The organism is Candidatus Kapaibacterium thiocyanatum (assembly GCA_001899175.1).
Taxonomy (GTDB): domain Bacteria; phylum Bacteroidota; class Ignavibacteria; order Kapaibacteriales; family Kapaibacteriaceae; genus Kapaibacterium; species Kapaibacterium thiocyanatum.
Genome location: MKVH01000013.1, coordinates 173,014 through 230,684, shown reverse-complemented (window position 1 = coordinate 230,684; position 57,671 = coordinate 173,014). Strand labels below are relative to the sequence as shown.

The 57,671-nt window shown below is 60.1% G+C and carries 47 protein-coding genes and 1 tRNA gene (2 of these 48 only partly in view); 32 read left to right on the top strand and 16 right to left on the bottom strand.

The annotated features are described in order from the left end of the window. On the bottom strand, positions 1-861 hold the 5' portion of the coding sequence (locus tag BGO89_02855) for a CTP synthase (GenBank protein OJX59371.1). The gene continues 753 nt to the left of window position 1, outside the view; 861 of the gene's 1,614 nt are visible here — the first part of the coding sequence; the start codon lies at positions 859-861; the stop codon falls past the left edge of the window. 167 nt (positions 862-1,028) lie between these two features. Between BGO89_02855 and BGO89_02850 the strand changes: the two genes are divergently transcribed. Both BGO89_02850 and BGO89_02845 read left to right on the top strand, forming a co-directional pair. Continuing rightward, positions 1,029-2,285: a hypothetical protein gene (locus BGO89_02850; protein ID OJX59370.1), complete on the top strand. Its 1,257-nt coding sequence runs from the start codon at positions 1,029-1,031 to the stop codon at positions 2,283-2,285. A 4-nt stretch (positions 2,286-2,289) separates the two neighbouring features. Further along, positions 2,290-4,704: a hypothetical protein gene (locus BGO89_02845; protein ID OJX59369.1), complete on the top strand. Its 2,415-nt coding sequence runs from the start codon at positions 2,290-2,292 to the stop codon at positions 4,702-4,704. A gap of 413 nt (positions 4,705-5,117) precedes the next feature. Here BGO89_02845 and BGO89_02840 read toward each other — a convergent pair whose 3' ends face one another. From BGO89_02840 to BGO89_02815, 6 genes are all read right to left on the bottom strand, one after another. Then, positions 5,118-6,950, bottom strand: a complete 1,833-nt coding sequence (locus BGO89_02840; protein OJX59368.1) for a hypothetical protein — start codon at positions 6,948-6,950, stop codon at positions 5,118-5,120. A gap of 4 nt (positions 6,951-6,954) precedes the next feature. Beyond that, positions 6,955-7,416 carry a hypothetical protein gene (locus BGO89_02835; protein OJX59367.1) on the bottom strand — a complete coding sequence of 154 codons (462 nt, stop codon included), beginning with the start codon at positions 7,414-7,416 and terminating at the stop codon, positions 6,955-6,957. Between the two features lie 218 nt (positions 7,417-7,634). Next, positions 7,635-8,108, bottom strand: coding sequence for an NAD(P)H-dependent oxidoreductase subunit E (locus BGO89_02830; GenBank protein ID OJX59366.1), 474 nt, complete (start codon positions 8,106-8,108; stop codon positions 7,635-7,637). 56 nt (positions 8,109-8,164) lie between these two features. Then, the gene (locus tag BGO89_02825) at positions 8,165-9,061 is read right to left on the bottom strand and encodes a squalene synthase HpnD (protein ID OJX59365.1); all 897 of its coding nucleotides are present in this window, start codon (positions 9,059-9,061) and stop codon (positions 8,165-8,167) included. Then, positions 9,061-9,858 (bottom strand): hypothetical protein, encoded by a 798-nt coding sequence (locus BGO89_02820; protein ID OJX59431.1) that lies wholly within the window; start codon positions 9,856-9,858, stop codon positions 9,061-9,063. The genes BGO89_02825 and BGO89_02820 overlap by 1 nt, the downstream gene beginning before the upstream one ends. A gap of 183 nt (positions 9,859-10,041) precedes the next feature. Then, positions 10,042-12,204, bottom strand: coding sequence for a hypothetical protein (locus BGO89_02815; protein ID OJX59364.1), 2,163 nt, complete (start codon positions 12,202-12,204; stop codon positions 10,042-10,044). Positions 12,205-12,336: 132 nt separating this feature from the next. Between BGO89_02815 and BGO89_02810 the strand changes: the two genes are divergently transcribed. Genes BGO89_02810 through BGO89_02800 form a run of 3 tightly spaced genes read left to right on the top strand, consistent with a single transcriptional unit; the run spans position 12,337 to position 14,460 of the window. Continuing rightward, positions 12,337-13,182 (top strand): hypothetical protein, encoded by an 846-nt coding sequence (locus tag BGO89_02810; GenBank protein OJX59363.1) that lies wholly within the window; start codon positions 12,337-12,339, stop codon positions 13,180-13,182. A 59-nt stretch (positions 13,183-13,241) separates the two neighbouring features. Continuing rightward, a complete protein-coding gene (locus BGO89_02805) occupies positions 13,242-14,093 on the top strand; it encodes a hypothetical protein (GenBank protein OJX59430.1) in 852 nt (283 codons plus the stop codon). Positions 14,094-14,139: 46 nt separating this feature from the next. After that, positions 14,140-14,460: a hypothetical protein gene (locus BGO89_02800; protein OJX59429.1), complete on the top strand. Its 321-nt coding sequence runs from the start codon at positions 14,140-14,142 to the stop codon at positions 14,458-14,460. A 4-nt stretch (positions 14,461-14,464) separates the two neighbouring features. On the opposite strand, the gene BGO89_02795 is transcribed toward BGO89_02800, so the two are convergent. Beyond that, positions 14,465-14,953, bottom strand: a complete 489-nt coding sequence (locus tag BGO89_02795; protein ID OJX59362.1) for a phosphohistidine phosphatase SixA — start codon at positions 14,951-14,953, stop codon at positions 14,465-14,467. Between the two features lies 1 nt (position 14,954). Beyond that, positions 14,955-15,695 (bottom strand): hypothetical protein, encoded by a 741-nt coding sequence (locus BGO89_02790; protein OJX59361.1) that lies wholly within the window; start codon positions 15,693-15,695, stop codon positions 14,955-14,957. Positions 15,696-15,743: 48 nt separating this feature from the next. On the opposite strand from BGO89_02790, the gene BGO89_02785 reads away from it, so the two are divergent. Beyond that, positions 15,744-16,739, top strand: a complete 996-nt coding sequence (locus tag BGO89_02785) for a hypothetical protein (GenBank protein OJX59360.1) — start codon at positions 15,744-15,746, stop codon at positions 16,737-16,739. Positions 16,740-16,841: 102 nt separating this feature from the next. Here BGO89_02785 and BGO89_02780 read toward each other — a convergent pair whose 3' ends face one another. Then, the gene (locus BGO89_02780; protein ID OJX59359.1) at positions 16,842-18,176 is read right to left on the bottom strand and encodes an L-lysine 6-transaminase; all 1,335 of its coding nucleotides are present in this window, start codon (positions 18,174-18,176) and stop codon (positions 16,842-16,844) included. Positions 18,177-18,399: 223 nt separating this feature from the next. Between BGO89_02780 and BGO89_02775 the strand changes: the two genes are divergently transcribed. The 8 genes from BGO89_02775 to BGO89_02740 all read left to right on the top strand — a co-directional run bounded on the left by BGO89_02775 (position 18,400) and on the right by BGO89_02740 (position 34,187). Then, positions 18,400-19,746, top strand: coding sequence for a hypothetical protein (locus tag BGO89_02775; protein ID OJX59358.1), 1,347 nt, complete (start codon positions 18,400-18,402; stop codon positions 19,744-19,746). 75 nt (positions 19,747-19,821) lie between these two features. Continuing rightward, positions 19,822-25,533, top strand: a complete 5,712-nt coding sequence (locus BGO89_02770; GenBank protein OJX59357.1) for a hypothetical protein — start codon at positions 19,822-19,824, stop codon at positions 25,531-25,533. 62 nt (positions 25,534-25,595) lie between these two features. After that, entirely contained in the window at positions 25,596-28,067 is a 2,472-nt protein-coding gene (locus tag BGO89_02765) for a DNA gyrase subunit A (GenBank protein OJX59356.1), read from the top strand. A gap of 73 nt (positions 28,068-28,140) precedes the next feature. Then, positions 28,141-29,931: a hypothetical protein gene (locus BGO89_02760; protein OJX59355.1), complete on the top strand. Its 1,791-nt coding sequence runs from the start codon at positions 28,141-28,143 to the stop codon at positions 29,929-29,931. 33 nt (positions 29,932-29,964) lie between these two features. Continuing rightward, positions 29,965-31,785: a hypothetical protein gene (locus BGO89_02755; GenBank protein OJX59354.1), complete on the top strand. Its 1,821-nt coding sequence runs from the start codon at positions 29,965-29,967 to the stop codon at positions 31,783-31,785. Positions 31,786-31,795: 10 nt separating this feature from the next. Next, complete coding sequence (locus tag BGO89_02750) at positions 31,796-32,602, top strand: nitroreductase (GenBank protein ID OJX59353.1); 807 nt, start codon at positions 31,796-31,798, stop codon at positions 32,600-32,602. Continuing rightward, positions 32,599-33,660, top strand: a complete 1,062-nt coding sequence (locus BGO89_02745) for a hypothetical protein (protein OJX59352.1) — start codon at positions 32,599-32,601, stop codon at positions 33,658-33,660. Before BGO89_02750 ends, BGO89_02745 begins: the two co-directional genes overlap by 4 nt. Then, the gene (locus tag BGO89_02740; GenBank protein ID OJX59351.1) at positions 33,657-34,187 is read left to right on the top strand and encodes a hypothetical protein; all 531 of its coding nucleotides are present in this window, start codon (positions 33,657-33,659) and stop codon (positions 34,185-34,187) included. Before BGO89_02745 ends, BGO89_02740 begins: the two co-directional genes overlap by 4 nt. 33 nt (positions 34,188-34,220) lie before the next feature. Here BGO89_02740 and BGO89_02735 read toward each other — a convergent pair. The 5 genes from BGO89_02735 to BGO89_02715 form a co-directional block, all read right to left on the bottom strand. After that, a tRNA-Met gene (locus BGO89_02735) sits at positions 34,221-34,297 on the bottom strand. A 31-nt stretch (positions 34,298-34,328) separates the two neighbouring features. Next, positions 34,329-34,964, bottom strand: coding sequence for a hypothetical protein (locus BGO89_02730; GenBank protein OJX59350.1), 636 nt, complete (start codon positions 34,962-34,964; stop codon positions 34,329-34,331). Between the two features lie 13 nt (positions 34,965-34,977). Then, entirely contained in the window at positions 34,978-35,940 is a 963-nt protein-coding gene (locus BGO89_02725) for an electron transfer flavoprotein subunit alpha (protein OJX59349.1), read from the bottom strand. A 69-nt stretch (positions 35,941-36,009) separates the two neighbouring features. After that, on the bottom strand, positions 36,010-36,756 hold the full coding sequence (locus tag BGO89_02720; GenBank protein OJX59348.1) for a hypothetical protein: 747 nt from the start codon (positions 36,754-36,756) through the stop codon (positions 36,010-36,012). Between the two features lie 114 nt (positions 36,757-36,870). After that, positions 36,871-39,762: an excinuclease ABC subunit A gene (locus BGO89_02715; protein ID OJX59347.1), complete on the bottom strand. Its 2,892-nt coding sequence runs from the start codon at positions 39,760-39,762 to the stop codon at positions 36,871-36,873. A gap of 67 nt (positions 39,763-39,829) precedes the next feature. Between BGO89_02715 and BGO89_02710 the strand changes: the two genes are divergently transcribed. Beyond that, positions 39,830-40,909 (top strand): choline monooxygenase, encoded by a 1,080-nt coding sequence (locus tag BGO89_02710; GenBank protein ID OJX59346.1) that lies wholly within the window; start codon positions 39,830-39,832, stop codon positions 40,907-40,909. Here the strand turns inward: BGO89_02710 and BGO89_02705 are convergent. After that, the gene (locus BGO89_02705; GenBank protein ID OJX59428.1) at positions 40,906-43,635 is read right to left on the bottom strand and encodes a hypothetical protein; all 2,730 of its coding nucleotides are present in this window, start codon (positions 43,633-43,635) and stop codon (positions 40,906-40,908) included. The two genes, BGO89_02710 and BGO89_02705, sit on opposite strands and share 4 nt — an antisense overlap. Positions 43,636-43,915: 280 nt before the next feature. Here BGO89_02705 and BGO89_02700 point away from each other — a divergent pair, with 280 nt between their 5' ends. The 17 genes from BGO89_02700 to BGO89_02620 all read left to right on the top strand — a co-directional run. Next, a complete protein-coding gene (locus tag BGO89_02700; protein OJX59345.1) occupies positions 43,916-44,701 on the top strand; it encodes a 3-deoxy-8-phosphooctulonate synthase in 786 nt (261 codons plus the stop codon). Next, positions 44,698-45,243, top strand: a complete 546-nt coding sequence (locus BGO89_02695; protein ID OJX59344.1) for an LPS export ABC transporter periplasmic protein LptC — start codon at positions 44,698-44,700, stop codon at positions 45,241-45,243. The genes BGO89_02700 and BGO89_02695 overlap by 4 nt, the downstream gene beginning before the upstream one ends. 5 nt (positions 45,244-45,248) lie before the next feature. Then, positions 45,249-46,013 (top strand): triose-phosphate isomerase, encoded by a 765-nt coding sequence (locus tag BGO89_02690; protein OJX59343.1) that lies wholly within the window; start codon positions 45,249-45,251, stop codon positions 46,011-46,013. Beyond that, complete coding sequence (locus BGO89_02685) at positions 45,995-46,594, top strand: CDP-diacylglycerol--glycerol-3-phosphate 3-phosphatidyltransferase (GenBank protein ID OJX59342.1); 600 nt, start codon at positions 45,995-45,997, stop codon at positions 46,592-46,594. The genes BGO89_02690 and BGO89_02685 overlap by 19 nt, the downstream gene beginning before the upstream one ends. Before the next feature lie 34 nt (positions 46,595-46,628). Beyond that, complete coding sequence (locus tag BGO89_02680; protein ID OJX59427.1) at positions 46,629-47,117, top strand: hypothetical protein; 489 nt, start codon at positions 46,629-46,631, stop codon at positions 47,115-47,117. Positions 47,118-47,295: 178 nt separating this feature from the next. Beyond that, on the top strand, positions 47,296-47,625 hold the full coding sequence (locus tag BGO89_02675) for a hypothetical protein (protein ID OJX59341.1): 330 nt from the start codon (positions 47,296-47,298) through the stop codon (positions 47,623-47,625). 89 nt (positions 47,626-47,714) lie between these two features. Further along, complete coding sequence (locus tag BGO89_02670) at positions 47,715-48,638, top strand: aspartate carbamoyltransferase (GenBank protein OJX59340.1); 924 nt, start codon at positions 47,715-47,717, stop codon at positions 48,636-48,638. Between the two features lie 9 nt (positions 48,639-48,647). After that, positions 48,648-51,917 carry a carbamoyl phosphate synthase large subunit gene (locus tag BGO89_02665; protein OJX59339.1) on the top strand — a complete coding sequence of 1,090 codons (3,270 nt, stop codon included), beginning with the start codon at positions 48,648-48,650 and terminating at the stop codon, positions 51,915-51,917. Next, a complete protein-coding gene (locus BGO89_02660) occupies positions 51,892-52,767 on the top strand; it encodes a protein-(glutamine-N5) methyltransferase, release factor-specific (GenBank protein ID OJX59338.1) in 876 nt (291 codons plus the stop codon). The genes BGO89_02665 and BGO89_02660 overlap by 26 nt, the downstream gene beginning before the upstream one ends. Positions 52,768-52,881: 114 nt before the next feature. Then, a complete protein-coding gene (locus BGO89_02655; protein OJX59337.1) occupies positions 52,882-53,238 on the top strand; it encodes a hypothetical protein in 357 nt (118 codons plus the stop codon). 39 nt (positions 53,239-53,277) lie between these two features. Next, a complete protein-coding gene (locus tag BGO89_02650) occupies positions 53,278-54,072 on the top strand; it encodes a hypothetical protein (protein ID OJX59336.1) in 795 nt (264 codons plus the stop codon). A 36-nt stretch (positions 54,073-54,108) separates the two neighbouring features. Continuing rightward, the gene (locus BGO89_02645) at positions 54,109-54,633 is read left to right on the top strand and encodes a hypothetical protein (protein ID OJX59335.1); all 525 of its coding nucleotides are present in this window, start codon (positions 54,109-54,111) and stop codon (positions 54,631-54,633) included. 48 nt (positions 54,634-54,681) lie between these two features. Beyond that, positions 54,682-55,236, top strand: coding sequence for a hypothetical protein (locus tag BGO89_02640; protein OJX59334.1), 555 nt, complete (start codon positions 54,682-54,684; stop codon positions 55,234-55,236). After that, a complete protein-coding gene (locus BGO89_02635; protein ID OJX59333.1) occupies positions 55,233-56,027 on the top strand; it encodes a hypothetical protein in 795 nt (264 codons plus the stop codon). Before BGO89_02640 ends, BGO89_02635 begins: the two co-directional genes overlap by 4 nt. Positions 56,028-56,043: 16 nt before the next feature. After that, on the top strand, positions 56,044-56,241 hold the full coding sequence (locus tag BGO89_02630; protein ID OJX59332.1) for a hypothetical protein: 198 nt from the start codon (positions 56,044-56,046) through the stop codon (positions 56,239-56,241). Next, a complete protein-coding gene (locus tag BGO89_02625; GenBank protein OJX59331.1) occupies positions 56,222-57,184 on the top strand; it encodes a hypothetical protein in 963 nt (320 codons plus the stop codon). The genes BGO89_02630 and BGO89_02625 overlap by 20 nt, the downstream gene beginning before the upstream one ends. A 14-nt stretch (positions 57,185-57,198) precedes the next feature. Beyond that, positions 57,199-57,671 carry the 5' end (the start) of a hypothetical protein gene (locus tag BGO89_02620; GenBank protein ID OJX59330.1) on the top strand. Its footprint extends 1,240 nt past the window's final position, so only the first 473 of its 1,713 coding nucleotides appear in the window; the start codon lies at positions 57,199-57,201; its stop codon lies off the right edge, out of view.

Here is a 57,671-nt window from a genome sequence, read left to right as displayed (position 1 = left end):
GTGCTTGATGCGGTTCGAGAACCGCGTCCAGGTATCGAGATCGAGCGTCGACGGCTTGAGGTGGAGCTTTTCGCAGATGATGGCGTCCAGCTCGCGCTTGGCGAACATCTGCGGCACTTCATAGATCGTTTCGGCATCCAGGGCTTCGATGACGGACCGTTCCTCGACATTGCAGAAGAGGCCGATCTTGCCGCGGATTTCCTTTCCGAGCTTCTGTTCGGCGCGGCAGAGCAGGATGTCGGGCATGATTCCGAATTCCATGAGCGTCTTCACGCTGTGCTGCGTGGGCTTCGTCTTGAGCTCGCCCGCACTCTTGATGTAGGGGACGTAGGTCAGGTGGACGTTGAGCACGTTGCTGCGTCCCAGATCCAGTCCGAGCTGACGTACGGCCTCGAGGAAGGGGAGGGACTCGATATCGCCCACGGTACCGCCGACTTCGATGATGACGACGTCGAACGTTCCGTCGAAGGCGCGCATCCGTGCCTTGATCTCATCCGTGATGTGCGGAATCACCTGTACCGTCTTGCCGAGATACTCGCCACGGCGTTCCTTCTGGATGACGTCGAAGTAGACCTGGCCGGCGGTGGCGTTGTTGTTCCGGCTCATGCTGACGTCGAGAAAGCGCTCGTAGTGGCCGAGGTCGAGGTCGGTCTCCGCACCGTCGTCGGTGACGTATACCTCACCGTGCTGATACGGATTCATCGTGCCCGGATCCACATTGATGTACGGATCGAACTTCTGAACCGTTACGGTAAGGCCCCGCTGTTTCAACAGCAGACCGATGGAAGCGGAGGCAATCCCCTTGCCAAGCGATGACAGTACTCCGCCCGTAATAAATATATACTTCGACGTTTTCGCCACGGCGACCCCGAATTAGGTACAAATGAGCTTGATTGTGTGGAATTCGATGATGTGCGGACGCACATCGTAAAGGACGGGCTCAAAAATACCACCATTGAGTCGCAACGGCAAATGAGAGGCGAGCTCTTATGTCGTAATTTCGTCCGAACAACATTTCCGAAAGCTCTATGAACCGCATGAATACTGTCTTCCGAAGTATTTCCGTCCTCGTTCTTTCATCGGCCGTTCTGGCGTTTTCCGCCTGCTCTTCCGGTGAGTCGGATCGTCCTGCCACATCCCGCACCATCCGGTTCTGGCATTTCTGGTCCGAGCCGGGACAGAAGGCGGCACTTCAGGAAGTCGTGAAGGCCTTCGAGGTCGAGAACAAGTGTACGGTGGAACTCACGGAGCTTTCCTGGAACGACGGCAAGGCAAAACTCCAGGCGGCCTTCAATTCCGGACAGGCGCCGGACGTGGTGGAACTCGGATCGGACTGGGTGGCCCAGTTCTCGAGCTCGGGCGTCCTCATGCAGCTTCCGGGCGACAGCGCGGGTGTCGGAGGCTTCGTGTCCTACAGTATCGCTCCGGGTATATGGAACAACCGGTGTTTCGCCTATCCCTGGACCCTCGACACGCGCGTGATGTTCGCGAACGACGGACTGCTCAAGCAGGCAGGATGGACGAAGGATATCCAGACACTCGACGATCTTCTGGCTGCCGCACGTGCCGTACAGGAGCGCGGCCAATACGGTTTCGGAGCGAATGGTGCCGATGCCAATCGTCTCTACAAGAAGATTCTGCCCTTCATGTGGACGCTCGGAGGTGACGTCTTCGATGCCACCGGCCGTCCCGTCCTCAACAGCCCGCAGAACGTCCGTGCCTTCACGCTCTACGCCGACCTGGCCCGTACCGGCTTCGTGGAAACCCAACGTCAGATCGACGCCTCCTTCGTCCAGGGCAAGGTTGCCCTCTGGCCGTCGGGATCCTGGATCATCAAGAAGCTGAAGGCCAATCCGTCCCTCCGGTATCGTCTGCTGGCCATGCCCGGTACGTCCGAGGGCGGGCAGGTCGTCCCGGGCATTTCCTTCGCCGGTGGTGAATACCTGGCCGTCAGTGCGAAAACCGGCAACACGCAGCTTTCGCGTGACTTCGTGAGGTATATGACGAACGGCGCCAATGCGATCAAGTTCTGCGCGAAGGTGACGGAAGCCGGCTTCCCGGCCGACAAGGCTTTCTTCCGTGATCCGTCGTTGACGGCCGACGCGGACAAGGCGGCATTCGCGCGGCAGTTGGAACATGCGCGCATGACGCCGGTACATCCGCGTTGGCTCGACATCCAGGCAGTGATCGAAGATGCCGTCGTCGAAGTCCTCTACGGTAACGCCACACCCCAGCAAGCTCTCGATGCAGCACAGCAGAACGTTCTGCAGATCGTCGGTCAATAGCTTCGTGGCAGGATGCTGCATCCTGCTGCTCGGTCTGGCGTGGAACGTTTCCGCGCATGCACGTACGACGGATTCACTGGTCACGATGCGCGGCACCATTCTCGACGCAGGGTCGGGCGAAGAGCTGCGCTTCGTGACGATCAGGGTGGATGGTATGAGACTCGGCACCGTTTCCAGCAAGGGCGGTGCCTTCCTGCTTCGCATTCCGTCCGGCGCCGACAGCGTCACTCTCACGTATTCGCTGATCGGCTACCGTACGCAGCAGGTCCGGCTGCCGCTGGAGAACGCACGACTGACGGTGCGACTCACGGAGGAGCCGCTCCGTGCCCGTGAAGTCGTCGTCGTCGCCGAAGATCCCGCCGTCCGGATCATGCGCAAGGTGCTGGCCAGGAAGGCCGCACAGAACGATACCATCCGCCGTTATACCTACCTTCTGTATTCGAAGTTCGTGGCCGTCACCGATACCGCCACGGCGAGCAGGAGTTCGGGCAGGGGAGACACGACGGTCTTCAGCATCCTGGAAAGCTTCTCGAAGGGATACGTCGAACGTCCGGGCCGGTCGTTCAACGAGATCATCCAGCGCAGGCAGACGGCGAACATTCCCGCCCAGGCGAACTTCGTCACGTTCGGTACGAACCTGAACGTCTACGACGACGTCGTCAACATCCTCGATCAGGAAATCGCGAGTCCGTTCGCCACCGACGCCATCGACGTCTACGACTTCACGTTGATGAGCAACGAAGAGGATTCCATCGTCCGTATCGATGTGGAACCGAAGAGTTCCGCACGACGGGGCTTCACGGGCAGCATCTTCATCAACACACTGCGCTACGTTCCCGTGGAGGTGAGGCTTCTGCCGAATCGTGCCGTGAACCTGCCGTTCGATGCGGCGCTTTCCTATCGACAGACGTTCACCGAGCTCGGTGGAGCCGCCCTCATGCCCGAGGCTCTTTCCATCGCGAGCAGTATGAAGGCCGACATTCTCTTCCTGCTTTCTCCGCGCCTGGACATCACGATCGAGAACTTCTGCTACGACTACGACCTGCGCGCCGTGTTCGACGACGACGTCTTCGATCGGCGCCGTGTGGAAGCCAGCGCCGATGCGGACAGCTTCGATTCCACGTTCTGGCGAACGCACGTCAAGATTCCATTACGCAGGGAAGAAGAACTGGCCTACGAAGAGATCCGCCTCGCGCAGGAGAATCCCGACAGTCTGATGACCACGACGTTTCTCGACCGCTACATCGGTCCCGTCACGAGAACCATCGCCAGGCTGGGAAGAAGTCCATTCACGGGATTCGACGACGTCTTCCGCTACAACCGCATCCACGGTGCCTACGTCGGTGCGGGAATACGTGTGCGGCCCGACACGATCGTCGAAGTGCTGGCGCTCGGTGGCTACGGTGTGGATGACCGACGTCTCTATGGTACACTGGGAGCCACGCTGTTCGTCGACGACCGGCAGCGATGGAGCATCGACGGTAACGTATCGCGGCGGCTGCAGCGGCGGGACAACCCCTTCGCCGTACGGAATGCGCTGATCACCTTCACCTCCCTGCTCTTCAACAACGACTACGGCGACTACTACTACGCAACCGGTTGGGAAGCGGGGCTGTCCTACGGCTGGGGACAGCTCCGCTTCATCCGCAACGACGTCTACGAACGTCCTTCTCGGCTCCGGGTCTTCGTCCGCAGCGAACGCCAGGAGACGGCACGGCAACGGTCGAGCTTCTCCATCTTCAACAGGGATGCGCCGGTACGCGACAATCCGGCGATCTTCGGCGGGAACATGCAGACGTTGGGAGGCGACCTCTACCTCTCCTACAACCCTCAACGGAATCTTTCCAGGACGGGTCTCGGAATCAGCGGCGAATTATCGGAGCCGTCAATCCTGCCCAGCGACTTCCGCTTCCGCTGGCTCGAAGTCCATGCCCTCGCCCGGATCGCGACCATGCCGTTGTGGACCCTCGACGTCAGTCTCAATGCCGGGTGGTCGGACGGGGACGTCCCCCCGCAGCGGTTCTTCAGTCTGGAATCGGCGGTAAGCGGCATCGTGAGCGGCAGCGCATTCCGCGGCGTACGCGTGAAGGAATTCTACGGCGACCGCTACGTATCTCTCGCCCTCGCGCACAACTTCGGTGAAGTCATTCCGGGTCTGCTCCGGATTCCCAACGTGGCCAGCTTCGGCATCGAATTCATCGCCATGGGAAGCATAGGGTGGACGGCGTTCCGGGACAGGACACTGGCCTATACGGGGACGACGCTCAATACCACGAACAATACGGCCGAGAAGCTCTACTATGAGGTCGGTCTCGGCATCAACCGCATCCTGCTGCTGCTCCGCTTCGATATCTCGGCCCGGATATCCCAGCGCGCCATGCCGCAGTTCTTCTTCACGTTGACGATGGCGACGTTCTGACGTGACCCGTTGCCGAACGACGCATGGCCGTCGGATACGATCACGAATCCCGGCGTTCACGGTATGGATGTCGAACCGACGGAGGGACGCGCTGATGAATACTGCATGGTTGCTGATACTCCTGTTATCCATGCCGGCAGGACCGCCATGGCCGGGTGCTGAAGGTACATCGGGCTCTGTGGTATGCGGAGCCTCGCTACGGGAAGAAGCCGATGTCGAATGTCTCCAATAAGGGGGTGTCAAGAGCTACCGTGGAACACGGACGTGCGCATCTCCACTACGTCTTCGAGGATTTCGCCGATACCGCGTCTGCCCGGAAGAACTATGCCGACCTCCTCCCGCAGAATCGGAAATCCCCGTCCCGGCATAGCCGGAACGGGGATCGAAGAACAGCGTCGGTGTGGACTACCCGATTACTGGACGATGAGCCGCTGTACGGCACGTTCGCCACGATCGGTCGTAAGCGTCACGAGGTACATTCCGGGTGTGACGCCCGGAAGCGTGAAGGCCAGTTGGCCCGTGCCAGCCCTGCGAGGCGAGTTCCGGACGAGGTCCGTGACCTTCGCACCGGTGAGATCGTGCAGCGCGATGCTGACGTTGCGATCCTCGGCGAGCGTGAACGACATCGTCGCACCACCGTCACTCGTCGGATTCGGGAAGACGCCCGTCGTTTCGACGGCACCGCTCGTTTCCCGCCACGTTTCCTGCAGGCCGGTGACAGCACCTGCCTTGACCTCGGGTTCATTCATCACGTCACGTCTGGACAGAACGATGATGCCGCCTCTCGCTGCCGGGGACCTGAGAACCTGGACGCGGCTGCGTACGTGCATCGACTTCGTCGATTTCGTCGTCGAATCCGTGACATTGATTCTCGTATCGATCTTGTACTGAAGTGGCTTCGCGTCCATGCGTTTGACGATGACGTGGGAGTTCGGCATCGTCGTCGTCGCCGAATCCACATCGATCTGTATATCGACGACCGAGTCCTTGCCGAAGCGTTTGATCATGAGACGGGTATTCGGCATCGTCTTCATGATGGAGTCGATCATCCGCTGCTTCGCCGGAAAGTCCTTCATGACGGAATCGATCCTCATCTGGATGTTCGGAAAGTCCTTCATGATCGAATCGACCTTCATCTGCATCATGGGCATATCCTTCATGACGGAATCGATCCTCATCTGGACGTTCGGGAAATCCTTCATGATGGAGTCGACCTTGGCGTCGAATTCCGGAGCATCGACCTCCAGTATATCTACAGGGGCAGGGATATCCTGGAGCAGATACGGGAGACTGTCCTTGTCGAAGACGATCTGTGAACTGTCGTCCATCATGTTCTTGAGCTGCTTCCGGAGTAGCTGCATATGCTTGGCCAGCGCAGGATCGTTCAGCTTGCCATCGAGTCGCTTCACCATGGACTTCATGTCCGACAGGCCGATGATGTCCTCCGTTTCGGCCATCGTACCGTCGTCGTTCCGGTGCTTCCGTCTGACCGTCATCTGACCGCCGTCGTCGGTCACATGGATATCCATTTCGAGGACTTCCTCGAGAGGCTTGACGAGGCTGTCCGGAAGCGACTTCATGAAGTCCTGCGTGGGCGGAAACCACATCAGGACATCGTCATCGCCGTTCTTCGCGGCGACGGGAATGAGGGTATTGGCATTGGCGATCGTGCCGTGCTGCAGGACAACGTGGCCGCGGCCATTGGCACTGGTGACCATGATGGGGCGAGGTGTGTTGTCCGAGCAGGCTCCGAATGCCGTCGGTACCTGCTCGATCGCCGTGGCGATCTGGCGCAGGCAGTCCTCCTTCAGGTCGAGGGCCAGGAGGATCGTGGCATCGGCTTCGAGGGCCGTAACGGGCGGAAGCGGGGGCATGGGCGGTGTCGGGGCCTCGGCAGGCCTCCCGACGGTCGTATGGCTGGTTTTCGTGGTGATCCTGTCGTCCGTATGGACGGGGGCGGCAAGGTTCGCCAGTTGTTCTGGAGCTTTCGTGGCCGGCATGACGCTGTCCACTGTGAGCTTCTTTCCGGTATCCGATCCATCGTGGATGATCAGGATGGAGGCACCGGCAGCGGCGGCGAGTGCGGCCGTGGATATGCCAAGTATCTTCGTCATCATCGTTGTGCCTTGTGGAATGGGGTTGGAGGGGAGATCCACCATGCGGCGCAGGTCCTCGGCTGAAACCGGCGACTGTTCGCCACGTGCGGCTGAGAAGTAGTCATCGAGTGTGCGGCGTTGCCTACGCATGGCTCTAGAGAATGGGATGGTGGATGATCATGGGTGCCGGTTCCTCCGGCACGTCGGCCTCGAGGCGGCGTGCGAGCGTCCGCCTGGCGCGCAGCAGGCGGGACTTCACACCGGAGAGTGTTCCGCCCTGTACGGTGCGGACCTCTTCGAGGCTCAGCCCGAGAACGTCGAACAGGACGACCGTCTCGCGCTGTTTATCCGGGAGCGTCTGAAGGGCCTGCCGCAGCAGTTCCACGTCGACCTGATGATCGGGTAGAGGATCGGCGTGCGGGATGGCCTCGGCGGCGGCGTCATCGTAGGTTCCGAACAGCGTCCTTCTCCATCGCTGTCGCCGGCGGATCCTGCTGGCGATCGTGAACAGGAAGGACATGAAGGCCTGACGATCCCTGAGCTTCGGGAAGGCCTGATGAGCCTGCAGTACCGTATCTCCGAGCAGGTCCTCGGCGTCGTGATGGGTCGGGCACATGGAGCGCACGAAACGCCATAGGGGATCCCTATGCGATTCCAACAGACGGAAGAACTCGTCGGTATGATCAGGTAAGGAGCTGTGCACGAAGGGTAGGTGACGCAAGGCCGGAAAAAGTTTCACGACGATGACGAAACGGGCCAAAAGCAACGAAGCCCGGCTCGGTCGAGCAGGGCTTCATGGGGTAGTCATTCGGATATCGGCGGGATGCGCCGGGATCATTTCCTCTGGGCGAGGAGCTGGTCGATCTGGGCGATCGTCGCATTCTCGAAGAAGTCCTCGTTGATCGCGACCATCGGAGCGCCGCCGCAGGCACCCATGCATTCCACTTCCTCGAGCGAGAAGGTGCCGTCGCTGGTGGCCTCGTTATGGCCGATTCCAAGACGTTCCTTCACGTGCTTGTAGATGGCCTCGCCGCCACGGAGCATGCAACTGACGTTCGTGCATACCTGGACGTGATGCTTGCCCATCGGCTTCTTGAAGTACATCGTGTAGAACGATGCCACACCGAGCACGTGCGAATAGGGAAGATTCATGACGTCGCCGATATACCGCATGACGTCCTCACTCAACCATCCCCATTTCTTCTGCGCCATCCACAGGACGGGCATGATGGCCGCCTTGGGGTCGGGATACTTCGCTTTCAGTGCATCGATCGACGTGAGTTCTTCTGCGGTAAAGGCGATGGACATGGCATTGTTCCGTGGGTTGAAGCATCCGAAAATACGAAAGCGGTGGCTTACTTTCCCTAGCTGCCCGGCCGAATTCTCTTCACGAAGAGCTTGCTCGACAGCCAGATGCGGAAGGCCGTGATGAACTTGTGCGTGGCCGACACCCGGATCCTGCGCGTGTAGACGCGATATCCGTGCAGTTCGATCTTCTCCAGGAGGCGATAGTAGATGGCGTCCATGATCTCCGCCGCCACCATCGTGAGCCGCTCGTCTGGCCGCAGCATGGTACGGGCCTTGTGATAGTATTCCCGCGCGCGCCGTGCCTGGAATTCCATCAAGGCCACGAAGTTCTCGTTGTAGACCTCGTTGACGAGGTCTTCCTCGCTGTACCTGAAGCGGTCGAGGTCTTCCTGGGGAAGGTAGATGTAGCCCCGGTCCTTGTCCTGTTTCACGTCACGCAGGATATTGGTGAGCTGCAGGGCATAGCCGAGGTTGATGGCGTACTGACGGGTGTCCTCGTGCTTGTAGCCGAAGATTTCTATGCTGATGAGCCCCACGGCACTGGCCACACTGTAGCAATATTCCTTGAGCTCGGCGAAGGTCCGGTAGCGACGCTGGACGAGGTCCCGCTCGCATCCGTCGATCACCGTGAGGAGATGCTGCTTGGGGATGTTGAACCTGTTGATGACGTGGGCCAGGCGCTTGAGACGGACGTGGGGCTCCTCGCCGGTATAGCAGCGTTCGATCTCCGTGCGCCACCACTGCAGCCGTTGCCGCTTGTGCTGGATGACGTCCGGATCGAGCGACGGTACGTCGTCCACGATGTCGTCGATATGACGGCAGAAGGCATAGACGATATTGATGGCTTCCCGTTCCTCCTTCGGGAGGAAGGAGAACGAATAGTAGAAGCTCGTCGTGCCTTCCTTCGGGTCGGGTGACAGCTCTTCGATATCGGTGAATACGTAATTGCTCATTATCTGTATCGTGGACGCCAGCGTCCTGTAATCACTCTTCCGAGAATACGAAGATAATCACCAGTTCCGAGCGCAGGTCTCGCATGGAACAGGGCCGTGTCCATCTCCACGCAACGGTCGAGCATGGCCATGCCTCCAGCGATGATGGTCTTGAGCTCCAGACGCAGGCGCAGGCTCCGGACATGGTCGACGACCGAAGCTCCGGAGACGAAGAAGTCGCGTGTACGTTGGAAGGCCTGCCGCAGCGCCTCGGCATCGCCGACCTCCTTCCGTAGCGCGGCGGGCAGGTAGTCGCGTCCACGAGGACGGTCGACGGAGATATCCTGCCAGAAATTGACGAGCTGCAGTCCGGTGCAGACCGCATCCGATGCGACTCCCGCTTGCGGCGTCCATGAGCCGGAGATACGCAGGACGAGTTCACCGACGGGATCGGCGGAATTCCTGCAATAGGCATCGACGTCGTCCCACGTCTGCAGGGTCGTGAAGAGGACGTCCTGTCTGAACGCTGCGATCAGTGCATGCAAGGGCTCGACGGGAAGGGCACAGGCCCGTATTGTATGGGAGAGGGCGACGAGGATGGCATTGCCCCTATCGACGGGACCGGCAGCTGCGGCATCGGCCAGGGCGTCCATATCCGTCAGGCCCGCCAGACGTTCGCCGATCGACGTCGTCCAGGGTTCATCACCGATATCGTCACCGACCCTGCTGAAGGCATAGACGGCGCTGACGTGCCGGCGCATGTGCGGAGGAAGCAGGACGCTCGCTACGGGAAAATTCTCGTAGTGCGAGGTCGCCAGATCCATGCACCAGGCATAGGCGGCATCGGCCGAAGCGACGTCCGGGCATGTGCTGAGAGGATGGTTCGACGTCATGGGCGATCATGTTCCTGCAAAAAGAAAGGGCATCGGTTGGAGAGCCGTTGTCACGGTATCTCGTCGCCAATGCCCTTCGAAGTTTCACGACGCACGAGGCGTCATGGATCAGTTGCGCTTGTTACGTTCGTCCTTGATCTCGGAGTTCTCACGGACCTTGTTGAACCAGGCATAGTATGCCGTTCCGCGGGTACGCGTGGCGAGGTTCTGGATCACTGCCGTCTTCTCCGATGCAAAGCGGCCCATGTCGGCTGCCGTACGGTTCGTGACCTGGACGATGTACCAACCTCGTTCGCCGCGGACGGGCTTGCCGACGGAACCGATCGGTTGCGTGTAGGCCGCTTGCGTCACGGCATATTCCGTGCCGATGCCCTGGAGCTGGCCGTTGTTACGGACCTGGGTGAGGACGCGGGCTTCGAGGGTGGGGTCGATGGTATTGGCGCCGTCGACGCTACCGGCCGACTGCAGGGAGGAGGCGATCTGTTCGGCCTTGCTCTTCAGCATGTCGATCTTCTTGCGGATGGCCAGCTTGCGGATGATTTCCTCGCGTACGTCTTCGAACGGCTTGATGCCGGGTTCGCGCGTGTCGGTGACCTGGGCGACGATCATGCCGTAGCCCTTGGTTTCCTGGCGGAGGACGCTGCCCTTGTCGTTATCGAAGGCGAACTGCGTGATGGCGCGGGAGCCGAGGATCGGCGTCGTCTCCTGGAAGACGGGCGTTTCCACGACCTTGACCTTCAGTTGCTTGCCCATGTCGTCGATCGGCGTGCCGGCTTCGATCGTCTTCTCGGCGCGTGATGCCTCGGCCATGATGCGTTGCTTCGTGGCCGTGCTGATCGTTGGCTTGATCGTGATCTCGGAATACTTCAGTTCCGTGCTCTGCTTGTCCGTGACCTTGATGATGTGGTAGCCGAACTGCGTTTCGATGGGGCCGACGACGGAACCGATGGCTGCACCGAATGCCGCGTCTTCGAAGGGCTTGACCATGCGCCCCTTGGCGAAGAAGCCGAGGTCGCCGCCATTCATCGCCGAACCGGGATCCTTCGAATTCTCACGAGCGAGCGTCGCGAAGTCCTCACCCTTCTTCGCACGGGCCATGATCTTCTCTGCGGCAGCCTTGGCGGAGTCCTTGCCGCCGTCGAGATTGATCAGGATGTGGCTTGCGCGGACGACGGGGCTGGCGCCTTCGCGGCGGCCATCGAGGCGCATGTACTTCGTGCCTTCGGGCGTCGAGAGGGGACCGAACACTTCACGTTCCTGAAGGGACATGAGCGCGGTATTGAGATTCGGGTCGAGTTCGCTGACGCTCGTGAAGTCCTTGGTCGTACCGTTCAGGCGGACCATTTCGGCCGTGAAGGCGGAGTCCTTGGCTTCGATGGTCGGCAGCGTGGTGAAGATCTCCATGAGCTTCTTCGAGCGGTCGATGGCGGCGGCCGTGTCCTTGCCCGACGCGATGATCGGGAAGGCCATGTACTTGATCTTGCGGCCGCGCTTCTGCTCGTAGAATTCCTTGTTCTGCTCGTAGTAGGCCTTGGCTTCGTCGTCGCTGATCTTCGCTTCGGCGTCGGGAATGCGCATGGCATCGAGAGCCACGACCTTGATGTCGGCGGCGCTGTTGTCCGTCTGATAGTTCAGTTCGGCGTAGGTGGGGGAGACGACGCTCGCCGTGGCGCCGACGGCCGTACGCAGCGCTTCGTCGAGCTTGAACTTGCGGATGTCGTCCTCGACGTCGATGAGCTGCTTCTTGAAGAGCGCCACCTGGCGTTCCACTTCCTCTTCCGGCATCTTCTGGCTACGGAGGATGTTGCCCAGGCTTTCGGGATCCGTCATGAGCTGCAGATACTGATCGCGCATGAAACGGCCCGTTGAATCGCGGAAGCCCTGCTGGAGATAATCCGGCGGGTTGATGAGCATCACGTCGGTGATTTCCTGGTCCGTGATCACGATGCCGAGCTTCTCGGCTTCCTGCTTCCGGATGATTTCGTTGACGAGTTCATCCCAGACCTGCTGACGCAATGCTTCGTCGTCGACCTCGGCATTGGGATTGGCTTGCTTCTGCCGTTCCGTCATCGCGCGTACGCGCAACTCGTACTCGGCAAGCGTGATCTTCGTACCGTTCACCGTGCCAACGACTGTGTTGGCTGCGCCCTGCTGGGACGAACGCATGGTGCTGCAGCTCGAGTCCTGTATCACCATGAAGACGATGAACAGAACTGCCACGACGGCAAGAAATAAAGGAGAGATCTGGCGAATCCTGGTGATGGCACCCATGGGCGACGAAACTCCGGCAAATGACGTAGACAACGACTAGTCAACAGCTTACGAAGCGGCAAAACTACTGCGTAGCGATCAATTTTACCAATGCTGGTTTTACAGCCTCTCCGAAAGCACGATCTTTGCCGCATGACGTCACTCGACACCCGCCATCTCGACCTTCGCATCGTGCCCGTGGAGCAGTTGTTCCTGCACGAGGAAACCGACCCCGACCGCGTCAATCGACTGAGAACGTCGATGGAACGCGACGGCATCCTGCGCAATCCTCCCATCGTCGCCGAAGTCCCGGGCTCTTCTCCGATACGCTACGTCGTACTCGACGGTGCGACCCGAACCACGGCCACACGGGCCATCGGTTGCCACGATATCCTGGTACAGGTCGTTCCGTACGACATGACCGTGATCCGCCTCGAGGCATGGTACCACCTTCTCCGCGACAATGCGGCACGTACCGTCCTCGATCATCTCGGGCATCTCGACGGCGCGGTGGTGACCATGACGACCGTGGCCGAAGCGGAAGCGGCACTCGCCGCCAACGAAGCGGCGGCAGCCATCATGGAAACGCCGGAACGGACGCATCTGCTCACGAAGGCCAGCGCCGAGACCTCGGTGCCGCACATCCTCCGTCAGCTGGTCCGTCTCTACGGCGGCTTCGGAGAGATTCACCGGATCGTCAACGACGACCTCCAGGCCACGATCCGTCGTGCCGAAGGCTGCCCGGCCATCGTCCTGTTCCCGGCCTGGCGCGAGGCCGATATCCTTCGTGCCGCCGCCGAAGGCGATCTGCTTCCCGCAGGGATCACACGCCACGTCATTCCCGGACGGGCACTGAACGTGAACATCTCGCTGGACATGCTGGACATCGCCGCTCCGATCGAGGAGAAGAATGCCTGGCTGCAGCGCTGGCTCACGGCCAAGGTCACCGGCAAGAAGGCCCGCTATTATCATGAGCCGGTCTTCGTCTTCGACGATTGATGGTCATTGGCGGACGGATACTCAATAATGAATGAAATGCATAACGAAGGAATGGAATGATGAAGATCGGCAACTATACCATCGATCTGGTGGACACCGGATCGTTCGGCCTCGACGGGGGGGCGATGTTCGGCGTCGTACCGAAGGCCCTGTGGACCCGCGCCTATACCGATCCGGACGACAGGAACAGGATTCCGATGGTCTCCCGTTGTCTGCTGCTGCGTTCGGATGAACGGACGATCCTCGTCGATACGGGCAACAGCCCGCAGACGCCAGCGAAGCAGCAGGACATCTACGGGATGGAGTTCGCCACGGCCTCGCTCGAGCGTTCGCTCGAAGCGCTGGGGGTGGGAGTGGGCGACGTCACCGACGTCATCCTGACGCACCTGCATTTCGACCATGCCGGTGGTGCCGTCACGCAAGGAGAACACGGTGCTCTCGCACCGCGATTCCCGAATGCCTGGTACCATGTCCAGCGTGAGCAATGGGAATGGGCCCTGGCTCCTTCCGAAAAGGATCGCGCCTCGTTCGTAGCCGACCAGTTCGTGCCGCTGCAGGAACATGGCCGCCTGACCCTTCTCGAAGGTCCGGGCGAACTGTTCCCGATGATTCACGTCGATCCGCTGTTCGGTCATACGTTCGGCATGCAGAGCGTACGGATCAGCGACGGTACCACGACGCTCTTCTACCCCGCGGACCTCATGCCGACCGGCGCACACGCGCCAGTACCCTACGTCATGGCATACGACTGTCAGCCGCTCGTGTCCATCGCCGAGAAGAAGCGGATCCTGCCGCAGATCATCGACGAGGAATGGATCGTCGTCTTCGAACACGATGCACTGCGCTCCGCCGCACGTATCGTGATGGGGAACAAGGGACCGGAGCTCCGCGATGCGTTTCCCATGGCATGAAGCGGAGACACGGGACGTCGGTGGTCGTGTCTATCGCAAGGTCTGTCTGAGTGTCGACGTCACGGAACGGCGAGGATATCGGGTCGACATCGATCTCGAGCATTCGATCGCCATCTTCCGTGTCGATGGAATCGTACGGGCCGTGAGCAACATCTGTCCGCACAAGCATGCGGCATTGATCGCCGAGGGTCTGGTCGTCGACGGCACGGTGCAGTGTCCTCTGCACGGGTGGACGTATTCCATCGTCACGGGCGAGCCGTTGATCGGCAGCTCGCGGTTACCGTTGTACGACGTTCACGAAGAGAATGGCGAGGTCTGGTTGGCCGAGCCCGAAGAGCATGTACCGGCCTGGATGAAGGCCCTCTGATCTCTCAGATGATCCGGCGGGCGAGATTGGCGGACAGCATTCCCTGAAGTATACCGAAACGCCGGCGCTTCGATTCCAGTGCAAGCACGATGCATGTGGCGGGAGCCATCATCAGGGACGATGCAGGGCTTCCGGTATAGCGTTCGACGAGCTCCGCGACGACGGGCATGTGGGCGACGAGGATCAGGGAGGAGGCGTCTGCTTCGTCGATGACTTCCATCATATCGGCCACGGTACGGTCCGCATTCAACCTGTTATCGACCGACACGTTCACGGCGGCGAAGGCGGACGATACCGCAGCGGCCGTCCGTTGCGCCCTCACGTATTCGCTGCTCACGATGACGGGGATGTCGTTGAGCATGCGGTGCAGGACGATACCCATCAGGTCCGCTTCCTCGATTCCGTCGGCCGTAAGATCCCGGTCGCGGTCACGTCCGTTCGCTGCCTTGGCCTCGGCCGTGGCATGGCGCATGACGATGAGTTGTTGCATCATCCTACTTGACGATCGTGATGGAAATGGCCGTACCGCTGGGAACGACGGAGTCGGCGCGTGGTGTCTGCGAAATCACGGTGCGTGGGTCGAAGGCACCGCTCGATGACTCTGCGATGATGCCGAGCTGGAGCCCCGACTGCTCGAGAGCCTGGCGTGCTTCGTCCACACTCATTCCGAAGACGTCGGGTACGTGGATGCCGTTCGGCCCCTGGCTGACGACGACGTCGATCGAACCGCCGTACGGTAGCTGGGCGTCCACCGGAATGCCCTGTGCGAGCACACGGTTCGATGCGATGGAATCACTGTATTCATATGAGATGTTGCCCATGTTCAGGCCCAGCCGCATCAGGGTCAGACGCGCATCACGCAGATTCACGCCGGAAAGGTCCGGTACGCGAACGGTTTCGATGCCCTTGCTCACCGTGAGGTAGACACGCCGGCCTTCCTTGACCGTCGCCCCGGGATAGGGGTTCTGCGACATGATCCGGCCCTTCACCACCTTGTCGCTGTACTGCTCGCGGACGTCCATCACCTGGAGTCCGAGCCCCTGGAGTTGCTGGCGAACCGCATCGATGTCCTTGCCCACGACGTTCGGGAGCTGGATGACTTCCGTGGAACTGACGATGAGCGGCAGTACGAACTGATCCACGATGATGCCGATGGACAGGAGGCCGGCCACCACGCAGGCAATGGTGACGTACGTACGTTTCCACGTGACGGGATGGTGGGCTGCAGTGGACATGGCCCAAATATAGCGTTTGCAACGACCACGGATGCGTAGCTTTGAACTATGGATTCCGAACTAGCCCTTGCCTATCGTCGTGCGACCGATGCCCTCACCTACGTCGAGCGATGCATCATCACCACGCACGTCAATCCCGACGGAGACGCCGTCGGCAGTGCACTTGCGACCTGGCACACGCTGAAGGCACTCGGTGCCTCGGTTACCGTCATCCTTCCGAGTCCGGCTCCGGTGAACATGCTGTGGATGCCCGGCGCCACGGATATGGAAGTCTATTCTCCGTCTGCACACGATGCCCTGATCCACAGCGTGGATACGATCATCGTCCTCGACCTGAATACGCTGAAACGACTGGACACGCTCGGTGCCGCCATCGCTTCGTCCGCGGCGAAGATCATCAACATCGATCACCATACGATGCCGGATGCCTTCGCCCATATCCAGGTCGTCGATACGGATGCAGCGGCGACGTGCGACATGCTCGTTCCCATCCTGTTGCCCCATGCAGGCGCCGCGATGAGGGCGGTCAGCGTATGTCTCTACACCGGCATCATGACCGATACGGGAGGCTTCCGTTTTCCGCGGACGACGTCGGAGCTTCATCGACGCGTTGCCACGCTCATCGACGGTGGTGCGGATCCGGTCCGTGCATACGAGGAAGTGTTCAATCAATCCGGTATCGAACGTACGCGGATGCTCGGACAGGCCCTCACGAGTCTGAAGACATTCTATGACGGCAGGCTTTGCGTCATGGTCATCACACGCAACGATCTGAAGACGCATCGTTGCAGTGTGGACGACGTCGAAGGCTATGTCCATCATACGCTCGCCATCGCCGGAGTCCGTATGGGTGTGATGATCGTCGAGCTCGACGGCATGATCAAATGTTCGTTCCGGTCGAAAGGCGACACCTACGTGCGCGATCTCGCCGCCTCCTTCGGGGGTGGGGGACACGTCTATGCCGCCGGGGCGCGCATCAAGGGTGTCGGTCTCGACCAGGCCGTTCGCGATGTCGTCGCCGCTGCGGAGCGGTATCTCCAGTGAACGGATAGATGTTCCCGAACGGAGATCCAGGAACCCTGAAACGAAGAAGGGGCTCGTACCGGTATGGTACGAGCCCCTTGTCGTATGGCGACGGGGCGTTCGTCAGAGCAGCTTGCGGATGATGTCCAGGCCCTTGTCGACGAGTTCGGTGGTGATGTTCAGTGCGGGACGGAAGCGGACGCTTCTCGTGCCGCTGCCCACGAGGAGCAGGCCGTTATCGTAGGCCTTGTCCAGGAAGGTCTTCCGTGATGCCGTATCCGGAAGGTCGAAGGCGCAGAACAGACCGAGACCACGAACGTTCGTCACGTCGGGATGTGTCGCGGCAAGATCGTGCAGGGACTTCTTCAGATGCGCACCGACCTTCGCCGCATTGTCCACGAGGTTATCTTCGGAGATAATTTCAAGATACCTGGTAACGCGGACCATGTCGACGAGGCTGCCGCCCCATGTGGAATTGATGCGGCTCGGTACGTGGAAGGCATTGTCGGGCACTTCGTCCACACGCGGTCCTGCCAGCACACCGCATACCTGCATTTTCTTGCCGAAGGACATGAGGTCGGGCTTCACGCCGATCGCTTCATGGGCCCACATGCGTCCGGACATCCCCACACCCGTCTGCACTTCGTCGAAGATCAGGAGGAAGTCGTTGTCGTCGGCCAGTGTCCTGAGCGATTGCAGGAATTCGGGACGGAAGTGATTGTCCCCACCTTCGCCCTGGATGGGTTCGATGATCAGGGCGGCGATGTCGTCGGGGTTGTCGACGAGGGCTTGTTTGATCTGGCGTATCGCGAGCTCCTCCTGACGGATGACCTGTTCCAGCACCTGATCCGTGACGGGGAAGGACAGGAAGGGCGATACGACGCGCGGCCATTCGAAACGGGGGAAGTATGCCGTCTTCGTGGGATCCGTATTCGTCAGCGCGAGGCAGTAACCGGAACGTCCGTGGAAGGCACGTTCGAAGTGCAGGACCTTGTGTCCTTTCTCGGCGCGATGTCCCTTCGCGAAGTTCTTGCGTACCTTCCAGTCGAAGGCGATCTTCAGGGCATTCTCCACCGCGAGCGTACCGCCATCGATGAAGAAGCTGTACTTGAAGTGGGAAGGAACGGCCAGTTCGAAGAACGTCATGACGAACGTCGCCTGCCAGGTGTTATAGATATCCGAATTCGACGGCTTGTTCAGGGCGGCACGTCCGAGGAATTCGATGAAGGCGGGATCCGTCATCTTCGGATGGTTCATCCCGATCGGCATGGAGGCGATGCACGTGAAGAAGTCGAGGAACTCCTTGCCGGAACGGGCTTCGACGAAGTATGCATCGTGACTCCGCTCGAGATCGACGACGTGGTCGAAGCCATCGACGAGCATATACCGACGCAAGGTTTCGAGGACCTGATCGGGCGCGACGTCGAAGCGGGGAGTGTATCCAGATGTAGTGGGCATAACGTTCATTCCTTTCATTTTCCGGGCGAATAGTCGGTGTGCAAAACTACGGAAAGCCCCCGACAGGGAACCTCTGCACGAGATGAAGCGTCCCTGCGTCGGTGTTCTTGTTGTCGAAACGAAAAACTTGGTATATATTCGACGATTCGGGTGAGGCACTCGAAACATCACGTAACGTTCAGCAGCATAACGTTCAATCAACCATCCGGGGATAGGAGTCGCAATGACAGCGAACGCACACAAGCCGAACAAGGCTGGGATACAACATACTTTGGTGTTCCTCGCTCTTCTCGTCGTCTTGTCGTACGGGGCATACTCGTTCATCATTCCGCGCGTAGTGGAAGGCGCAGTGTTGGCACTGTTCCAACCCCACGACAAGAAGTTGAAGGACAACTTCAAGGAAGTGCAGCCGCACTTGTTTGCCGTGGTCACGGACAAGTTCACCGGAACGGTACCCTCGAACGAGAAGCTCAAGCAGTACATCAAGACCGATTATATCTTCGACTTCACCTCGGCCACGCGTGAGGAAGCCCTCGATGGATATACAAAGGGCGCCGGCGAGTGGATCATGAAGGCCAATGGTGAAGGTGGTCTCGGGGAATCGGCCATCATCATCGAGCCGATCCTCGGCTTCACGGTACTATCCATCGTACTCGGGTTCGGCCTCGCCATCGTCGTCACCTTCTTCCTCCCGTCCGGCATCGGCTACATGGCCCAGAAGGTGGAACGGGAAATCCATCACACGAAGGACAAGATCCGTCTCCAGACGGGATTCTCGACGGAAATCGTCGACCTCCTCACGATGCCGGATCACGACCTTGCCGCCCTCGAACCCCATCAGGTGCGCAGCGCGTTCAAGTTCGTATGGGACCGTACGTCGGTGGATGACGAGGACGTCGCAGCACAACACGGCAAGCGTATCATCCGCTTCGAAGAAGTCTTCGCTCCGGACGTCGACATCGTGATGTTCCGTAACGAAGTGCTCTATCTCCGCCTGAAGGAATTCTTCAGCGACTTCGTCCTGAAGGAAATCCAGGACACGACGAACGGTATCATCTGGAGCCGTAACCGTCTGGCCTTCTTCAAGGGTCTGCGTCTGTACATGGCGCACCACTTCACGGAGAAGTATTCGAACAACGTGACGGGCTTCGCCTACTTCGGTGCCGCCATCCTCATCGTCATCATCGGTGTTCGCGGTCTGAAGTTCATCCCGGCCACGAAGCCGTCGCTCATCCTTGCGGCCATCTCCCTCGAAGGTTCGCTCCTCGCCCTTCTCGCCTTCGGTCTCGTCTATACGGAAGAAGAAGAACGTATGGACAAGATGCTGAAGAAGATGGAAGACGCGAACAAGAACCAGCTCGAAACCATGAAGGACGTATCGCAGGACATGCACTCCCTCGCAGGAGCCCTGGTCGGCGAAACGTCGGAGCTCATCAAGCGCAAGGTGGAAGAAGCCATCGCTGAATCGCTCGCGAGTGACGACAACGTCAAGCGCGTCGTTTCCGACAAGGTCGCCGAGAAGATCATCATCGCCATGCGCGAATCCTTCCCGGGCGGTCAGCGCTCGTAACTTTTCGGCAAATAAAACAGTTAATGCGCCGTGGTACCTTTCGTATCACGGCGCATTCCGTTTGGGCCCCATCATATGCATATTCTGCTACTGCTTGCCGTTCTGTGCGCCGTTTCGGCATCCTCCAGGGCAACGACTGCCGACGCTTCCGCACAAGGGCTCACCGCCACGTTGTCGGCGAAGGCACTGACGTCGGAGTGGTCCGTCGTCGTCCCGGATGAGGGGAATGTCTCCGCACGCATGACCGTATACAGATGGAAGGCCGGCCGGCCGGCCGAGATGGATACTCTCGGCAAAGGGGACTTCGGCGTGACGATCGTACGCACGGGACGTTACGGAAACCATACCATGGCGACGCTAGCCGTGCAGCCGTGGCGACGGAATGGTGACGGATGGCAACGTGCCGACAGTGCGACGGTCCGTGTGACCTTCGAGCGCAACCTCGTCCGTTCGGCGAAGACATGGACATTGCCCGCATGGGCCAACCCGCTCCTGAATCCAGGTTGGGAGGAACGGGAGGTATCCGCAAAACGGACGGATGCAATACAGCGGATCATCGATCCCTCGTGGATCGATCCTTCACGTCCCCATGTGAAGCTCATGACGTCCCGTGACGGCATCGCACGGTCGACGGGTACGGCCATCCTTGCCGTGGAACCGGCGCTGACCGGTGCTCCGCTGGCCACGCTGACCCTGTTCCAGAAGGGAATCGAACGGCACATCTTCATCATCGATGGCGACGGCTCCGGAACGCTGACGGCATCCGATACGATTCTCTTCCGCGGACGCAGACCGGAAGGGGATACCATCTGGTACAATGTGCACGACACGGTGAGCACGTTCTTCCTGACGACGAGACCGGGAGAACATCTCCGCATGACGGAACTGGCAGGCTGCACCGGGGAGACGACACGACTGCCGGCACTCGACGTCGACCTGCATATCGAACGCGACGACGGTTTCTACCATCTCGGAAGCGGCATCGACGAAGTCTCGTCGACCTATCTGACCGACGATGCCTATCTCGAGGGATTCTACTGGGATGCCCTCAATGCGAAGGCGTTCGAGCGTCTGACCTTCCGGTATCCCGTGGCGGGAACGGGACAGCCGGACGACAGTATCCGGTTCTCGTTGCACTACGCTGCATCGACGAATGCCTGGAACTACAGCCCCGACAACAGAATGGACCTCTCCGTCGATGGCGAGGCGAGCGCGCAGACGATCACGGATGGCTTCGGCATGAATGTCGTTTCCGTGACGCTGCCCGGCAATCGCATCGCATCCGGTGCAACCTCCATGCGTGCCTTCTCCGTCGGCAACCCGGAGTTCTTCACGAAGGAGGACTACGTCTCGGAACTTCTGGTCGACTACGTGACGATCGAAGGCAAGGCCCTCCCGTATCTTATGGACGGCAGCTTCATCGGCCGGACCAGCGGTAGTGGACAGAACGCTCCATGGAGCGTTCCCGTCGACGGCTCACGGACGCGCGACATCTACGTGCTCGATACGACGATGAACAGACTGGCCCGGCATGTCGTCTCCATGAAAGGGAACGCCATCAGGGCATCGATCACGAAGGTCGATCGTGAATGGACGACGACGGACTGGAACGGTACGAAGTATCGTGCTTCGGTCGTCATCAACGACGAGATGATCTCCATCGATAGCATCTCCGGATTCTTCGCCATCGTCCGGCAACCTTCATCGACGACTGCGTTCACGACCGTTTCCACCGACGCCGAGACCCTTCTCACGGTACTTCGGACACTTCCGCAAGGCAGTACCGTCGTCGTCGGCGGTTGCGGATCGCAGGCATCGGCATCGTTGAAGAGCTGGATCTCCGAACAGCGGGCAACGCCATCGTCGGAACTGATATGGCTGCACGGCTTCGTACTCGGAGCCTCCTCGACGCTCTCGGCCGATGTCGGCAGTCGTCCGGTCGTCGCCGTGGATGGCTTCCTCGAACATGCCCAGGGACAGCGCTATTCAGGTGCGGTGTGCGTACCGTCGGACCGCGCACTCGGCCTCTACATCAACGATGACCTCGCCGTCGAAGTGGCGGTCGTACGCGCATCCGCGCTTGCGGATCTTCGTGCGCCGCACGCACAGGCCGACGTGATCTACGTCGCGCACGGTGTGCATCGGGCCAATGCGGAACGCCTCGCTGCGCACAGAAGGAGTCATAACGGGGTTTCGACGGCCGTCGTGGACATCGACGCGATCCTCGACGAATTCGGCGCCGGATCGAGGGCTCCCGAAGCATTGCGCGAATTTCTCCGTCATGCGTGGGAAACATGGCCCGAGCCCCGTCCTTCCTATGCCGTCCTCGTCGGCAATGCAACATGGGATCAGCGTGTCATCATCAAGGAAGGGAATGTCGGTGCGCGCAGACCCGACCAGGTACCTACCTACGGTCGACCATCGTCGGATTACTGGTTCGGATTGCTTGAAGGCGGTGACTACGCCTTTCCCGAAATGGTCGTCTCGAGACTTCCTGTCCTTACCGAAGAAGAGTCGAGTACGCTCGTCGACAAGATCGTCCAGTCGGATACCATACAGTTCTCTCCGTGGATGCGGCGATTCATGTTCGTCGGTGGTGGAGACGAGAACGAAGGGATGTGCCAGGTCTTCTACGACATGCTGCAGGATCCGTTCGGAACGGGCGACACGTTCACCGAGGTTCCGATGTGCATGGACTCCGTCACGCTCTGCAAGTACACCGCACCGGCCAACATCGGCTTCCTCATCACCCAGCAGCTCAATACGGGTGTACAGTGGATGAACTACATTGGTCACGGTGCCACGCAGCAGTTCGACATCACGGGCTGGGAACCCAGCGAACTGAGCAATACCGGGCGGTACGGCATCCTGGCCACCTATGCATGTCAGACCGGAGCATATTCCAATCCCAGCACGTTGTGCAAGAACGGTCAGTATCTCGTCGAACCCGGCAAGGGCTTCGTCGCGGCAGTCGGTGGAACCGGATGGGAGTTCAAGATCGCCGTCAGCATGCTGCACTACAATATCCATCAGCAGATCCGCGATGCGAAGATCCGCGGCGTGGGCGATCTCATCTATGCAGCCAAGCAGTCGTTCGCGCGGCGTGGCGACAGGGAAGGCTACAATACCGTCATGCAGTACTGCGTGCTGGGCGATCCCTTCACACGCATCAGGATGGATACCATTCCCGACGTCTATGCACGACGCCAGGATCTCGTGATCGCGGACCGGACGAACGACCTCCAACTCACGGAAGACGACTCGATCGCCGTGATCAGCCTGACGGTACACAATGCCGGTATCGGTACGACGCTTCCTCTGCTCGTGCGATGCATACGGACCTTCGAGGCATACGCCGACACCACGGAAATGATGATCGACAACGGCATCTGCGGCTCCGCCGTTCTCCGGTGCTCACTGGATATCGCAGGAATGACGGGTGAACACAATCTCGTCTTCGATCTCGATCCTACCGGTGTCTTTTCCGACGAGAATCGCGCCAACAACAGGCTGACGGCGGTAATGACGGTCTTCTCCCGAAGCGTCCTGCCCGTCGAACCACAACGCTGGTGGGATATGCCGATCATGAATCCGGTATTCCGCGTTCTCGATCCGCAGTCCACCGAAACGAAAACCCTCGACGTCGAGTTCGCCATCACGACCGCAGTCGATACGACCGACGCAACGACGGTGATGCGCTCGCAACCGTCGGAGATAACGCGAACGGGAAGCGTCGTGGACTGGTCGCCGACCCTCATTCTCGAACCGGACAGACAGTACTGGATGTCCGCACGACTCGTCGACCGCGTCAACGGTACCACGTCGTCACGCATCTGGATTCCATTCAGTGCGTCCGAGCGCACGGGACTAGGACAGGACGAGCAACGCCTGCGACAACACGGCAGCGGCCTGCGGCCAGCGACGGCCGGAGCGGTGGCATACGACGACGACAACAAGGGCTACGTTCTCGGCAGCAGGGAACTCGAGCTCTTCGTGCGTTCCAGCGGTGTGGGCGTCACCAATCCCGATTCCGTGCAGATCGTACGGACGTTCCAGGTACGCCTGGACGGCATCTACTATCGCGACAACAACTATCTGCGTGGACTGAACATCGTCGTATTCGGTCCGTACGACACGATTCCCAGAGCCATCCGCTGGTACGATACATGGCAGTTCCCGCAGCCTCCGGAAGCCGGCCACAACGGTTCCACGAGAGAATTCCTCACCTTCATGCGTGACTCGATCGGTGCTGACGATCGCGTCGTGGTCGCCGCATGCGACGAGGCCTTTTCCGGCTTCGTCAAGGACGGCAACATCGATACGCTTCGCGAGACGTTGCGCATGTACGGATCGATGTATGAGGACTCGCTCCGGAACAACAGTTCCTACGTGCTCGTCGGCCGAAGAGGTCTGGGCCGGGGTGCCGCCGTCGAAGGCTGGAAGGGTGCTCCCGATTCGATGGTGAAGATCACGACGAAGCTGCCGTTCTATCGACGCAACGGCTTCGTCGAGTCCGACTGGTTCGGTCCCGTCAAACGGATCGCATCGATCCAGGTCGGAGGCGATGGCATGGCAGGCGGGATGAGGACGGTATTGTACGGACGCCGTCGTGACGGCAGCGTGGACTCCCTGACTTCTTTCGAAGACGGTACAGGAACGTGGAATGACGTCGGTTCGGGTACGGACTACCTCGCAGTCCAGACACGTACCGAACTCACGCACGTTGCCGACAGCCAGCGGGAACCCGTCCTTCGTTCCGTGGATGCCGTCGTGGTACCTGCCGACGAATGGAGCATCGAACGCGGCGCCATCACGGTACCGGCGGAAGAGGTCCTTCGCGGCGATACCGTCGGCGTGACCTATCGCGTCAGGAACGTCATGCGCTCCTATGCATCATCGCGATCAGCCGTCACGCTTGTCGCGAGCGGGGCTACGGTAGGAGAGCACCCCGTGGACGTGACGATGCCGTTGCCCGCAATGGCGGCGAACACGACGTTCGATACGACGATCGCGATTCCCACGGCGGCCCTCGGTGAACGATCGACGATCTCGGCGACCGCCAACGAGGGGAATGTCCATCCCGAACTCTATGCCTACAACAACACGTCGGCCATCGTCCTGACCATCGGCGAAGACGACGTACCGCCGACCATTACGGTAATGGCGGACCAGCGTATCGTCCGTGACGGCGACTTCATCCTGACCGAGCCCCTCGTCGAAGTCCTTCTCTCGGACAATTCTCAACTGCCTATCAACGATTCCACGCGTCTGACGGCATACGTCAATGGCGACCGGATACGTCCGGCCGTCACGACGGACTTCCAGTTCCTGTCCACGCAGAACGTCTACGGACGCTACGCCGTCCCCGACGTTCGTGCGGCCCAGATCTTCCGCTACCGTATGGACAAGGGCCAGAACAACCTCCTCGTCCGCGCCAAGGATGCCACGGGTAACGAGGCGAATCTCGATATGGCCCTGTGGGTGTCGGACAAGACGCAATTGCTCGATGCTCTTGCGGCGCCGAATCCGTCGTCGGGGCCCGTCACGTTCGCCGTGCGGCTGGCTTCGCCCATGGCCAATACCCCTGCCCGGGTCGACATCTCCGACGTCCAGGGCCGTATGATCCGCCAACTGCCGGTCCAGCTCACCGTCGGTACGGCGTCGGTGGTATGGGACGGAAGGGGAGCGGATGGCCAGTCCCTGCCGACGGGGACCTATTTCTACCGGATTTCGCTGACCGGAGACCCTTCACTGTACCGTACGGGAATGCTGGTTCTTCTGCGCTGAACGCCCGGTTGGGACGGCCATTTTCCGTATTTTTGCACGTTCCAATCATCCTCTAAGACCGTATGGCCTTCCCGAACGAGCGAATTCTGCAGATTCTGATGGAAGACGAGATGCGCGATTCGTATCTCGATTATTCCATGTCCGTCATCGTTTCCCGCGCCCTTCCGGATGCGCGCGATGGTCTGAAACCCGTACACCGCCGGGTGCTGTACGCCATGTACGAACTCGGTATGACGCCGAACCGGCCCTACAAGAAAAGTGCCCGTATCGTCGGCGAAGTGCTCGGAAAGTACCACCCCCACGGTGACTCCTCCGTATACGATGCCATGGTACGCTTGGCCCAGCAATGGTCGATGCGCTACATGCTCGTCGACGGCCAGGGTAACTTCGGTTCCGTGGACGGTGACAGCCCCGCAGCCATGCGCTATACGGAAGCCCGCCTCGCACCGCTTGCGATGGAAGTCATCCGGGACATCGACAAGGACACGGTCGACTTCCGTTCCAACTTCGACGATTCCCTCCAGGAACCGACGGTACTGCCGACGGTACTGCCCACGCTGCTCGTCAATGGCGCGAACGGTATCGCCGTGGGTATGGCCACGAACATTCCGCCGCACAACCTGCGTGAGGTGTTGAACGGTATCCAGGCATGGATCACCGATCCCAACATCACCAACGAAGAACTGATGAAGTACATCACCGCGCCGGACTTCCCGACGGGTGGTATCATCTACGGCTACGAAGGCGTCCGCCAGGCCTATACGACGGGCCGGGGCAAGATCCTCGTGCGCGCGAAGGCCAATATCGAAACGAACAAGCAGGGCAAGGAATCCATCGTCATCACTGAGCTGCCCTATCAGGTCAGCAAGGCCGGCCTCATCGAGAAGATCGCCGACCTCGTGAAGGCCAAGACCCTCGAAGACATTTCGGATATCCGTGACGAATCCGACCGCGACGGCCTGCGCGTCGTCATCGAGCTGAAGCGTGACGGCATTCCGATGGTCGTGCTGAACAATCTCTACAAGCACACGCAGTTGCAGGTCACCTTCGGTGTGATCATGCTCGCCCTCGTCGAAGGCCGCCCGCGCATCCTTACGCTGAGGGAACTCATCGAAGCGTTCGTCAAGCACCGGAACGAGGTCATCGTCCGCCGGACACAGTTCGACCTCACCGCTGCCGAGAAGCGTGCCCATATCCTGGAAGGCTTCATCATCGCCCTCGACAACATCGACGAGGTGATCAAGACCATCAAGGAATCGAAGGACGTACCGACGGCCAGCGAGCGCCTGCAATCGCGCTTCGGTCTGTCCGAGATCCAGGCCAAGGCCATTCTCGATATGCGTCTGCAGCGTATCACCGGCCTCGAGCGCGACAAGATCCAGGCAGAATACCGCGAAGTCATCGAAACCATCGAACGCCTCCGCAGCATTCTCGCCAGCAAGGAACTGCAGATGCAACTCATCGGCGACGAACTCCGCGAACTCGCCGCAAAGCACAACGATGAACGCCGCACGCAGATCGTCTTCGATGCGAAGGATTTCACGCTCGAAGACATGATCGCCAACGAAGAAGTCATCGTCACCATCTCGCATAACGGCTTCATCAAGCGGACCCCCGTAACCACGTATCGCCGTCAGCACAAGGGCGGCCGTGGCGTCAGCGGTGCCGGTACCTATGAAGACGACTGGGTGGAAACGGTCTTCCGCGCGTCGACGCACCACTACCTGCTGTTCTTCACGGATCGTGGACGCGTCTATCGCGTCAAGGTCTACGACATTCCCGAAGGTTCGCGGAATGCGAAGGGGCGCTCGCTCGCGAACGTCATCCAGAAGGCCGGCGACGAAAAGGTCAATGCCTACCTGACGGTGACGGACTTCGAACGCGACGACCAGTTCATCTTCTTCGCGACGAAGAACGGTACGGTGAAGAAGACGCCCGTGAGCGACTTCGCCAACGTCCGCAGCAACGGTATCATCGCCATCAATCTCGACGAGAACGATCGCCTCATCGGCGCCCGTCTCACGGACGGTAACAACGACATCCTCATCGGCTCGAGTTCCGGACTCGCCGTTCGTTTCCATGAGTCGGACGTTCGTTCCATGGGCCGCGGAGCAGCGGGTGTGAAAGGTATCTCCCTCGAAGGCGATGCCGAAGTCATCTCGTTGACGGCCGTCCGTCACGGAGACTCGCAGGTCATCGTCGTCGGCTCCAGGGGCTACGGCAAGCGCACGCGTGTGGACGACTTCCGCATGACGAAGCGCGGTGCCAAGGGCGTGATCTCGATGAACATCACCGACAAGACAGGCCCGATCTGCGCCATTCTCGAAGTCAACGACGCCGACGATCTCGTCGTGATCACCGTCAACGGAATCCTGATCCGTCAACCCGTCAGGGACGTCCGCACGCTCGGCCGTAACACGCAGGGCGTGAAGCTCATCCGTCTCGAGGAAGCCGACACCATCGCCGACATCACCACGGTCACGCGTGACGACGAAGACGATGCGACCGAAGGCGAAGAGACGGCAGAGGCCTGACGCACGGACAATGACGCGACTACCACGAATACGCATGCAATGGGCAGGTTCGATACCTGCCTTTTGCATGTTGATGGTACTCTTCTCGATGACGGCGTCGGGACAGGTCGTGCGGGATGGACGCAAGAGCACGGATCCGAACGACAGTTCCTTCGCGAAGCGTAAGGTAGAACGCCCCGACTCACTCAATATTCCCTACGATGGCCACGGACGTCTTTCCGTCCTCGATCCGACACCGCAGTTCGACATCACGAAGCGCGATACCAGACACGTCCAGTACAGATCGCTTCCCGAGCTGCTGACCCGCTCCACACCATGGATGGCCTTGTCCGCGGGCGGGTTCGGACAGTACAACAGTCTCAGCATCGCCGGCGGAACGGGGAACGATCTCGCCGTGAGCATGAACGGCAGGGCATTGTACGAACCGTGGTCCGGTTCCCTCCATCTCGAACAGGTCGCCGTCGAAGGCCTGGAACGCATGGAACTCTATGTCGGCAGCGATGCCATCGGTCTCGCACCGTCATCCACGCTCGCAGTCCTGAACCTTCAGGAAATCCGTCACAACATCGCGACGCCGTTCACACGATTGTGGTATACACAGGAAGCAGGCGATCTCATCGCAGCCGATGTGTCGCTCGCACAAAACGTGGCACGCGACCTCAACATCGCCGTCGGAGTGCGAAGATCCGGAGCCAACGGCTCCTATGCACGAACGGGCTTCGACGTCTGGAACGTCCGCGCGGCCGTCCGCTATACGGCCACGGAGCGCATCCACCTCTCGCTCTCCTACAATCTCGCCAGTCTCAATACCGATCTGTGGGGGGGCATCCTCCCGGGGTCGGCGTCCATGACCGACGACTTCGCGTTGCCGCGCTATGCGGCCCTTCGCGACGAATCGCGGCGTCACGACGTCACGCTTTCGTCGTCGCTCATCACACCCGGTGATTCCACCGGACTCGTTTCCATTTCGACCTATCTCTCGACGATGGACATGCTGCGCCTGCGCGACAGTACCGGAGCCGTCCTCCACGGACGTACCCTTGGTGCGATCGGGCGCTTCGAACGCAGGTTCGGACCACTCCTCATCCGGTCCGGTGTCGTGATCGAGCACGCATCGCAGGAACGGACCATCTACACGACGGCATACGATGGTGTGACGACGGGCCTCTTCGGTCATGCACGTCTGCGTCTCGGCGAGATTGACGTCAGCGCCGCGGCACGGCTGTCGCGATCCGCACACGATACGCTCGTCAGCGGCGCAGGAGCTTCGCTCCTGTGGAGAGCCGCGAAGGACTGGTCGGTATCCGCCGATCTCAGTAGCATCGGCACGTCGATCCGCCAGACGCTGGCCATGGCCGCACTCCGGTGGCACCACGAGAAGAATTCGGCGACGATCATCGGCTACCATCGTATCGCCGACGCCGTGAACCAGACCGCGAGCGGTGTCGTCGGCCAGGGCACGGCACGCTTCGGTGCCTTCGAAGTCAGGCCGGTCGTACGCATCCAGCGCTCGACGACGTCGGGAACCAACGATGAGCGGCTGCCTCTCGTCAGCGGTCACGTTTCCGTGGCCTACGTCTACGAAGTCGGGACGAGCAGCGTAAGTCTCGGCATCACGGCCGGCGGTTTTTCCCCCATGCGACCCATGCAGTACGATCCGCTCACATGGTCCTACCTTCCCGGATCCACGAAGCAGGACTGGATCGGTAACGGACTGGACGGATTCCTTGCCGCGACCCTCGGCAATGCCACCGTACGGCTGAGCTGGGAGAATCTTTTCCAGCAACGGTACGCGACGACGGAACTCTCACCCGAAGCGCAGCGTAATCTCCGTTTTACCCTGAACTGGTCGTTCTTCGATTGAAGTATCTTGCAGCTTCCAGTACGAGGAGGCAGTATGGTTCCTGGAACGATTCCCGCGTTGTTCCTCGATGTCTGCGACAGGTTCCGTGGTCGGCCGGACAAGACGGCCTATGCGCACAAGGCGCAGGGCACGTGGCGGCATACCTCGCACGACGATCTCCGCCGTCGGGTGGAATGCTTCGCCCTGGGTCTTCTCCTCGAAGGTGTCGTTCCCGGCGAACGCATCGGCATCGCATCGGAGAACAGGATCGAATGGCCCATCGCCAACTTCGCCATCAACACGCTCGGCGCCATCGACGTTCCCGTCTTCCAGACACTGACGGCTCGCCAGGAAGCACAGATCTTCGCCGACTGTGAAGCCTCCGTGATCATCGTCTCCAATGCCTTCCAGCTGGGAAAGATCAACAGGATCCGTGACGAATTACCGAACCTGCGGACCGTCGTCGTGATGAACGACGACGTGGAAGCCGGTCCCGGCATCGTCCGCTTCAGCGACATCGTACGAAGAGGCGAGTCGTCGGCCACGGCCGACGACCGCGAACGGAAGTTCAGGACCATGGCGATGCGTGTCCAGCCCGACGATCTCCTGACGCTGATCTATACCAGTGGTACGACGGGTACCCCGAAAGGTGTGATGCTCACGCACCGCAACATCACGTCCAACATCGCCGGTGCCCTCGCGGTATTGCCGGTGAGCGAAGCGGACATCTTCCTGTCCTATCTCCCGTTATGCCATTCGTACGAGAGAATGGCCGGATTCTATTGCGCCTTCACGACCGGTGCCTCCACCTATTTCGCGGAATCCATCGAATCCGTGGCGGACAATCTTCGTGAGGTACGTCCGACCGTCATGACATCCGTGCCGAGACTCTTCGAACGCGTACGCGGACGTATCCTCGCGTCCGTGGACAAGCAGTCGGCAATGCGACAACGCATCTTCCATTGGGCGGTCGACGTCGGGCTGCGTGCACTCGATGCGGATAGGGCAGGCAGGCGTGGTCCGTTGCTCGCCGCACGGCATGCCCTCGCCGATCGGCTCGTCTTCTCATCCGTTCGTGAACGTATGGGAGGTAGACTGCGCTTCTTCGTGTCGGGAGGTGCGGCGCTCGCGCCCGACATCGGTCGCTTCTTCCAGGCGATGGGTATCGTCATCCTCGAAGGTTACGGTCTCACCGAAACGTCACCCGTGCTGTGCGTCACGCGACCGGGCGACATCGCCTTCGGTACGGTAGGAAAGCCGTTGCCGAACGTCAGGATCCACATCGCGGACGATGGCGAGATCCTCGCACGCGGTCCGAACGTCATGCGCGGATACTGGCAGGACGATGCCGCGACGGCCGAGGCAATCGATCCTGCGGGATGGATCCATACGGGCGATATCGGCGTGATCGATGGCGACGGCAACCTCAGGATCACCGATCGCAAGAAACACATCCTCGTCAGCAGCGGCGGAAAGAACATCTCACCGCAGCCGATCGAACAGGCGATGCTGCAATCGTCCCTCATCGACCAGGTCATCCTGATCGGAGATCGCCGCGAATACTGCACCGCACTCGTCGTTCCCGACGAAGACGCCGTACGTGACCTGTTCACGCACAACAGGCTCTCGGCATCCTCGCGCGAGGAAATGTTCGCCAGCGAGGAAACGTATCGTGCGATACGGTCGGACATCACACGCCTCCAGCTGGACCTTTCCAAGTACGAACGCGTCCGGCGCTTCACCATCCTGTCCACACCCTTCACGGTCGAGAACGGCATGCTGACGCCGACACTGAAGATCAAACGCAAGGAAGTCGAGAAGCAGTACAAGGACGTCATCGACGCCATGTACGATGAAACAACGGCGGACGAATAGAGGAGCGATCATGGTACTCAGTCTTCGCGATGCGATCAGGACGAGAAAGACGACGAACGGTCATTTCGATCCCCGTCCCGTTTCTCTCGAACATCAGCGGTTGCTGGTCGAGGCGGCAGGGCGCGCCCCGAGTCATTTCAATTCACAGCCATGGCGATTCGTGCTGATCGACGACGCCGATGTCCGTCGTCGCATCGCGGAGATCGGCGGTCGTACGATGAGGCAGTTGATGGAGCAGGGAACGTTCTTCCAGCGGTACAGGAAGTACTTCCGTTTCACAGAGGCGGAGATGGATACACGGCGCGACGGCATCTTCGTCGATCAGTTGCCCGGTCCCTTGCGTCCGTTCGTCAAACAGGTCCTGAGCGATACCGCGATGAAGATCATGGCCAGACTCGGAGTGCCGAAGCTTCTCGGCGAGGACAATCGCAAGCTGATCGAGGAGAGTCCGCTCATCCTCGCAGTGCTGCTCACCAGGGAAGAATATCGTCCAGGCGAGCTCAGCGGCTACTATTGCCAGCTCAGCATGGGAATGGCCATCGAACACATCTGGCTCATGACAGGAGAGCTCGGTATGGGTATTCAGTTCATCTCCACGCCGATGGAGATCCCCGATGCATGGGAGGAACTCAAGGCGCTCCTCGACGTGCCTGAATCCCTCGAACTGATGGCATTGTATCGCCTCGGCTATCTTCCTCCCGAGAAGCAGCGCCCGCGCATCGACTGGAAGAGCGATCAACGCAAGCGCCTCTCGCAGCTCGCCTACAGGAATACCTGCGCCACACCGGAACCGGATGCCCCGGAGTCGTTACTATGAAGAAGCCACGTATCGCCGGAATCGGAACAGCCGTGCCTCCTCACCGGATCACGCAGGGTGAAGTGCGCGACGTCATGCGGATCGTCTATGGCGACGAGTCTCCCGTGCTGGACAGGATGCTGTCGGTCTTCGACCACGACCACATCGGAGCGCGCTACGTCATACGTTCGATACCGTGGTATTTCGAGCCACGTGGTCTTCGTGAAACGACGGAAGCCTTCATCGAGTCGGCCGTCGACCTGGCCTGTACGGCGGCACGTAGCGCACTGGAACAGGCGGGAAGGAGCGCTTCGGACATCGCCTCCGTCATCGTCGTATCCACGACCGGTATCGCGACGCCGAGTCTCGACTCGTACGTCATCAGGCGACTCGGCCTGTCGCCGCATGCCCATCGCACACCGATCTTCGGTCTCGGATGTGCAGGCGGCGTGGCAGGACTCGCACGTGCGGCCGAGGCCTGCCGCCATCACGATGGCCAGCCGGTATTGCTCATCGCCGTGGAGATATGCAGCGTGACGTTCCAGCGCGGTGATACGAGCAAGAGCAACATCGTGGGAGCGAGTCTGTTCGCGGACGGTGCGGCAGCGGTCGTCATCGATGCGCAGGGCCACGGCCCGGCGATCCGATCGAGTTTCAGTACGCTCTATCCCGATACAGAGGACATCATGGGATGGGATGTGATCGATACGGGCTTCAAGGTCCGGTTCTCACGCGACATTCCCGACTTCATCACGACGCATCTTCCCTCGACGTTCTCCGAGGCACTCGAATACTGGGGCATCGGTCGTGACGACGTCGGTACCTTCCTCGCGCATCCGGGTGGAGCGAAGGTGATCGATGCCTATTCCGTGGCGTTGACGATAGAAGAGGATGACGAGGCCATGGCAGCGGCGAAAGGGGTCCTCCACGACTTCGGCAATCTCTCCAGTGCTTCCGTCCTGTTCGTGATCGAGCGTATCCTCCGGGAGCGTGTCGTATGGCCGCGCCGATATGGCGTTGCCATGGCTCTCGGCCCCGGCTTCAGTGCGGAGTTCGTTCTGCTCGAGCGCCCTTCATGATGCTCACGTCCATCATCGTACTGCTCGTCGTGCAGCGGCTCTTCGAGCTGCGCATCGCAGCACGCAACGCACGGATCTCGATGGCACACGGTGGAAGGGAATACGGAGCACGACACTATCCGTTCTTCATCGTCCTGCATACGACGTGGTTCGCGGCAATGGTCGTCGAAAGCACGATGCGGAAAGCGACGGAATTACCCGATCCCATATCATGGTGGTGGTGGATGTGTGCCGCTGTCGTCATCGCCGCACAAGGGCTTCGATACTGGGCAATCACGTCGCTCGGCGAAGCATGGAACACGCGTATCATCGTCGTTCCCGGACGAAGTCCTGTCGAACAGGGCCCCTACCGTTTCATGAAGCATCCGAACTACGTCGCGGTGGTGGCGGAGCTGTTCTGCATTCCGATGCTCGTGGGGGCACCGGTCACAGCTATCGTCGTGACGGTACTCAATGCGATCCTCTTGCTGGGAATCCGCATTCCAACGGAGAACCGGGCGTTGGAAGAAGGGAAGGAAGGACCCTGAAACACAAAGCCCCCGCATAGTGCGAGGGCTTCGTGGTACCGGAGGAGGGACTTGAACCCCCGACCTACGGATTATGATTCCGTTGCTCTAACCAGCTGAGCTACTCCGGCGTAGAGAGCTGCAAATATACGAAGAGCCGGCTTATTCGCCAGTCAATCGTTGAAGTTCATCACGAAGACGCGCCGCCTTCTCGTAGTCTTCCACGTTGATGGCCTGATTCAGCTCCTGTTCGAGGCGTTGACGATGGGTGAGACTCGCCGACTGAGGTTCGGCTTCCTTCGTCTCACCGCTGCTCTTCAGCATGCTGAGTTCGTCCTCTTCCTCGTCTCCGTCTTCACCTGCTTCCTCGCCTGCAGCGTCTGGCAACTCCTCGTCGCCCGGCTTGAACGACGCTTCCTGCATGATCTCCTCGCTTACGAAGATGGGCACGCCGCACCGTACGGCCAGGGCGATGGCATCGCTCGGGCGTGAGTCGATTTCCTGATCCGTGTATTCGAAGACCAGGGAAGCGTAGAAGGTCCCTTCCTTGAGGTTGTTGATCACGACCTCGCGCAGATGGCCTCCCAGTGCCTCGATCACGCTGCGGAGCAAGTCATGCGTCATCGGACGCTGTGCCTTGATCCCCTCGAGTTCGTTGGCGATGGCCTGCGCTTCGGGGCCGCCGATCACGATCGGAAGGCGGCGCACACCGTCCGATTCCTTCAGGATGAGGGCGTAGGCGCCATTGCTGGCGGGACTCACGCTGAGCCCCAGAATATCGACCTGAACCTTGTTCATGCGGAAATATATCTCACTTCCCCGTGATAGCAGAGATCTTCTGCGTCAGTTTCGGCAGAACCTCGAAAACATCACCGACGATGCCGTAGTCCGCCATCTTGAAGATCGGAGCTTCCTTGTCCTTGTTGATGGCCACGATGATCTTCGACGACGACATACCGGCCAAATGTTGCACGGCGCCGCTGATACCGCATGCGACATACATGTTGGGAGAGACGGTCTTGCCCGTCTGTCCTACCTGCTCGCGATGCGGACGCCAGCCTGCGTCCACGACTGCACGGGATGCACCGACGGCACCACCAAGGCTACGGGCGAGTTCTTCGACGAGATGGAAGTGTTCGGGGCCCTTGAGGCCACGACCACCGGAGACGACGATGTCGGCTTCGGCAACGTCGAGTGCGCCTTCGTTCTTGACGACGTTCGTGACGCGTGCCGTGCGCACACCTGCATCGATGGCGGGCGAGAAGGCTTCGACGGAGACGGATGCTCCGTCACCCTTCCTGGCCGTGAAGACATTCGGACGCAGTGTATAGACGGCGGAAGCGGTGAGGGGCTTGACGGTCAGTTCCGCCTTGCCTGCATAGACGGGGCGAACGGCCTGCAGCGTGTCGCCGTTGGCCGTCAGGGCCACACAGTCGGGCACGAAGCCGGCGCCGAGCTTCACGGCCACGCGGGGTGCCACGTCCTTGCCGGTGGCATTCGCACCGAAGAGTACGACGGTCGCACCGGTCTTGCGGGCGGCTTCCGCCACGACCGTGGCGAAGGTACCGTTGGAGAACGTCGACACGGCGTCGCCGGTGGCATTCAGGCAGGAGGTCAGACCATAGTCGCCTGCGGTCTGGAGTTGTTCGTTCGTGGCATTCATGGCCACGCCCGTGACGGTCGCACCAGGAATGGCGAATGCTGCCGTGATCACTTCATACGACGTCCGGCGAAGGCCATTTCCCTGGGGTTCGAGAACTACGAGTACTGTCATGATTCGGATTCTTCTTGTTGATGTCGTTGTTGGTGAAGTTCAGGTCCGATCCCGACCGGACCGCGGTCGTCAGATCATCTTCGCTTCTTCGTGAAGGAGACGTACGAATTCGCTGATGTCGGCATCGCTGTCGCCGACGATCTTTCCGAGACGCTTGTTGTCCGGCAGGTTCATGGACATCGTCTGCGTGCGGGCGGCTTCGGACGAAGGGGCACGTTCGGTGATGGGCTTGGACTTGGCCTTCATGATGTCCGGAAGCTTCGGATAGCGCGGATCGTTGAGCCCCTTCTGTGCGCTGATGACGCAGGGCAGGGTGGTGACGACGGTTTCCTTGCCGCCTTCGATGTCGCGTTCGGCGGTGACGTTCGTGCCGTCGATCGTGAGGCTCGAGACCATGGAGATGTTGGGCAGGTTCAGGAGTTCTGCCACCATGGGAGGAACCTGGAACGAATCGAAGTCGATGCTCTGGCGTCCGAAGATCACGAGGTCGGGCGAAAGCTCGCGTGCCGCATCGGCGATGCTGGCCGCTACGGAGAACGAATCGCTGCGTGCGTCGTCCTTCACCAGGATGGCCGTATCGGAACCCATGGCGAGAGCAGTACGGAGGATGTCCTTGGCGCCTTCACCGCCCACGGTCAGCGTGGTGACCGTGCCGCCGTTCTTTTCCTTCAGGCGCAGGCCCTCTTCGATGGCGAATTCGTCGTAGGGATTCAGGATGAATTTCACGCCCTGGGGGTTGATACTGACGCCGTCCGTACCGACAGCGATCTTGGTCACGGTATCAGGCACCTGGGAGATGCAAACGAGAATGTTCATGACGTTCCTTCGATAAGCAACTGGAGTTCGAACAAGAAGGCGAAAATACGAAACGGAAACGAGGAGTCGGGACGGATCGCGGGCCGTTTCGCCGTCGAATCACGTGGAATTGTTTCATGGCTGCGTCGCTGGCAGCATGGTCCGGATATACTGGCCGGTCATGCTTTCGGGCTCGTTCGCCACGGCTTCCGGCGTGCCTGTAGCAACGATGCGGCCTCCGTCGCGTCCACCGCCCGGCCCCAGGTCGATGATGTGGTCGGCATAGGTGACGACATCGAGGTTATGTTCGATGACGACAACCGTATTGCCCTTGTCGACGAGCTTCTCGAGCAGCTTGAGGAGGATGCGGATGTCTTCGAAATGCAGGCCGGTCGTGGGTTCGTCGAGCAGATACATCGTCCTGCCCGTACCGGTCCGCGACAGTTCCGTGGCGAGCTTGACGCGCTGCGCTTCGCCGCCGGATAACGTGGGGGCCTGCTGACCGAGCGTGATGTAGGTGAGACCGACGTCCATCAGCGTGGCGAGCTTGTGCTTGATCTTGGGTATGTCCTGGAAGAGTTCGAAGGCTTCTTCCACGGTCATGTCGAGGACGTCGGCGATGGATTTGCCCTTGAAGCGTACGGCGAGAGTCTCGCTGTTGTAGCGCTTGCCACCGCATGTGTCGCAGGGGACGTAGACGTCGGGCAGGAAGTTCATCTCGATCTTTCGTATGCCCGCACCCTCGCATTCTTCGCAGCGTCCACCCGATACGTTGAACGAGAAGCGTCCGGCCTTGTAGCCACGGATCTTCGCTTCGGGAAGCATCGTGAAGAAATCGCGGACCTGCGTGAAGAGCCCGGTATAAGTCGCCGGATTGCTTCGCGGCGTGCGTCCGATCGGTGTCTGGTCGATCTCGATGACCTTGTCGATGTTCTCGAGGCCTTCGATGCGGTCGTGCTTCAGCGGCTGGACCTCGCTGTTGTAGAAGTGGCGTGCCAGCAAGGGATACAGCGTATCATTGATGAGCGTGCTCTTGCCCGAGCCGCTCATACCGGAAATGCAGACGAAGGTTCCGAGAGGAATCTCCATCGTCACGTTCCGGAGGTTATGCCCCGATGCACCCACGAGCCTGATCGTCTTGCCGTTGCCCGGACGGCGTTCGGCAGGAATGGGAATCGTGCGCTTGCCGGACAGGTACTGGAGCGTCAGCGAACGTTCGCCGACCGCCATGCTCTCCGCATTCACGTCCTTGGGATGGAAGGCCGCGACGACCTCGCCGCCATGGACGCCGGCACCGGGACCGATGTCGACGACGTGGTCCGATTCCTCGATCATCTCCCGGTCGTGTTCGACGACGAGGATGGAGTTGCCGAGATCGCGAAGGCTCTTCAACGAAGCGATGAGCTTGCGGTTGTCGTGCTGATGCAGACCTATGCTCGGCTCGTCGAGGACGTAGGTGACACCGACGAGTTGGGAGCCGATCTGCGAAGCCAGCCGGATACGTTGCGATTCGCCGCCCGACAGCGATCGTGCGGAACGGTCCAGCGTGAGATAGGTGAGTCCGACGTTGCGCAGGAAGCTCAGACGTGTGACGATTTCCTTCAGGATCATGGTCGCGATGATATTCTGCCTGTCGGTCAGTTTCGCCGGCAGGGCAGAGAACCACGACTCCGCGGTCTCGATATCCATGATCGTCGTGGCATGGATGTTGGCCTCGGCGACGCGCACGAAGAGATGCTCTTCCTTCAGCCGCGCTCCCTTGCACGTACGGCAGGGTATCGTGGCGAAGTATTTCTCGATGCTCCTCCGTACGCTGGCCGTCGTCGTCTGCTCGAATTGATGTCGCAGACTCGGCAGTACGCCGATGTACTTGTGCTTGATGGACGTGCCGCTGTAATTCACGGAGACGGAGCTTCCCTCCGTGCCGTAGAGCACTGCCTGTACGTCCTCTTCCGGTAACGAACCGAGCGGCTTCGTCATGTCGACGCCGCGATGTTCGCAGAAGGCGATGACCTGCTTCCAGAGCCATGTCTCACGCTTCTTGCCGAGCGGTGCGATACCGCCCTGCTCGATGGACTTGTTCGGGTCCGGAATAACCAGTGCGGGATCGAAGTCCATCATCTCGCCGATGCCTTCGCACGTCGAACATGCGCCGAAGGGCGAGTTGAAGGAGAACATGTTCGGTGCAGGTGTCTCGTAGGAACGTCCGCACGACGGACACGAATAGCTGGTACTGAAGTAAAGGTCCTTCCAGGTTCCATCCGCCTGTTCTTCCAGAACGTTGACTCCTGCCTCACCCATGTTGAGGGCGGTCTCGATGCTTTCCGTCATCCTGCGCCGGTTGTTCGGATCCACGTTCAGACGGTCCACGACGAGGTCGATGTTGTGCACCTTGTACCGGGCGAGCTGCATCCCTTCGGTGATGTCCTTGATGTCACCATCGACACGGACACGGGTGAAGCCCTGCCTCCGGAACTGATCGAAGAGCTCGCGGTAGTGGCCCTTGCGGCCCTTGACCACCGGACTCAGGACCTGCAGCCGCCGCCCTTCGGGAATGGCCATGAGCGTGTCCACGATCTGGTCGATCGTCTGCTGCTGCACGGGGATGTCGCAGTCGACGCAGTACTGGATACCGACCTTGGCGAAGAGCAGACGAAGGTAGTCGTAGATCTCCGTCACGGTACCGACGGTCGAGCGGGGACTGGAACCGACGGACTTCTGTTCGATGGAGATGGCAGGCGACAGGCCTTCGATCACGTCCACATCGGGCTTCTTCATCACACCGAGGAACTGGCGTGCGTAGGAGGACATGCACTCGACGTACCGCCTCTGCCCTTCGGCATAGATGGTATCGAAGGCGAGCGACGACTTGCCCGAACCGCTGAGGCCCGTCACGACGACGAGCTTGTCACGCGGGATTTCGAGATGGACGTTCTTGAGATTGTGCTCCCGTGCACCCCGTATGAGGATGGAGGTGAATTCTTCGGGCACCGGAACGGATTGCGTGGGGGTGGTATTCTTCGCCATTGACGATCATGTACGTATGCGAAACCAACAAAAATACGATACAATTCCCGAGCGTATCTTGTCCGACATGATACGATTCGACATCGATTCCGACATTTCCCGCGCCTGGACCGTTCCATCGGCCTGGTATCGCGATGCTGAGAGCCATGGCCGATGCCTGGATCGCATCTTCCGCCGCTCGTGGCACTGGCTTGCCGACGGTTCGGACGTCCGCGTCCCGGGGACGGCATCTCCCACGTCCATACTCGACGGGCCGCATTGCGAACCCCTTGTCGTTACGAGGGATAGGGATGGTCACCTGAGGGTCCTGTCCAATGTCTGCACACACCGGGGAAACCTGGTGGTGAATGCTCCGTGCCGGCTGAACGAGCTGAAATGCCGCTACCACGGCCGGCGGTTCTCCCTGGACGGCACGTTCCGGCACATGCCCGAGTTCGGCGAAACGTCGGACTTCCCGACGCCGAAGGACGATCTGGTCAGGATCGCCCATGGATCGTGGGGCGACATGATCTTCGGTTCGATCGATCCAATGATGCCGTTCGAGGAATGGATCGCACCGATGGACGCCCATGCCGACCGGATGTCACTCACCGCGATACGTCACGCACCGCAGCATGACAGGGATTACCTGGTCCAGGCACACTGGGCCCTCTATGTCGAGAACTATCTCGAAGGCTTCCACGTGCCCTTCGTTCACGCCGGGTTGAACGACGTCCTTTCGTATCAGGACTACCGAACGGAACTGCTTCCTCGAGGTGTACTCCAGATCGGTACGGGAACGTCGCCCGAGCACTGCTTCCATGGAAGCGACGTCGCCGCCTACTATTACTGGCTCTTTCCGAACCTCATGCTCAACGTCTATCCATGGGGCATTTCCATGAACATCGTCAAGCCTCTGGCCATCGATCGTACGCGGATTTCCTATCGAACCTATGTCTGGGACGATGAGCGTTACGATACCGGCGCCGGCTCCGACCTCGACCGTGTGGAACGGGAGGACGAGGAGATCGTCGAGGCAGTCCAGAAAGGAATGCGTTCCCGCATCTATGAACGCGGACGATACTCGGTTCGCAGGGAGCAGGGCGTCCACCACTTCCATCGTCTCCTGGCTCGCGAGTTCGGAGACGAATCGGGAAGTCGGGACTAGAGATAGGCTTCGAGTTCCGCCTCACTGTCGAGCAACACCTGGCGACCCTTCGCACCGTCGGGCGGACCGACGATTCCGGCCATTTCCAGCTCGTCCACGATCCGTGCCGCACGGGCATAGCCCACCTTCAGACGGCGCTGCAACGTACTCACGGAAGCCTGCTGAAGCTGGATGAAGATACGGGCCGCATCTTCGAACAGTACGTCACGATCGCCACCATCGCTACCGTGCCCACCACCGCGCTTGTTCGATATACTCGGCAGCATGTAGGGGGTGGAGTAGCCCTTCTGCCTTCCGATCCAGTCGCAGAGCTCTTCCACCTCTTCCGTGCTGATGAAGGCATTCTGCATACGGATGGGCTTCGGCGTATTGCCCGGTGCGAACAGCATGTCGCCGTTGCCGATGAGATGCTCGGCGCCACTACCGTCGATGATCGTACGGGAGTCGATGCGCGACGACACCTGATAGGCGATACGGGCGGGGAAGTTGGCCTTGATCAAACCCGTCACGACGTCGACGCTCGGACGTTGCGTAGCCACGATACAGTGGATACCGACGGCACGGGCGAGCTGTGCGAGACGGCAGATCGGCTCTTCCACTTCCTTGCCGGCCGTCATCATGAGATCGGCGAGCTCGTCGATGATGACGACGATATAGGGCATGGGACGATGCGTGATACCTCCCTTATCCGTCAGCTTGCCGTCCTTCACCCTCGAATTGTAGTCGTTGATGTTACGCTGTCCTGCGGCGGCCAGGAGCGAGAATCGCTGCTGCATCTCCTCGACGACGGACTTCAATACGGCCACGGCGTTCTGTGGTGACGTGATGATCGTTTCGTCGATGTCGGGCGAGACGGCCATGAAGTGGTGCTTCAGAGAAGCGTACAGATTCATTTCCACGCGCTTGGGGTCGATGATCACGAACTTGAGATCGCGCGGATGCATCTTGTAGAGCAGCGAGGCGATGATCGTATTGATGCCGACCGACTTCCCCTTACCGGTGGCGCCGGCGATCAGCAAGTGGGGCATCTTCGTGAGATCGGCACAGTAGACTTCACCGACGACGGTCTTGCCCATGGCGATGGGCAGCTTGATGTCCGGATTGTGATACTTCGGACTCTTGATGATCGAACTGAACCGGACGATGGCGGGCTTGTGATTGGGGATCTCGATACCCACCGTACCGCGTCCGGGAATGGGAGCGATGATCCGTACGCCTTGCGCCTTGAGGGCAAGGGCGATGTCGTCGGCCAGGGATTCGATCTGGCTGACCTTGATACCTGCTGCAGGAACGAATTCGTACTGCGTGACGACGGGACCGGGCTGTACGGTAAGGTTCTCGATCCTGATACGGAATGTCTCCAGCTTCTCCTGCAGGATGCGAGCGTTCTCCTGCAGCTCCGAATCGTCCACCTCGCTGGACTCGTCCGTCTGGACGAGAAGGGAAATGGTCGGCGGTTGGAAGCGGATTTCCTCGTCGTAGAGCGCATTGCCGGGCAGGGCCATTTCCGGCTCCTTGCCGGCGGGTTGTTCGACCATGACCGTCAGCGGACGCTGGACCTGGATCCGTTCGCGCTGAGGTACGACGGGAGGAGGTTGCGGCTCTTCTTCGGCTTCCGCGCCCCGCCCGTTCTCGACGTAGCCCGTCGCCTCCTCGACGACGGATTCATCGTCGTCCTGTTCGTCCTCATCCGTCACATCCTCATCCACCTCTCCGGCATCGGTCGACGGAGGCTGAACGGAGATGGACTTGTTGGGATGGAGTGCGGAAAGACGTCGTTGCACAAGATCCATGTCCAGGATATTGGGCTGTTCCGGTTGTTCGGCCGACGGTGTAGCGGCTTCGTGCTGTTCCAACGGTTCTTCCACACCTTCATCGACCGGTGGTGGAGTCGCAGGAGGCTTGGGCAGCGGGCGGACGATACGGACGGAAGGGGCGAGTGGAGTGCCAGCCTGCGGACCCGCATTCCTGCGGATGATCTCGGCCGGTTCCTCGTCGTTGCGTTGCCGTGACGGTTTCGCATCCGTGCCGAGAGGCTTCAGCACGGCACCACCTGCGCTCTTGTCGACCTTGATGAAGTCATTGTCGTCACGATCGCTCACCGGAGCGGCCATCGTCGCCTCGTCCGTGAGGATGTCGTCGCCCGCATCGTCGTCTCCGGCCGCGGAAACGTTGTGCCTGGCGAATCGATCCTTCATGGTCGACACCAGCAGCCGCAGGCGCACACCGAGCGTACCAACGTTGATCTCGAACCCGATGACGGAGGCGAAGGCAAGGGCGGCCAGCAGAACGACGGCCGATCCGGCCGTACCGATGAACTGCGAGATGACGCCGGCGATGAACTGTCCGATGGCTCCGGCCCATTCCCTGTCGATCGTGAACATCCATGGTACGAGTTGCAGCGTTCCAACGAAGGCGGACAGCAACGTCGCCGTTCCGATCGTGGCGATCGAGCGGCGTGTGAGGAGGGGGCCGAGCCGCTGATGCGTGAATAGCGCGCGAGCCCAGAACAGCATCAGGACCGGAATGCAGATGGACCACACGCCGATCGTCGACGTATACATCCAGTGCGCCAGTACCGCGCCGAGAAGGCCAAGCCAGTTATGGGTCGTTTCGAACCGCACGCGCAGATCCTCGTCGCCCCTGATCACTCCGATCATGTCGCGGAGGGTCAACTGTGCATTCGCCTCGTCATGCGTCGTGTACGACAGGAGGGCGATGAGCATCAGGATCGCGGTGAGGGCCAGAAGGATGGCCGTGATGCGGTATCGGCGTATCAGATCCTTGTCCTGCTTCGGCGTCCTGACGCGTCCGCTCCCGGACACAGGAGCTCCCTCCTCGGTTGAGGCCTTTTCCTGTTGGGGGATTCGACGGATAGGTATGTTCTCAGGACGTTGTGCCATGCATGCTTCCTCTTGTGCGGCAAAGTTACGAAGGGCCTCCGCAACGGTCTGTATGCCGCGGCCTCGCAGGATTTGGATAATTTGCCCATCAAAAAACAGACCAATGCACGTAGACTCCTCCCGTTTGCTCGTGATCGCCGGCCCCTGTCTGGTGGAATCGCGAGATCTCGTACGCACCGTCGCGGACCATCTGCTGACCATTACCCGCGATCTGCCCGTACAACTGGTCTTCAAGGGATCGTACCGCAAGGCGAACCGTACCAGCTCCGGCAGCTTCCAGGGTATCGGCGACGAGCAGGCATTGTCCTATCTCGCGGAAGTGGGACGCGACTTCGGCCTGCCCGTACTCACAGACATCCATGCCGACGCGGAAGCCGCACATGCGGCGGAATACGTCGACGTGCTCCAGATACCGGCATTCCTGAGCCGTCAGACGTCACTTCTCGAAGCGGCCGCAGCCACGGGAAAGACGGTGAACATCAAGAAGGCACAGTTCATGGCGCCCGACGATATGGCCAAGGCCGCAGCGAAGGTCGTCGCAGCAGGGAACGATTCCGTCTGGCTCACCGAGCGGGGAACGTCCTTCGGATACCATGATCTCGTCGTGGATTTCCGCGGTCTCGTCACGATGAAGGCCACGGGATTTCCGGTGATCTTCGACGCCACGCACTCCGTCCAGCAACCGTCGGCAGGTGCGCAGAGCGGCGGACGTCCGGAATTCATCCCGGCGCTCGCCCGTGCCGCTGCGGCGGTCGGCGTCGACGGTCTGTTCTTCGAGACCCATCCCGATCCCGCCAATGCGAAGAGCGATGCGGCGACGCAGCTTCCGCTCGAACGCTCCGGCGATTTCCTGCGTTCCGTCCTGGCGCACTGGAGCATCGGCCGATGAGGCGCCCGCTCGTTCTTCTCGTCGCGCTCGCCGTGACGGCAGGCCTCGCGGGATGCTATCAGCATTCGGGTCCGGTACGCCGTGGACCCGACTCCACGGAAGGGCAGCCGGCGCATATCTCCTACAATGTGCGTGTGAGATTCACGGACTCGATCCGTACAAAGGCCATTCTGCAGTCGGCAGTGGCGAGGCTCTGGGAAGACAGGCAGGAAACGACGCTCGGGGATACGGTCATCGTCGATTTCTTCAGCGCCACGAGCGGACGACGCATGGCGCGCCTTACGGCCGACAGTGCCATCATCGACGACAGGACGAAGAACATGGTCGCCATCGGTAACGTCATCGTATGGTCCGACAGCTCGCGTACGTCACTGTCGACGACGAGACTCGTATGGGACAACAGCCGCGAGCGGTTCTCAACCACCGAATACGTCCGTATCGTATCGCCGAAGGAAACCATCGAAGGCGAGGGCTTCGAGTCGGACCAGTATCTCACCTCCTATCGCATTTTCAAGTTCAGGGTTCGTGGAGAGCAACGATGAAACCTATGATCGTGACAGGAAACTGGAAGATGAATACGCTTCCGCAGCAGGGAGCTTCGCTGGCGACATCGCTCGCAGGCGATGCACGCGTCGCGGACGCCATCGGTCGTGGAGTCGACGTCATTCTCTGTCCGCCCTACACCGGCATCGCCGGTGCCCTCGCCGCTATCGGTGACAGTGGTATGAAGATCGGCGCACAGAACTGTCATCACGAACCGTCGGGTGCCTATACGGGCGAGATTTCGGCATTGATGCTCGAGGCAATCGGTTGTGGCGCCGTCATCGTCGGGCATTCCGAACGCCGGCGTGACCAGCATGAGACGAACGACGTCGTTGCCCGGAAGCTGAAGGCCGTCCTCGATGCAGGAATGCTTCCCATCGCCTGCGTGGGCGAAACACTGAGCGAACGCGAAGCGGGTATCACGGCAGACGTCATCACGCGTCAGATCAGCGCCCTCATCACCGGAGCGGGTGCCGCGGCCATCAGGTCCAGTATCATCGCCTACGAACCCGTATGGGCCATCGGTACGGGCCTCGCGGCCACACCAGGTCAGGCGCAGGAAGTCCACGACAGGATTCGCACACTCCTGGTATCGAACGGCTGCGATACGGCCATCCTCTACGGCGGCAGCGTCACGTCCGAGAATGCGGCGGAGCTCTTCGCATGTCCGGATATCAATGGTGCACTCGTCGGCGGGGCTTCGCTCAAGGCCGACGTCTTCGCAACCATCGTCGCGGCGGCGGCACGCGAATGCGGGGGAACGGCGTGACGTTCACCATCGCCAACATCATCACACTCGCACGACTCTTCATCGCGCCGATCTTCCTCGTCTTCGCCCTGACCGATACGGCCTGGGCGATCAACGTCGCGGCGGTTCTCTTCATCGTCGGAGCCGTCTCCGACTACTTCGACGGTCTGCTCGCACGGAAATACGGAGAGGTGACCGAGCTGGGCGTCTATCTCGACCCGCTCGCAGACAAGGTATTGACGACTGCGGCCTTCGTCGTCTTCTTCGTGCACGACATCATGCCGCTGTGGATGGTCATCATCATCGTCGTCCGCGACTTCGGTACCACGGCTCTGCGAAGCCTCGCATCGGCGGAAGGGAAGCCGCTCGTCACCAGTCGGAGCGCGAAGGTCAAGACCTTCCTCCAGATGGCATTCATCGCCTACGTCCTCATCCTCATGTGGGCCCGCCACGTGCTTTCGGAACCGGCGGCATCGGATGCATACAGGCTGCTCTACTCGACCCCGACCTATCTGGCCATTCTCGGTATCACGCTGTTCACGTTGTGGACCGCCGTCGAATACGTCCTCGACAACAGAACGATGTTCCGCCGTGAATCCTGACGTACAGGCGACATCGCGCACGTCGCCAGCAGCCATCGTTGCCAGCGTACTCGGCCTCGGCTACCTGCCGGTCGCACCTGGTACGTGGTGCAGTGTCGCCGTGGCTCTTCCGGCCATCCTCGTCCCGGCCGACATCGCCACACTCCAGTACGTCTACCTCGCTCTGGCAGTCGTCTTCGGTCTCCTCGGACTGTGGAGCGTTCCACGCGTGCAGGCGGGGTGGGGGAGCGATCCATCGGCCGTCGTCATCGACGAAGCCATGGGAATGAGCCTCGTCCTCGTGCTGCCCTATGCCTATATGTCCGTCTGGTGGTGGTTCGGGGGCATCGTCCTGTTCCGCCTGTTCGACATCCGCAAACCCTGGCCGTTATCCGTCATCAACGGGCGTACGGAGGCATGGAGCGTCATGGCCGACGACGCGCTCGCCGGCTGTTTTGCGGCTCTGTGCCTGCATCTCGGCTTCATCGCGTTGCAGGTCGTGCTCGTGTCGTTGGTCGTGTCGAATGGCCGTCCGCTGCCCTGACGGCCTCCCCAAACCCCCATGAACAGGCGGTTTCGGGAGTACCTCCCCCCGGGAAGCCCCATAAAATCTAGGATTGTGGATAACTCGTGCTTGCGGAACCCGATGGGCACTTGATATTTTCGTGCCGCAAGTATTTTTTTCAACAGCTTTTTGTGGGGTACAAATGAATAAAGCTGAGTTGATCGAAGCGATCGCTTCGGGTGCCGGTCTGCCGAAGACGCAGGCCGATGCCGCACTGGTAGCGGCTCTGAACGCCATCAAGTCCGAAATCGGCAAGGGCGGTTCCGTATCGCTCATCGGTTTCGGTACGTTCGGTGTCTCCAAGCGCGCCGCTCGCAAGGGCAAGAACCCGCGTACGGGCGAATCCATCAAGATCGCCGCTCGCAAGGTTCCGAAGTTCACGGCAGGCAGCGAGCTGAAGGCCATCGCCAATGGCGAGAAGAAGGCCGGTGCTCCGAAGAAGGCAGCCGCTCCGAAGAAGGCAGCCGCCAAGGGCAAGAAGAAGTAAGCCGAGCTTGACATGAAGCCCGCCATTGGCGGGCTTTTTTTTGCCCTGTCCGTACCGATTGCTCGACGTTGAATGGTAAATTTGCACTCATGCCGGTTTCGCACCTGTTGTCCACCCGTACGCTGACCTCCAATGACGTCCTCGACATTATCCGCGAGGCGCATGGATATCTTTCCAGCAACGGCCTGAAGCCACAGCAGCATGACGTGGCCTTCGGGAGACGTGTCGTTCTCGCCTTTTTCGAGGCTTCCACCCGCACCAGACTATCGTTCGAGACGGCCGCCCATCGCCTGGGCGCGGATACCGTCCTGTTCCAGCCGTCGGGCAGCAGCGTGGAAAAAGGGGAGACCTTGCGCGAAACGGTCCTGACGATCGAAGCCATGGGCTTCGACGCCATCGTCCTGCGTCATGCCGATAACGGCACGCACGAAACCGTCGCCTCGTATACGGCGATGTCCGTCATCAATGCCGGCGAAGGATCGCTGGCCCACCCCACGCAGGCACTGCTCGACGCTTCCGCACTGATGGAACGCTGTGGTACGCTGGAAGGAATGCGTATCTGCATCGTAGGCGACATCCGCCACAGCCGCGTGGCGCGTTCCAACATCGACGTCTTCACCAAACTCGGTGCCGATGTCGCCGTCTGCGCTCCACCCGCATTGATGGGCGAGGACGACGACATACGTTCCCTCCTGCGCTTCGAGTCCATTTCGGACGCTCTGGAGTGGGCCCAGGTCATCAACCTCCTGCGCATCCAGCGCGAGCGCATGACTGACGTCATCGTACCGTCGTTCGACGACTATCGCAGCCGATACGCGCTGACGCTCGATCGTGCCCTGGCGCATCCCGATACCGTCGTCATCCATCCCGGACCCGTCAACGTCGGCGTGGAAGCCGATGCCGACGTCCTCGATCTTCCCCAGACCCTCATCCACCGTCAGGTCTCGCATGGCGTAGCCGTGCGCATGGCGGTGCTCCGACGTATTCTTACTGACCGACCTACAGCCACGTAAAGGACTTCCATGCCTCGTCGTACCGACCTCTCCTGTATTCTCGTCATCGGCTCCGGCCCGATCGTCATCGGCCAGGCCTGCGAATTCGACTATTCAGGCACGCAAGCCTGCAAGGTGCTCAAGGAGGAAGGCTATCGCGTCGTACTGATCAATTCCAATCCCGCCACGATCATGACCGATCCGAACGTGGCCGACGCGACCTACGTCGAACCGATCACACCGGAGTTCATCGAGGAAGTGATCCGCAAGGAACGTCCGGACGCCATCCTGCCCACGATGGGCGGCCAGGTCGCCCTCAATGCGGCCATGGCACTGCACGAACGGGGCATCCTCGAGAAGTACGACATCGCTCTCATCGGTTCGCAGATCAAGTCGATCAACATGGCCGAGGACCGCGAACAGTTTCTCGAGGCGATGAAGCGCTGCGACATGGACATGCCGCGCGGCGGCTTCGTGAACGACTTCGATCAGGGCATGGCCATGATCGACCAAATCGGCTTCCCGGTCATCATCCGCCCGTCTTTCACGATGGGGGGCACCGGCGGCGGTATTGCCTACAACATGGAAGAGTATCGTGAAATGCTGCGCTCGGGCCTCGTCGCCAGCCCCGTCCACCGCGTTCTGGTCGAAGAGAGCGTGATCGGATGGAAGGAGTACGAACTCGAAGTGATGCGGGACACGAAGGACAACGTCGTCATCATCTGCTCCATCGAGAACGTGGACCCGATGGGTGTGCATACCGGGGATTCCATCACCGTGGCACCGGCACAGACGCTCACGGACCGCGAATACCAGCGCATGCGCGACGCAGCACTGCGCATCATCCGCGAGATCGGCGTGGAAACGGGAGGATCGAACATCCAGTTCGCCATCGATCCCAGGACCGGCCGCATGATCGTGATCGAGATGAATCCGCGCGTATCCCGCAGCTCGGCCCTGGCATCCAAGGCCACGGGGTTCCCCATCGCCAAGATCGCCGCGAAGCTCGCCGTCGGATTCACGCTCGACGAAATCCTCAACGACATCACGAAGAAGACGCCTGCCTGTTTCGAGCCCTCCATCGACTACGTCGTCGTCAAGTTCCCGCGCTGGGACTTCGAGAAGTTCCGCGAATCGGATAACACGCTCGGCGTCCAGATGAAATCCGTCGGCGAGGTGATGGCCTTCGGCCGCACCTTCAAGGAAGCCCTGCAGAAGTCCATGCGAAGCCTCGAACAGAACCGTCACGGTTTCGGCTTCGACAGGGTTGAGCTCTGCACGCTCGAACGTCCCGACGAGAACAATCTCGCGCCGCTCCGCTCACGGCTGCGCATCCGCACGTCGACATCGATGTTCGACCTCGTCGATGCGCTCCGCTTCGGAATGTCGACGGACGAAATCCACATGCTCACGAAGTACGATCCGTGGTTCATCGAGCAGTGCCGTGAGATCATCGACACAGGACATTCCATTATCGAACGTACGGAATCGGGGCAGGGCCTGGCGTCGATCTCGGCCGTGGACTTCCGCCACATAAAGAACATGGGCTTCTCCGACGTCCAGATCTCCCTCATGACCGGAACGTCCGAAGCCCAGGTCAGGGCACGACGTAAGGAACTCGGCGTGATACCGGTCTACAAGACCGTCGATACCTGCGCCGCCGAATTCGAGTCCGAGACACCGTATCACTACTCGACCTATGGACAGGAGAACGAAGCGGTACCGAGTACGAGCAGGAAAGTCATCATCCTCGGAAGCGGTCCGAACCGGATCGGCCAGGGCATCGAATTCGATTACTGCTGCGTCCAGGGCGTTTTCGCCCTGCGGAAGATCGGCTACGAAGCCATCATGATCAACTGCAATCCCGAGACTGTCTCCACCGACTACGACACGACGAACAGACTCTACTTCGAACCGCTGACCTTCGAGGACGTGATGAACGTCGTCGAACTCGAACGCCCGGATGGTGTCGTGGTGACGTTCGGCGGCCAGACGCCACTGAAGCTCGCCCAGCGTCTTGCCGATGCCGGCGTACCGCTGATCGGAACGTCGCCCGAAGGGATCGACCTCGCCGAAGACCGCAAACGCTTCGGTGATCTGCTGGCCAGGCTGGGCATCGCATGTCCTCCCTGGGGAACGTCGCTCTCGGAAGACGAGGCCGTGATCATCGCTGAACGTATCGGCTATCCCGTCCTGGTACGTCCCAGCTACGTGCTCGGAGGCCGCGCCATGCAGATCTGCTACCGTGAGGAGTCCCTGCGCACCTACATGCAGAACGCGATCGCCCAGGATCCCACCAGACAGGTACTGATCGACCACTTCCTCGAGAACGCCTACGAATTCGACGTCGATGCCGTCGCCGACGGTGAATCGGTCGTCATCGGCGGCGTGATGCAGCACATCGAGGAAGCCGGTGTGCACTCCGGCGATTCGTCCTGCGTGCTTCCCCCGTACAACATCACCGACGAGCAGCTCGAGACCATGAAGACCTATACGCGTGCGCTCGCCCGGGAACTGAACGTGATCGGTCTCCTTAACATCCAGTTCGCGGTCCAGCACGACACCGTCTACGTCCTGGAGGTCAATCCGCGTGCTTCGCGGACGGTACCCTTCGTATCGAAGGCGACGGGCGTCCTTCTCGCCCAGATCGCCACGCGCGTCATGGTAGGGGAGAAGCTCGCCGACATGGGCGTGAAGGACTTCTCAACGAACATCGGCCGTGTGGCCATCAAGGAATCCGTCTTCCCCTTCACCAAGTTCCCGCGCGTGAACGTCTTCCTCGGACCCGAAATGCGGTCCACGGGAGAGGTCATGGGTATGGACAGCTCGTTCGGCCGCGCCATCGTCAAGTCACACATCTCCGCCGGAAACACACTACCTACCGAAGGCAACGTCTTCATCTCGCTCAGCACGCACGACAAGTCCCAGCGTGCCGTTGAAATGGCCAGGGGATATGCCGAACTCGGCTTCAACATCCTGGCTACCCGCGGTACGGCCCAGTTCCTCCAGGAGCACGGCGTTCAGGCGCAGTCGGTGCTCAAGCACTATGAAGGACGTCCGAGCATCGTCGACCAGATCGCCAGCGGTGAGGTCCATATCGTGATCAATACGCCCCTGGGTGAGAATGCCCGTTACGACGAGTACGTGATGGGACAGACGGCAATGAAGTACAAGGTTCCGTTCTTCACGACGCTGGCGGCCGCCGATGCGAGCCTGAGCGGTATCCGGGCATTGCGCACGGAGACCTTTACGTCCACGTCGCTCCAGGAGTACTATGCGAAGACCGGTGCCGGCGCTTGAGAAGCAGTGGACGGTTCTCGACCTGATCCGGTGGGGATCCGACTACTTTCGCGAGAAGGATATCGATTCACCCCGATTGACGGTCGAGCTGATGCTCTGCTCCGTGCTGGAGTGTTCGCGCGTACAATTGTATACGGACTTCGAACGTCCGCTCGGCAAGGACGAGCTGGCAGCACTCAAAGCCATGATACAACGGAGGGTACGGCACGAACCGCTGCAGTACATCGTCGGCAAGGCAGATTTCTATGGACTCCTGTTCACGGTCGCGCCGGATGTCCTCATCCCGCGTCCTGAAACGGAGTTCCTCGTCCAACGAGCGATCCGGATCCTTGCGGATACGGACGGTGCCCGCTGCCTCGATATCGGAACCGGTTCGGGATGCATTCCGGTTGCCATCGCCGTTCATGCGAAGACGTCGCACTGGCTCGCGGTGGACGTATCGCCGGGAGCCGTAAGGATCGCGAGGGAGAATGCTCGCGAGCACGGTATGGAGGACAGGGTGGACGTCGAGGTGATGGATGTCCTGGACGCATGGCCGGAGGGACGGTTCCACCTCGTAACCATGAATCCTCCGTACATTCCTGTGTCCGAAATACCGACGCTGCAGGAAGAGGTGAGGGACTACGAACCTCACATTGCGTTGACGGACGATGCGGACGGACTCACGTTCTTCCGGCGTTGTATCGATATGATGAAACGGACCCTGGAACCGGGAGGCCACATGCTGGTTGAAGTGATGGCCGGACAGGCCGATATCGTGGCCGACCTTGCGCGCGAGGCCGGCATGACCGTCGAGGTCATCGACGATCTTGCCGGAATACCGCGGATCGTGTCCGGAACGATGGTCTGATATGTTATGATGCAGTAATACCTTTGCCCTGGCGCCAATAAGCGTCAATGGCGTTGGTCGTTTTTTGTTAGTTTTGGCCGCTCGCGTACAGTCGCGTCGGCAAGGCAGGAACGAATGCTTGACGAGCAGATCGATGTACGGGACGAAGGGACAATTACGATCGTATCCCTGAACGGGCAGTTCATTGGTGGAGAGGAGACGGATGCATTACGCGATGTGTTCGTGGGGTTGACGAAGCGCGAGCGTCCGCATGTGATCGTAGATCTCGCCGACGTTTCCTATCTCAATTCATCCTTCATCAGTGCATTGCTCGCCGCACACGCGGCGCTGGCGAGGCGTGGTGGAGTCATCGCGCTCGCGGGCATGAACGGTACCATCGGACAAATTTTTGCTGTAACAAAACTCGAGCTGGTGTTTCCTTTGTTTCCGACGGTGGAAGTAGCCAAATCGAGTCAGAACGTGTCATCATAACGCTGTTAACAAACAGTCCTGTTTCAATAAGGGTGTCGTATGAAGAACATGACGAACGTGATCATCACCGTGGCGTGTCTTGTGGTCGCCTACCTGGTGTTCTACCTCCTGCTTGGCGCCGATGCCAACTTCCGTGATCCCAAGACTGGCGTCGTCGACATGCATAATCCCCAGAACATGTGGGGGATGATCTATACGGGTGGTATTCTGGTGGGCCTTCTCATCGCCTGCCTTCTCCTCGCCATCACGTATACGTTCGAGCGTTTCCTGTCCATCAAGAAGGCCGAAGGCAAGAGCAACATGCATGCGTTCGGCAAGAAGATCGTCGAACTCGTGGGCAAGGGCAACTACGATGCCGCCATCAAGGAATGTGATACGCAGCGCGGTTCCATGGCCAACGTTCTCCGTGCTGCCGTCGAACGCTACCGCGCCGTCGAGCACGATGGCAAGATGAATCCCGACCAGAAGCTCGCCGACGTACAGCGTGTGATCGACGAGAACATGAATCTCGAAACGCCACTGCTCGAAAAGAATCTCGTCATGCTGTCGACGGTCGCTTCGATCTCGACGATGATCGGTCTGCTCGGTACCACCATCGGGATGATCAAGTCGTTCCAGGCACTGGGTGCCGGTGGAACGGTTTCCGCTCAGATGCTCTCCATCGGTATCTCGGAAGCACTGTACAACACGGCCGGTGGTCTGCTCGCAGCCATCCTCTCGATCGTTGCCTACAACTTCTTCACGACCAAGGTCGACAACTTCGTCTATACCATGGATGAAACGATCCTTGACCTTATGGAAACACTGTCGGTTCGCACCGGCGGTAACCATTGATCCGGACCGTTTCGTTTTATCTAACGGGAATACGGCATGTCGAAGATTAAAAAGAAGCGGATTGGCGTGACGATGGACATGACGCCGCTGGTGGACATCACGTTCCTCCTGCTGACGTTCTTCATGTTCACCGCCAAGTTCAAGTCCGAAACGGAGTCGGAACAGAAGTTCGTCATCAAGCGCCCGCAGTCGTCGGCAGACACGACGAAGCTGCCGGAGAACGATCTGGTACTGATCAAGGTCGGTATCGATTCGGTGACGAAGGACACGGCCTACTACGTATCCATGGTCAACGAGCAGGATCGCATGAAGCTCGCCCAGGATATGATGGCGAAGCAGTATCCGGGTGCGAAGGAGACGACCGGGCAGTTCAAGGTCACCGACCTCAAGTGGCTCGGGACCATGATCCAGTCCGCACGTATCATCAATTCGAGAGCGAGGTTCGCAGTGGATGCCGACAGGCGTGTCCGTTATCAGTACATCGAGAATGCGATGGAAGAGATGCGGAAGAATCGCGCGACATCCTTCAACTTCGTCACGGACAAGAAGCAGGGCGGATAATCCGGCCTGCACCCCTAACGGAATACGAGAAAACAGGAGACCCAACCTATGGCAGGTGGAGGCGAGGCGCTCGGCGGAGGAGGCGGACAGCGGCGCGGGAAGAAAGGCAAGCGGAAGGCCAAGAAACGTCTTGGCTTCCGTCTGGACATGACCCCGCTCGTTGACATTACCTTCCTTCTGCTGACGTTCTTCATGCTCACGACGTCGATGATCACGCCGCAGACCATGGAGATGTCGGTACCGCCCGAGATAGACAAGCCGGTCGAGGTGAAACAGTCCGAACTGTTCACCATCCGCGTGCGGGACGACGGCAAGCTTTTTTACAATCAAGGTATGGACCAGCCGACGCCCGTGTCGTCGGTAAAAGATCTCATGAAGGTCGTCGTCGATCAGAACGTGGCCCTCAAGAACAGGTGTATCGTCGTGCTGAAGTCGGGTAAGAACGTCCAGTACGGACGAGTCGTCGAGGTTCTCGACATACTGAACCAGGCCGAGCCGCAGATCATCCAGGGCTTGAAGCAGGCCGGTATCAACGAACGGAGCCGCAAGTTCACCGTCGCTCCGATGGAAGACAAGGACGTCGAGGAGATCAAGGGACTATGAGTACCATCGCTGCAAAGAACCCCTTCGAGCAGTTGAAGTACGGTGCCACCGAGCTGAAGGAAATCATCAGCCGGAACACCGTCCGGGCCTTCGTCTATACGACGGCCGCCCTGTTGCTGCTCCTGCTCATCAACTTCACGTACAAGACGGTGATGGCGATGCTGTTTCCGCCGCCGAACGTGGTCAAGGTCAAGCTCGTCCGCGTGAGCATCGACAACCTGGCCCCGCCGCCGACGGATGCCGATGTGCCGCCCCCACCGCCGCCTGCCAACATGCCGGCAGCGGCATCGGGTCCGGCCGCACGTGCCGGTACACCGGTTCCGGTTCCGGATGCCCTGATCGCCCCGGATGCCAAAGACTTCGCCAACGTGGATGAAATCAACCGTGCCTCGGCCGTCGGTGGCGATGGCAACGACATGGGTGGTTTCAGCGACGGTATCGGCGTGGATCCGAACGCGAACCTGCAGATCGAACAGCGCGAGGAAATTCCGGACGTCGACGACTTCGTGGCCGTCGAGAAGGAACCGGGTTTCGACTATGAAGGTCTCCAGCGCCGTGTGCAGTATCCGAAGATGGCACAGCGCAACGGTATCGAAGGCCAGGTCCTCGTCGCGGCACTGATCGGCAAGGATGGAAGCATCAAGGACATCAAGGTGATGGAGTCGGACAACACGCTGCTGAACGAAGAGGCCGTCAGGGCCGTTCGCGGAACGCAGTTCACGCCCGGTATCCAGAACGGCAATCCTGTATCCGTATGGGTACGTATACCTATCCGGTTCCGCCTGCACTAAACGGTCCTCGTACGACATGACCGTCATCAACTATGCCGCCAGGATACTGGTCATTCTTGTCGGAATGGCGATCCTCGGCGGCATTTCTCCGTTCAAGGGCCTATCCTCGCCTCTCCACGAGATCTTCGGAATTGTCGTCATTCTCTTCGGTACGCTTCGTCTCGTGATGTATATACTAGCCCGCAGGAGGTCCAATGACGATGATGAGGAATAGCCCGATTCCCATCGCCCTGACGATCATTGCCCTTATCGCCGCCGCCTGCGGTGGCGAAGAGCAGGCAGGGAACAGGGCGAGGCTCCAGGAAACGGCGCTGTCCGGTACGGCGACGATCACCATCGACGCCGAGATCGAACCGCTCTTCAAGGCAGCGAAAGCCGCCTACGACAAGGACTACCCCGACGCCCACATCGAACTCGTTCCGGAATCCGGGCGTCAGGCCCTCGCCGATCTGTTCCGGCTGGAAACGCGGGCATGCATCGTGGCGCGGGACCTTCTGCCGGACGAAGATTCGGCACAGGATGCGGGACGCGCAGCGTCCTTCCCACGGACGCTCATCGCACGCGATGCCCTGGTCTTCTATGCCGCGAAGTCCTATCCCAGCGATACGCTCAATGCCGAACATATCCGGACGTGGCTGGAAGGGGGGCAGGTGGACATGGATCAGTATCCGAAGGGAACGCCAGCTCCTACGTTCATCGTTCCCGGCGCCGGCTCGTCCGTCTACGGTAACCTCATGAAGCTCGTCACGAACGGGAAGAGGCCGCGAGGGAAGCTGGCCTCCATCGAGCCGAAGATCCCGACGCAATCATCCTTCGAATTCGTCCGTGAGCGCATACGTGCCTCGAAGGATCTCATCGGCGTAGGCCTGCTCTCCCAGTTCGTCCACGACACGTCGGTGAAGATGTTGCGTATCGGCTATACGGATTCCAACGGGGTCGCGGTCTCTCCGAAACCGGTCCATCAGGGATGGCTGGTGCAGGGCCTCTATCCGTATCCCGTGCCGGTCTATATCTACCTGAAGGATCCACCAAGTCAATACAGTCTGCCGTCGGGATTCGCGGTCTATCTCTCGCGCGATGCGAAGGCGCAGCGAACGTTCGGCGAAGCCGGTATCGAACCCGGACACATGAAGATCGTCCTTGTACCAGAAGAATAGGAACAGTCCACAACATGATGAAACCACTGTGCACCACGCTCGCCGTATTCCTGATGGGCCTGTCCGCCGCGATGGCGCAGCCTGAACTGGATAAGGCCGAAGCCCATGTCAAGGATCAGGACTACGTACGTGCCGTGGAGGAGATCCGCTACGCCATCAGGAAGCATCCGACGAACCAGAAGGTTCTGGCTACGGCCACGCGCATCTATCTCGAACTCGACATCGCCGATACGGCCTTGATGTACGGCAAGCGTCTGTACGAAGAGGACAATCAGCGTGACGAAAACGTCTGGCTGTATTCCGAAGCCCTGATGGAGAGCGGAAACAGCCTCGAAGCCGCATCGCTGCTGCGCAAGCAGATCAAGAAGTCGAACAGCGTGCAAAGCTCGCTGCTGCTCGTGGACGCGCTCATCGCCGCCGACTCGCTCGGCAGTGCCGAACTCGTGGCTACGACGGCGAAGGCCAAGTTCGCGTCCAGCCCCGATGC

Coding starts and splice junctions, on each gene's coding strand:
- BGO89_02850 (OJX59370.1), top strand. CDS start 1,029: ATGAACCGCATGAATACTGTCTTCCGAAGTATTTCCGTCCTCGTTCTT.
- BGO89_02840 (OJX59368.1), bottom strand. CDS start 6,950: ATGCGTAGGCAACGCCGCACACTCGATGACTACTTCTCAGCCGCACGT.
- BGO89_02835 (OJX59367.1), bottom strand. CDS start 7,416: ATGTGCCCGACCCATCACGACGCCGAGGACCTGCTCGGAGATACGGTA.
- BGO89_02830 (OJX59366.1), bottom strand. CDS start 8,108: ATGTCCATCGCCTTTACCGCAGAAGAACTCACGTCGATCGATGCACTG.
- BGO89_02825 (OJX59365.1), bottom strand. CDS start 9,061: ATGAGCAATTACGTATTCACCGATATCGAAGAGCTGTCACCCGACCCG.
- BGO89_02815 (OJX59364.1), bottom strand. CDS start 12,204: ATGGGTGCCATCACCAGGATTCGCCAGATCTCTCCTTTATTTCTTGCC.
- BGO89_02810 (OJX59363.1), top strand. CDS start 12,337: ATGACGTCACTCGACACCCGCCATCTCGACCTTCGCATCGTGCCCGTG.
- BGO89_02805 (OJX59430.1), top strand. CDS start 13,242: ATGAAGATCGGCAACTATACCATCGATCTGGTGGACACCGGATCGTTC.
- BGO89_02795 (OJX59362.1), bottom strand. CDS start 14,953: ATGATGCAACAACTCATCGTCATGCGCCATGCCACGGCCGAGGCCAAG.
- BGO89_02790 (OJX59361.1), bottom strand. CDS start 15,695: ATGTCCACTGCAGCCCACCATCCCGTCACGTGGAAACGTACGTACGTC.
- BGO89_02785 (OJX59360.1), top strand. CDS start 15,744: ATGGATTCCGAACTAGCCCTTGCCTATCGTCGTGCGACCGATGCCCTC.
- BGO89_02780 (OJX59359.1), bottom strand. CDS start 18,176: ATGCCCACTACATCTGGATACACTCCCCGCTTCGACGTCGCGCCCGAT.
- BGO89_02775 (OJX59358.1), top strand. CDS start 18,400: ATGACAGCGAACGCACACAAGCCGAACAAGGCTGGGATACAACATACT.
- BGO89_02770 (OJX59357.1), top strand. CDS start 19,822: ATGCATATTCTGCTACTGCTTGCCGTTCTGTGCGCCGTTTCGGCATCC.
- BGO89_02765 (OJX59356.1), top strand. CDS start 25,596: ATGGCCTTCCCGAACGAGCGAATTCTGCAGATTCTGATGGAAGACGAG.
- BGO89_02760 (OJX59355.1), top strand. CDS start 28,141: ATGGTACTCTTCTCGATGACGGCGTCGGGACAGGTCGTGCGGGATGGA.
- BGO89_02755 (OJX59354.1), top strand. CDS start 29,965: ATGGTTCCTGGAACGATTCCCGCGTTGTTCCTCGATGTCTGCGACAGG.
- BGO89_02750 (OJX59353.1), top strand. CDS start 31,796: ATGGTACTCAGTCTTCGCGATGCGATCAGGACGAGAAAGACGACGAAC.
- BGO89_02745 (OJX59352.1), top strand. CDS start 32,599: ATGAAGAAGCCACGTATCGCCGGAATCGGAACAGCCGTGCCTCCTCAC.
- BGO89_02740 (OJX59351.1), top strand. CDS start 33,657: ATGATGCTCACGTCCATCATCGTACTGCTCGTCGTGCAGCGGCTCTTC.
- BGO89_02730 (OJX59350.1), bottom strand. CDS start 34,964: ATGAACAAGGTTCAGGTCGATATTCTGGGGCTCAGCGTGAGTCCCGCC.
- BGO89_02725 (OJX59349.1), bottom strand. CDS start 35,940: ATGACAGTACTCGTAGTTCTCGAACCCCAGGGAAATGGCCTTCGCCGG.
- BGO89_02720 (OJX59348.1), bottom strand. CDS start 36,756: ATGAACATTCTCGTTTGCATCTCCCAGGTGCCTGATACCGTGACCAAG.
- BGO89_02715 (OJX59347.1), bottom strand. CDS start 39,762: ATGGCGAAGAATACCACCCCCACGCAATCCGTTCCGGTGCCCGAAGAA.
- BGO89_02710 (OJX59346.1), top strand. CDS start 39,830: ATGATACGATTCGACATCGATTCCGACATTTCCCGCGCCTGGACCGTT.
- BGO89_02705 (OJX59428.1), bottom strand. CDS start 43,635: ATGCTCATCGCCCTCCTGTCGTACACGACGCATGACGAGGCGAATGCA.
- BGO89_02700 (OJX59345.1), top strand. CDS start 43,916: ATGCACGTAGACTCCTCCCGTTTGCTCGTGATCGCCGGCCCCTGTCTG.
- BGO89_02695 (OJX59344.1), top strand. CDS start 44,698: ATGAGGCGCCCGCTCGTTCTTCTCGTCGCGCTCGCCGTGACGGCAGGC.
- BGO89_02690 (OJX59343.1), top strand. CDS start 45,249: ATGATCGTGACAGGAAACTGGAAGATGAATACGCTTCCGCAGCAGGGA.
- BGO89_02685 (OJX59342.1), top strand. CDS start 45,995: ATGCGGGGGAACGGCGTGACGTTCACCATCGCCAACATCATCACACTC.
- BGO89_02670 (OJX59340.1), top strand. CDS start 47,715: ATGCCGGTTTCGCACCTGTTGTCCACCCGTACGCTGACCTCCAATGAC.
- BGO89_02665 (OJX59339.1), top strand. CDS start 48,648: ATGCCTCGTCGTACCGACCTCTCCTGTATTCTCGTCATCGGCTCCGGC.
- BGO89_02660 (OJX59338.1), top strand. CDS start 51,892: ATGCGAAGACCGGTGCCGGCGCTTGAGAAGCAGTGGACGGTTCTCGAC.
- BGO89_02655 (OJX59337.1), top strand. CDS start 52,882: ATGCTTGACGAGCAGATCGATGTACGGGACGAAGGGACAATTACGATC.
- BGO89_02650 (OJX59336.1), top strand. CDS start 53,278: ATGAAGAACATGACGAACGTGATCATCACCGTGGCGTGTCTTGTGGTC.
- BGO89_02645 (OJX59335.1), top strand. CDS start 54,109: ATGTCGAAGATTAAAAAGAAGCGGATTGGCGTGACGATGGACATGACG.
- BGO89_02640 (OJX59334.1), top strand. CDS start 54,682: ATGGCAGGTGGAGGCGAGGCGCTCGGCGGAGGAGGCGGACAGCGGCGC.
- BGO89_02635 (OJX59333.1), top strand. CDS start 55,233: ATGAGTACCATCGCTGCAAAGAACCCCTTCGAGCAGTTGAAGTACGGT.
- BGO89_02630 (OJX59332.1), top strand. CDS start 56,044: ATGACCGTCATCAACTATGCCGCCAGGATACTGGTCATTCTTGTCGGA.
- BGO89_02625 (OJX59331.1), top strand. CDS start 56,222: ATGACGATGATGAGGAATAGCCCGATTCCCATCGCCCTGACGATCATT.